54 protein-coding genes and 1 pseudogene (1 of these 55 cut by a window edge) are annotated in these 55,858 nt (G+C 68.7%); 34 read left to right on the top strand and 21 right to left on the bottom strand.

Translation table 11 applies throughout. The features are described from left to right. Positions 1-220 carry the 5' end (the start) of a macro domain-containing protein gene (locus tag ABTZ94_RS05740; RefSeq protein WP_351197848.1) on the bottom strand. 449 nt of this gene lie to the left of the window's left edge, so 220 of the gene's 669 nt are visible here — the first part of the coding sequence; it begins with the start codon at positions 218-220; the stop codon falls past the left edge of the window. 400 nt (positions 221-620) lie between these two features. Next, positions 621-1,418 carry a DUF5707 domain-containing protein gene (locus ABTZ94_RS05735; RefSeq protein WP_351197846.1) on the bottom strand — a complete coding sequence of 266 codons (798 nt, stop codon included), beginning with the start codon at positions 1,416-1,418 and terminating at the stop codon, positions 621-623. A 207-nt stretch (positions 1,419-1,625) separates the two neighbouring features. On the opposite strand from ABTZ94_RS05735, the pseudogene ABTZ94_RS05730 reads away from it, so the two are divergent. From ABTZ94_RS05730 to ABTZ94_RS05720, 3 genes and pseudogenes are all read left to right on the top strand, one after another. Further along, positions 1,626-1,751, top strand: a pseudogene (locus ABTZ94_RS05730) (DUF3626 domain-containing protein); the annotation flags it as partial. Positions 1,752-1,849: 98 nt separating this feature from the next. After that, the gene (locus ABTZ94_RS05725; RefSeq protein WP_351197844.1) at positions 1,850-2,716 is read left to right on the top strand and encodes an AraC family transcriptional regulator; all 867 of its coding nucleotides are present in this window, start codon (positions 1,850-1,852) and stop codon (positions 2,714-2,716) included. A gap of 173 nt (positions 2,717-2,889) precedes the next feature. After that, the gene (locus ABTZ94_RS05720; protein WP_351197842.1) at positions 2,890-3,750 is read left to right on the top strand and encodes a S1 family peptidase; all 861 of its coding nucleotides are present in this window, start codon (positions 2,890-2,892) and stop codon (positions 3,748-3,750) included. Between the two features lie 63 nt (positions 3,751-3,813). On the opposite strand, the gene ABTZ94_RS05715 is transcribed toward ABTZ94_RS05720, so the two are convergent. Beyond that, positions 3,814-4,635, bottom strand: coding sequence for a TetR/AcrR family transcriptional regulator C-terminal domain-containing protein (locus ABTZ94_RS05715; RefSeq protein WP_351197840.1), 822 nt, complete (start codon positions 4,633-4,635; stop codon positions 3,814-3,816). Between the two features lie 84 nt (positions 4,636-4,719). Here ABTZ94_RS05715 and ABTZ94_RS05710 point away from each other — a divergent pair, with 84 nt between their 5' ends. Beyond that, positions 4,720-5,571 (top strand): siderophore-interacting protein, encoded by an 852-nt coding sequence (locus tag ABTZ94_RS05710; RefSeq protein WP_351197838.1) that lies wholly within the window; start codon positions 4,720-4,722, stop codon positions 5,569-5,571. Here the strand turns inward: ABTZ94_RS05710 and ABTZ94_RS05705 are convergent. Continuing rightward, entirely contained in the window at positions 5,566-7,203 is a 1,638-nt protein-coding gene (locus ABTZ94_RS05705; RefSeq protein WP_351197836.1) for an N-acyl-D-amino-acid deacylase family protein, read from the bottom strand. The genes ABTZ94_RS05710 and ABTZ94_RS05705 overlap by 6 nt on opposite strands. Before the next feature lie 61 nt (positions 7,204-7,264). After that, positions 7,265-8,638, bottom strand: a complete 1,374-nt coding sequence (locus tag ABTZ94_RS05700; protein WP_351197834.1) for an alanine racemase — start codon at positions 8,636-8,638, stop codon at positions 7,265-7,267. A 125-nt stretch (positions 8,639-8,763) separates the two neighbouring features. Here ABTZ94_RS05700 and ABTZ94_RS05695 point away from each other — a divergent pair, with 125 nt between their 5' ends. From ABTZ94_RS05695 to ABTZ94_RS05685, 3 genes are read left to right on the top strand one after another with little or no spacing between them, the layout of a single operon-like run. Continuing rightward, positions 8,764-9,843 carry a sugar kinase gene (locus ABTZ94_RS05695; protein WP_351197832.1) on the top strand — a complete coding sequence of 360 codons (1,080 nt, stop codon included), beginning with the start codon at positions 8,764-8,766 and terminating at the stop codon, positions 9,841-9,843. Next, entirely contained in the window at positions 9,840-10,598 is a 759-nt protein-coding gene (locus ABTZ94_RS05690) for an IclR family transcriptional regulator (RefSeq protein WP_351197830.1), read from the top strand. The genes ABTZ94_RS05695 and ABTZ94_RS05690 overlap by 4 nt, the downstream gene beginning before the upstream one ends. A gap of 6 nt (positions 10,599-10,604) precedes the next feature. Continuing rightward, positions 10,605-11,015: a RidA family protein gene (locus tag ABTZ94_RS05685; protein ID WP_351197828.1), complete on the top strand. Its 411-nt coding sequence runs from the start codon at positions 10,605-10,607 to the stop codon at positions 11,013-11,015. Between the two features lie 42 nt (positions 11,016-11,057). Here the strand turns inward: ABTZ94_RS05685 and ABTZ94_RS05680 are convergent, their stop codons facing one another. The 5 genes from ABTZ94_RS05680 to ABTZ94_RS05660 form a co-directional block, all read right to left on the bottom strand. Beyond that, on the bottom strand, positions 11,058-12,338 hold the full coding sequence (locus ABTZ94_RS05680; RefSeq protein ID WP_351197826.1) for a glycosyltransferase family 39 protein: 1,281 nt from the start codon (positions 12,336-12,338) through the stop codon (positions 11,058-11,060). After that, positions 12,335-13,558: a bifunctional glycosyltransferase family 2/GtrA family protein gene (locus ABTZ94_RS05675; protein ID WP_351197824.1), complete on the bottom strand. Its 1,224-nt coding sequence runs from the start codon at positions 13,556-13,558 to the stop codon at positions 12,335-12,337. The genes ABTZ94_RS05680 and ABTZ94_RS05675 overlap by 4 nt, the downstream gene beginning before the upstream one ends. Positions 13,559-13,626: 68 nt before the next feature. Beyond that, positions 13,627-14,127 carry a hypothetical protein gene (locus ABTZ94_RS05670; protein WP_351197823.1) on the bottom strand — a complete coding sequence of 167 codons (501 nt, stop codon included), beginning with the start codon at positions 14,125-14,127 and terminating at the stop codon, positions 13,627-13,629. Between the two features lie 11 nt (positions 14,128-14,138). After that, complete coding sequence (locus ABTZ94_RS05665) at positions 14,139-14,645, bottom strand: SigE family RNA polymerase sigma factor (RefSeq protein WP_351197822.1); 507 nt, start codon at positions 14,643-14,645, stop codon at positions 14,139-14,141. Positions 14,646-14,983: 338 nt separating this feature from the next. After that, positions 14,984-16,159, bottom strand: a complete 1,176-nt coding sequence (locus ABTZ94_RS05660; protein ID WP_351197820.1) for an RNA-guided endonuclease InsQ/TnpB family protein — start codon at positions 16,157-16,159, stop codon at positions 14,984-14,986. Positions 16,160-16,803: 644 nt separating this feature from the next. On the opposite strand from ABTZ94_RS05660, the gene ABTZ94_RS05655 reads away from it, so the two are divergent. From ABTZ94_RS05655 to ABTZ94_RS05590, 14 genes are all read left to right on the top strand, one after another. Further along, positions 16,804-17,670 (top strand): hypothetical protein, encoded by an 867-nt coding sequence (locus tag ABTZ94_RS05655; RefSeq protein WP_351197818.1) that lies wholly within the window; start codon positions 16,804-16,806, stop codon positions 17,668-17,670. 75 nt (positions 17,671-17,745) lie between these two features. Further along, complete coding sequence (gene cpaB / locus ABTZ94_RS05650; protein ID WP_351197816.1) at positions 17,746-18,453, top strand: Flp pilus assembly protein CpaB; 708 nt, start codon at positions 17,746-17,748, stop codon at positions 18,451-18,453. Between the two features lie 7 nt (positions 18,454-18,460). Next, positions 18,461-19,765: a CpaE/TadZ family protein gene (locus ABTZ94_RS05645; protein WP_351197814.1), complete on the top strand. Its 1,305-nt coding sequence runs from the start codon at positions 18,461-18,463 to the stop codon at positions 19,763-19,765. Between the two features lie 3 nt (positions 19,766-19,768). Further along, positions 19,769-20,242, top strand: coding sequence for a TadE family protein (locus tag ABTZ94_RS05640; RefSeq protein ID WP_351197812.1), 474 nt, complete (start codon positions 19,769-19,771; stop codon positions 20,240-20,242). 3 nt (positions 20,243-20,245) lie between these two features. Next, positions 20,246-20,653, top strand: a complete 408-nt coding sequence (locus ABTZ94_RS05635) for a TadE/TadG family type IV pilus assembly protein (protein WP_351197810.1) — start codon at positions 20,246-20,248, stop codon at positions 20,651-20,653. Between the two features lie 68 nt (positions 20,654-20,721). Beyond that, positions 20,722-22,059, top strand: a complete 1,338-nt coding sequence (locus tag ABTZ94_RS05630; protein ID WP_351197808.1) for a TadA family conjugal transfer-associated ATPase — start codon at positions 20,722-20,724, stop codon at positions 22,057-22,059. Positions 22,060-22,069: 10 nt separating this feature from the next. Then, positions 22,070-23,008 (top strand): type II secretion system F family protein, encoded by a 939-nt coding sequence (locus ABTZ94_RS05625; protein WP_351197806.1) that lies wholly within the window; start codon positions 22,070-22,072, stop codon positions 23,006-23,008. Between the two features lie 14 nt (positions 23,009-23,022). Beyond that, positions 23,023-23,910, top strand: coding sequence for a DUF5936 domain-containing protein (locus ABTZ94_RS05620; protein WP_351197876.1), 888 nt, complete (start codon positions 23,023-23,025; stop codon positions 23,908-23,910). Between the two features lie 51 nt (positions 23,911-23,961). After that, complete coding sequence (locus ABTZ94_RS05615) at positions 23,962-25,278, top strand: sensor histidine kinase (protein ID WP_351197804.1); 1,317 nt, start codon at positions 23,962-23,964, stop codon at positions 25,276-25,278. Between the two features lie 58 nt (positions 25,279-25,336). Next, a complete protein-coding gene (locus ABTZ94_RS05610) occupies positions 25,337-26,434 on the top strand; it encodes a response regulator (protein WP_351197802.1) in 1,098 nt (365 codons plus the stop codon). A 245-nt stretch (positions 26,435-26,679) separates the two neighbouring features. Next, positions 26,680-26,916 carry a hypothetical protein gene (locus ABTZ94_RS05605; RefSeq protein WP_351197800.1) on the top strand — a complete coding sequence of 79 codons (237 nt, stop codon included), beginning with the start codon at positions 26,680-26,682 and terminating at the stop codon, positions 26,914-26,916. Continuing rightward, positions 26,913-27,533, top strand: a complete 621-nt coding sequence (locus tag ABTZ94_RS05600; protein WP_351197798.1) for a pilus assembly protein TadG-related protein — start codon at positions 26,913-26,915, stop codon at positions 27,531-27,533. The genes ABTZ94_RS05605 and ABTZ94_RS05600 overlap by 4 nt, the downstream gene beginning before the upstream one ends. Positions 27,534-27,564: 31 nt before the next feature. Then, positions 27,565-28,182 (top strand): hypothetical protein, encoded by a 618-nt coding sequence (locus tag ABTZ94_RS05595; RefSeq protein ID WP_351197796.1) that lies wholly within the window; start codon positions 27,565-27,567, stop codon positions 28,180-28,182. Between the two features lie 8 nt (positions 28,183-28,190). Further along, positions 28,191-28,841, top strand: a complete 651-nt coding sequence (locus tag ABTZ94_RS05590; RefSeq protein ID WP_351197794.1) for an OmpA family protein — start codon at positions 28,191-28,193, stop codon at positions 28,839-28,841. A gap of 62 nt (positions 28,842-28,903) precedes the next feature. Here ABTZ94_RS05590 and ABTZ94_RS05585 read toward each other — a convergent pair whose 3' ends face one another. Further along, positions 28,904-29,095 carry a hypothetical protein gene (locus tag ABTZ94_RS05585; RefSeq protein WP_351197792.1) on the bottom strand — a complete coding sequence of 64 codons (192 nt, stop codon included), beginning with the start codon at positions 29,093-29,095 and terminating at the stop codon, positions 28,904-28,906. A gap of 11 nt (positions 29,096-29,106) precedes the next feature. Next, positions 29,107-29,958 (bottom strand): DUF5753 domain-containing protein, encoded by an 852-nt coding sequence (locus ABTZ94_RS05580; protein WP_351197790.1) that lies wholly within the window; start codon positions 29,956-29,958, stop codon positions 29,107-29,109. A gap of 321 nt (positions 29,959-30,279) precedes the next feature. Here ABTZ94_RS05580 and ABTZ94_RS05575 point away from each other — a divergent pair, with 321 nt between their 5' ends. Both ABTZ94_RS05575 and ABTZ94_RS05570 read left to right on the top strand, forming a co-directional pair. Beyond that, positions 30,280-30,861, top strand: a complete 582-nt coding sequence (locus ABTZ94_RS05575) for an ATP-binding protein (RefSeq protein ID WP_351197788.1) — start codon at positions 30,280-30,282, stop codon at positions 30,859-30,861. Between the two features lie 397 nt (positions 30,862-31,258). After that, on the top strand, positions 31,259-32,236 hold the full coding sequence (locus ABTZ94_RS05570; protein WP_351197786.1) for an SGNH/GDSL hydrolase family protein: 978 nt from the start codon (positions 31,259-31,261) through the stop codon (positions 32,234-32,236). A 257-nt stretch (positions 32,237-32,493) separates the two neighbouring features. On the opposite strand, the gene def is transcribed toward ABTZ94_RS05570, so the two are convergent. Continuing rightward, a complete protein-coding gene (gene def / locus ABTZ94_RS05565; RefSeq protein ID WP_351197784.1) occupies positions 32,494-33,156 on the bottom strand; it encodes a peptide deformylase in 663 nt (220 codons plus the stop codon). 111 nt (positions 33,157-33,267) lie between these two features. On the opposite strand from def, the gene ABTZ94_RS05560 reads away from it, so the two are divergent. Further along, positions 33,268-33,846 carry a winged helix-turn-helix domain-containing protein gene (locus ABTZ94_RS05560; protein WP_351197782.1) on the top strand — a complete coding sequence of 193 codons (579 nt, stop codon included), beginning with the start codon at positions 33,268-33,270 and terminating at the stop codon, positions 33,844-33,846. Between the two features lie 230 nt (positions 33,847-34,076). Here the strand turns inward: ABTZ94_RS05560 and ABTZ94_RS05555 are convergent, their stop codons facing one another. Together ABTZ94_RS05555 and ABTZ94_RS05550 are read right to left on the bottom strand one after the other, a co-directional pair. Beyond that, positions 34,077-36,752 carry a KGGVGR-motif variant AAA ATPase gene (locus tag ABTZ94_RS05555; RefSeq protein ID WP_351197780.1) on the bottom strand — a complete coding sequence of 892 codons (2,676 nt, stop codon included), beginning with the start codon at positions 36,750-36,752 and terminating at the stop codon, positions 34,077-34,079. A 5-nt stretch (positions 36,753-36,757) separates the two neighbouring features. Next, complete coding sequence (locus ABTZ94_RS05550; RefSeq protein ID WP_351197778.1) at positions 36,758-37,174, bottom strand: hypothetical protein; 417 nt, start codon at positions 37,172-37,174, stop codon at positions 36,758-36,760. Positions 37,175-37,462: 288 nt separating this feature from the next. Between ABTZ94_RS05550 and ABTZ94_RS05545 the strand changes: the two genes are divergently transcribed. Further along, positions 37,463-38,098, top strand: a complete 636-nt coding sequence (locus ABTZ94_RS05545) for a hypothetical protein (RefSeq protein ID WP_351197776.1) — start codon at positions 37,463-37,465, stop codon at positions 38,096-38,098. A 162-nt stretch (positions 38,099-38,260) separates the two neighbouring features. On the opposite strand, the gene ABTZ94_RS05540 is transcribed toward ABTZ94_RS05545, so the two are convergent. Beyond that, a complete protein-coding gene (locus ABTZ94_RS05540) occupies positions 38,261-38,842 on the bottom strand; it encodes a hypothetical protein (RefSeq protein ID WP_351197774.1) in 582 nt (193 codons plus the stop codon). 425 nt (positions 38,843-39,267) lie between these two features. Between ABTZ94_RS05540 and ABTZ94_RS05535 the strand changes: the two genes are divergently transcribed. Beyond that, entirely contained in the window at positions 39,268-40,137 is an 870-nt protein-coding gene (locus ABTZ94_RS05535) for an LLM class F420-dependent oxidoreductase (RefSeq protein WP_351197772.1), read from the top strand. Positions 40,138-40,372: 235 nt separating this feature from the next. Here ABTZ94_RS05535 and ABTZ94_RS05530 read toward each other — a convergent pair whose 3' ends face one another. Beyond that, on the bottom strand, positions 40,373-40,876 hold the full coding sequence (locus ABTZ94_RS05530; RefSeq protein ID WP_351197770.1) for a DinB family protein: 504 nt from the start codon (positions 40,874-40,876) through the stop codon (positions 40,373-40,375). A gap of 282 nt (positions 40,877-41,158) precedes the next feature. Between ABTZ94_RS05530 and ABTZ94_RS05525 the strand changes: the two genes are divergently transcribed. The 3 genes from ABTZ94_RS05525 to ABTZ94_RS05515 all read left to right on the top strand — a co-directional run bounded on the left by ABTZ94_RS05525 (position 41,159) and on the right by ABTZ94_RS05515 (position 45,089). After that, a complete protein-coding gene (locus tag ABTZ94_RS05525; RefSeq protein ID WP_351197768.1) occupies positions 41,159-41,752 on the top strand; it encodes a hypothetical protein in 594 nt (197 codons plus the stop codon). Positions 41,753-41,970: 218 nt separating this feature from the next. Continuing rightward, positions 41,971-44,310, top strand: a complete 2,340-nt coding sequence (locus ABTZ94_RS05520; protein WP_351197766.1) for a Tox-REase-5 domain-containing protein — start codon at positions 41,971-41,973, stop codon at positions 44,308-44,310. A gap of 50 nt (positions 44,311-44,360) precedes the next feature. After that, positions 44,361-45,089 carry an Imm52 family immunity protein gene (locus ABTZ94_RS05515; protein ID WP_351197764.1) on the top strand — a complete coding sequence of 243 codons (729 nt, stop codon included), beginning with the start codon at positions 44,361-44,363 and terminating at the stop codon, positions 45,087-45,089. 190 nt (positions 45,090-45,279) lie between these two features. On the opposite strand, the gene ABTZ94_RS05510 is transcribed toward ABTZ94_RS05515, so the two are convergent. From ABTZ94_RS05510 to ABTZ94_RS05500, 3 genes are all read right to left on the bottom strand, one after another. Further along, positions 45,280-45,729: a DUF3592 domain-containing protein gene (locus tag ABTZ94_RS05510; protein WP_351197762.1), complete on the bottom strand. Its 450-nt coding sequence runs from the start codon at positions 45,727-45,729 to the stop codon at positions 45,280-45,282. Positions 45,730-45,760: 31 nt separating this feature from the next. Further along, on the bottom strand, positions 45,761-46,333 hold the full coding sequence (locus ABTZ94_RS05505; RefSeq protein ID WP_502967182.1) for a hypothetical protein: 573 nt from the start codon (positions 46,331-46,333) through the stop codon (positions 45,761-45,763). 84 nt (positions 46,334-46,417) lie between these two features. After that, the gene (locus ABTZ94_RS05500; RefSeq protein ID WP_351197758.1) at positions 46,418-48,424 is read right to left on the bottom strand and encodes a hypothetical protein; all 2,007 of its coding nucleotides are present in this window, start codon (positions 48,422-48,424) and stop codon (positions 46,418-46,420) included. Between the two features lie 438 nt (positions 48,425-48,862). Between ABTZ94_RS05500 and ABTZ94_RS05495 the strand changes: the two genes are divergently transcribed. Both ABTZ94_RS05495 and ABTZ94_RS05490 read left to right on the top strand, forming a co-directional pair. After that, entirely contained in the window at positions 48,863-51,133 is a 2,271-nt protein-coding gene (locus ABTZ94_RS05495; RefSeq protein ID WP_351197756.1) for an eCIS core domain-containing protein, read from the top strand. Between the two features lie 480 nt (positions 51,134-51,613). Continuing rightward, positions 51,614-52,840, top strand: a complete 1,227-nt coding sequence (locus tag ABTZ94_RS05490; RefSeq protein ID WP_351197754.1) for a hypothetical protein — start codon at positions 51,614-51,616, stop codon at positions 52,838-52,840. Between the two features lie 172 nt (positions 52,841-53,012). On the opposite strand, the gene ABTZ94_RS05485 is transcribed toward ABTZ94_RS05490, so the two are convergent. Then, positions 53,013-53,396 carry a DUF192 domain-containing protein gene (locus tag ABTZ94_RS05485; protein WP_351197752.1) on the bottom strand — a complete coding sequence of 128 codons (384 nt, stop codon included), beginning with the start codon at positions 53,394-53,396 and terminating at the stop codon, positions 53,013-53,015. 112 nt (positions 53,397-53,508) lie between these two features. Between ABTZ94_RS05485 and ABTZ94_RS05480 the strand changes: the two genes are divergently transcribed. From ABTZ94_RS05480 to ABTZ94_RS05470, 3 genes are all read left to right on the top strand, one after another. After that, on the top strand, positions 53,509-54,309 hold the full coding sequence (locus ABTZ94_RS05480; RefSeq protein WP_351197874.1) for a prepilin peptidase: 801 nt from the start codon (positions 53,509-53,511) through the stop codon (positions 54,307-54,309). Between the two features lie 74 nt (positions 54,310-54,383). After that, the gene (locus ABTZ94_RS05475; RefSeq protein ID WP_351197750.1) at positions 54,384-55,172 is read left to right on the top strand and encodes a class I SAM-dependent methyltransferase; all 789 of its coding nucleotides are present in this window, start codon (positions 54,384-54,386) and stop codon (positions 55,170-55,172) included. A 67-nt stretch (positions 55,173-55,239) separates the two neighbouring features. After that, positions 55,240-55,698 carry a hypothetical protein gene (locus ABTZ94_RS05470; protein WP_351197748.1) on the top strand — a complete coding sequence of 153 codons (459 nt, stop codon included), beginning with the start codon at positions 55,240-55,242 and terminating at the stop codon, positions 55,696-55,698. The last annotated feature ends 160 nt before the right edge of the window (positions 55,699-55,858 follow it).

Here is a 55,858-nt window from a genome sequence, read left to right as displayed (position 1 = left end):
GGATGCCCGCACCGAGGTACCGCTTGACGACGGCGTCGACCCCACCGTCCATCCGGCCACGCTCGTTGGTGGGGGAGACCCAGGCGTCGGCGTCCACATCGAGAAGGGAACCCCGCCTGATCTCGACCTCCGGCGTGTCCGCGAACGCGGACCGCCAGGCCGTCACCACCTCGTCGTTGACGTCGACCAGGACGACGCTCAACGCATGCCTGACACCCACGAATTCACCCCTCTCACCCCGTGATCTCGAACAATCCCGAAGCTACCGCGCGCCACTGACAGCGCCGTTCGACAGGGTTGTCCGTCCTGTTGCAGCCCGGCAAGAATCTTCCGGTGGGCTGCTTGTGTTGGCTGCGGCTGTGCAGTGGCAGAGAGGCAAGTGCGAGCAGAGTGGCAAGTCCGAGCAGCACGATCGCCTCGGGCACGAGCTGCTCGGCGCGCCAGAGCTGGACTGGCAGCCCGATCCGGAGAAGAAGGTTACGGGCAGCACTGCTGCTCGCGGCGGGCATGGTGGGCTCGCTGATCGCGGGGACGTCCCCGGTGGAAACGCCCCTCGCGGAAACGACGAAGGGCCCGGCCTGCCGGGCCCTTCGGTTCTCTCGCTACCGCGCGCTGCGGGACTACTTCACGTCGACGAAGTCACCGGTGGCGTTGACCGCGGGGGTCGAGGTCGTACCGGCGAAGCTCCAGCGCCAGTAGCCGTCCTCCACCGCCTTGACCGTGGTCTTCAGCGTGCCGGTGCTTGAGCCCTTCACCGTCTTGACGGTGGTGTAGGTGCTGCTGTTCTTCTTCCGGAACTGGAGTTTGACCGACTGGGACGCGTAGCCCGCGTACTTACGGGTGTCCCAGTTGGCCCGGTCCAGCTTGCCCGTGACCGCGATGGTGCTGCCCTTCTTCACGGGCTCCGGGGAGGCGTTGACCGTCAGCCGCGACAGCCGCTGGAACCTGACCGAGGAGAACGTGTCCTTCTCGGTGAAGTTCCCGTCCTTGCCCCATGCGCCGGCGTATACCCGCCAGGCCGTGGCGTTGGTGTTCCACAGGTATCCGGGATCGACCGTGAAGGTGAGGGTGCAGGTCGAGGTGGTGGCGTTCGCGGCCTTGCACTTGGCCGTTTCCCCGTCCGGGTGGAACCCGAAGTCGTACAGGTTCGGGTTGCTTTCACGGCCCCTCCAGATGTAGGAGAGAGCGTCCTCGATGCCCGAGGAGTGGGACGCGGTGACGGAGACCGCCACCTTCTCGGTGGCGGTGGTACCGAGCACGATCGGCTTGCCACTGTTCACAACGACCTTGCTGATCACCGGGACGGCGTCCGCCCCCGTCAGCGCGAACGAAGGGCTGCTCGCCTGAGAGGCCGGCACGGTGAGGGCGGACAGGGCCAGGGCGCCGGAGACAGCGGCAACAGTGGCACGAATACGCATGTGTTCCCCAAGTCTGGTCTGTGGGTCTGCTGACCCGACAGACCAGACCTGGGGCGAACGTGAAAGGTTGTACACAAAGATGCGATCTTCGCGAAGATCGATTTGAGACGGCCAACACCCCGCCCCGCCCGGTCAGTCGAACCGAATCGCGGCCCAGCCCTCGCGACCGCACGGTCCCGCCCCGGACGGGCAGACCCGGCACGACTACAGGACGGCAGGCTCGACCCCCGCATCATCGGAGACGCCGCCCGCACCGGCCGGTACGAGCCGCAGTCGCTCAAGATGGTCTGGCACTGCCTCGCCCGTTTCGGCGCACCATCGCACCTGACCTGACCTGACCCGACTGGACCCGACCGGTCCGGGCACAGAATGTCGGGTCCGCCGGGGTGTGCGCCTCCTAACGTGAGTGCTCGTAAGGAAAGGAGTCCGGGGTGCTGGAGCGGCTGAATCAGGCCATGGAGCACATCGAGTGCCGTCTCGATCAGCGGATCGATGTGGCCGAGCCGGCGCGGATCGCGCTGACGTCGGAGTACCACTTCCGGCGGATGTTCTCGGCGTTGGCCGGGATGCCGCTGTCGGAGTACATCCGGCGCCGGCGGATGACGCTCGCGGGTGCCGAGGTGCTGGCGGGGGAGCGGACGCTGCTGGAGATCGCGGTGCGCTACGGCTACACCTCGGGGGAGGCGTTCGCGCGGGCGTTCCGGGCCGTGCACGGCGTCGGCCCCGGCGAGGCCAGACGGACCGGTGCGGCACTGCGGTCCCAGCCCCGGATGTCCTTCCACCTCGTGGTCGAAGGGAGCAGCAGCATGCAGTACCGGATCGTGGAGAAGGAGGAGTTCCGTGTGGTGGGGAAGAAGGCGCGGGTTCCGCTCGTGCACGAGGGGGTGAACCCGGCCATCGCCGAATTCATCCGGGGCATCGGACAGGAGACGGTGCGGCGCATCGCGGAACTGTCCGACCAGGAACCGGAGGGAATCGTCTCGGTGAGCGACAACCTCGCCGACAGCCGGGCGGAGGGGACCGAACTCGACTACTACCACGCCGTGGTGACCGGCGAGGCCGTGCCCGAGGACATGGACGCACTGGTGGTTCCGGCGGGCACCTGGGCCGTCTTCGAGAACTCCGGGCCCTTCCCGCAGGCACTCCAGTACTTGTGGCGGGATGTGTTCACCCAGTGGTTCCCGTCCAATCCGTACCGGAGCAGGCCCGGTCCCGAGATCCTTCGCACCCGGGTGTCGCAGGACGCGGGGCAGGCCGAAGCGGAGCTTTGGATCCCGGTGGAGCGGACCACGGCCTGAGACCAGGCGGCCTGAGACCGGGTGGCTCGGACCGGGCGGCTCGAGACCGGGTGGCTTGAAACCGCCCCTTGTGGGGGCCCCTGCCGTGCGCCAACATGCGCATGTCAAACCGAAGGAACTTCGGTCGCAGGGGTCGCTTGAGCCCTGCGCAGGTCACTGGAGGGGACCCCCACATGAAGAAGCCTCTCGTCGGCGCGCTGTTCACCGTTCTGCTCCTCGGGGCGGGAATCGCACCCGCGACCGCGGCCACCAGCCACGACGCGGCAGCCACCGACACGGTCAAGGCGCAGATCAAGCCCAAGGCGGTCAACTTCGCCGGGACCGTCGCGCTCAGCAACTGTTCCGGCTCCGTCGTCCGTACGCCCGACTCCCAGCCCTCCGACCCCGCGCTCGTGCTCTCCAACGGGCACTGCATGGAGTCGGGATTCCCGGGACCGGGCGAGGTCGTGTTCAATCAGCCGTCCACCCGCAGCTTCACCTTGCTGAATGCCTCGGGCAGCGGAGTCGGCACCCTGCGGGCGAGCAAGATCGCGTACGGAACGATGACCGACACCGACATATCGGTGTACCAGCTCACCCGTACCTACGCCCAGATCGAGAGCAGCTACGGCATCAAGGCGCTGGAGCTCAATACCGCGCACCCGGTCCAGGGCACCGCGATCACGGTCGTGTCCGGCTACTGGAAGCGCACGTACGCCTGCAACGTGGACGGTTTCGTCTACCGCCTCAAGGAGGGGGCGTGGACCTGGAAGGACTCGGTCCGCTACACCTCCGCCTGCCAGACCATCGGCGGTACGTCCGGCTCCCCGGTGATCGACAACGCGACCGGCAAGGTCGTCGCCGTCAACAACACGGGCAACGAGGACGGGCAGCGGTGCACGGACAACAACCCGTGCGAGGTCGACGAGAGTGGAAATGTGACGGTCCGCCAGGGCATCAACTACGCCCAGGAGACCTACGGCATCGTGCCGTGCATCGGCACCGGCAACAAGTTCGACCTGAACCGGCCCGGGTGCGCTCTGCCCAAGCCGTGAGTCTGTGAGCCTTGTCGCCGCCGCGATGCCCGGTCGGGTGTCGCGGCGGCGGCGCTCGTGGGCTCATGGCGTGCCCGTGCGCCGGATCGCCGCCTCGATCCCGTCGAGCAGCACGTCGAGTCCGACGGTGAACGTCTCCCGCGCCTCGCGCTCCAGGTACGGCATCGCCTCCTCGCCGGGTGCGGAGGACGGCTGCTGCCCGGTGCCTTCGCTCTCCATCGCGGTCAGGCTCGGATAACGGACCGCGAAGTCGGGCGCCACCTCGCCCAGCAGCGCCGAGCGGGCGAACCACCACTCCTCGTCCGACTCGCCCGTCACCGCCGCGGCCTGCCGCGCCTCGGCGACCGTCCCGGCGCAGCCGCGGACGAAGTGGGACAGCGTGCCGACCAGCCGCCGCAGGAGCGGGGCGTCGAGCCCGGTTCCGTTCAGCAGGCGTACGAGCGTGTCCAGGCCGGCGTACTCGTGCGGGCCGAGGACCGGGCGGGCCGGGGAGACCTGGAGCACCCAGGGGTGGCGGAGGTGGAACGCGAGGGTGTCGCGCGCCCAATCGGTCAGTCCCGCACGCCAGTTGTCGATGTCGGCGTACCGGGTGGGCAGCTCGGCGTGGACGGCGTCATACATGAGGTCCAGCAGCTCGCTCTTGCTGGGGACGTAGGTGTAGAGCGCCATCGCCGTACGGCCGAGCCGCTCGCCCACCGCGCGCATCGAGAGCGCGGCCATGCCGTCCTCGTCGGCGACGGCGATCGCGGCGGTCACGATCGCGTCCACGCTCAGCCCCGGCCTGGGGCCCGGGCCGGGGCTGCGGCGCGGCTGCTCCGGCTGCTCTGCGCGCCACAGCAGGGACATCGAACGGCGGGCGTCGCCCTGTCCGGCAAAGACCACCACTTGCGACTCCTTACGCCGTAAAGTACCTTCGTCGAGGCAATTCCTTATGGCATAAAGTATCAGCCGCAGAGAGTGGGTGCCGCGATGGGGCAGGCGTTGTCCGTGTCGTACGTACGGGTCGCGGGCGTGGAGCGGATCACTCCGCGGACGGCGCGCGTCACCTTCGCCGGGGACGCGCTGCCGGAGCTCATGGAGGACCGGCCCGACCAGCAGATGAAGCTCTGCTTCCCGAGGGAGGGGCAGGAGGTGCCCCGGCTGCCGGAGCCGGACGCCGACGACACGTACGGCATGCGGTGGTACGAGGCGTACCTCGCGATCCCCGAGTCCGAACGTCCGCTGATGCGAAGCTTCACGGTTCGCGCGTACGACCGCCGGCTCGGCCTGATGGTCGTCGACTTCGTGCTCCACGGCGACGACGGCCCCGCCGCCCGCTGGGGCCGGGACGCGCGCCCCGGGGACGTCCTCGGCATGGTCGGCCCGTCGTCGATGTACGCCCGGCCGCTGCCCGCAGCGGACTGGCTGCTGCTGGCCGGCGACGAGACGGCGCTCCCGGCGATCGGGACGCTCCTGGAATCCCTCCCGGCCGGGGCGCGGGCGGTGGTGTACGCAGAGGTCGCCGACGAGGCGGAGGAGCGGGTGCTCGACTCGCCCGGCGAGGTGACCGTCCACTGGGTGCACCGGGACCGGGGTGGGACATTGACGGACGCGGTGAGGGGCGCCGAGCTGCCCGCCGGGACCGGTGCCGCGTGGCTGGCCGGTGAGGCCGGGGCGGTGCGGGCCCTGCGCCGACACCTGGTCGAGGAGCGCGGACTGCCCAGGGCCGCCGTGGAGTTCAGCGGCTACTGGCGTACCAGCCTCACCCAGGACGACGCCCCGACCGAGGAGGATCTGGCCTGGGCGAAGGAGCATGCGGCCCGGGGCCCGGAAGCCTCATAGGCCATGGGCGTGTCCCGCTCCCCGTACTGCCCGGCCGGCCAGTACCTGGGTCCGGCGGCCGTCCTCGATGACGAAGCGGCCGTCGATCAGCACATGCGGGATGCCGGCCGGCAGCGTACGCGGCTCCTCGAACGTCGAACCCGCCGCCACCGTCGCCGGGTCGAAGAGGACCAGGTCCGCGCGGTAGCCCTCGCGTATGTGTCCCCGGTCGGTCAGGCGCAGCCGCTTCGCCGGGCGGGAGGTGAGGTGGGCGACGCACTCCTCCAGTGACAGGATGCCCAACTCCCGTACGTACCGGCCGAGATACTGCGGGAACGTGCCGTATGTGCGCGGGTGCGGCTTGTCGCCCTGGAGGATGCCGTCGCTGCCGCCGGTGTGCACGCGGTGGCGCATGATCTGCTGGATGTTCTCCTCGTGGCCCACGTGCTGGAGGATCGTGGAGCCGAGCCGGTCCTCGATGAGCAGCCGGCGGGCGGTCACCCAGGGGGCCTCGCCGCGCAGGCGGGCGGACTCGGCCACCGTGCGGCCGACATGCCCGGCGAGGGAGGGCACGCTCACGCCCGAGATCTCGATCGTGTCCCACTCGATCGGCACGCCGTGGCAGCCGTCCGAGCCCAGCACCTCCATGTGGTGGCGGATCCGCTCCGCCGTCGCGTCGTCCGCGAGGCGGGTGAGGACCGACTCGGGTCCGCCCTCGCTCGCCCAGCTCGGCAGCATCGCGACGAGGGTCGTGCAGCCGGGCGTGTACGGGTAGGTGTCGAGGGAGATGTCCGCCCCCGCGTCGAGAGCGTCGTCGAGCAGGGCGAGGAGGTCCGGCGCCTTGCCCTTGTTCACGCCGAAGTTCATGGTGGCGTGGGCGAGATGGAGGGCGCAGCCCGCGTTCCTGGTGAGCTGGACCATCTCCTCGTACGCGCCGAGCGCACCCGCCCCGTACGAGCGGTGGTGCGGGCAGTAGTAGCCGCCGTACCCGGCCACCACCCGGCACAGTTCGGTGAGTTCGGCGTCGTTCGCGTACATGCCGGGGGTGTACGTGAGGCCGGAGGACATACCGACCGCGCCGTCCGCCATGCCCTGGGCGACGAGTTCCTTCATCCGGGTCAGCTCGGCGTCGGTGGCCGGTCGGTCCTCCCAGCCCATCGCGTACATCCGGACCGTGCCCTGAGGGATGAGGTAGGCGGCGTTGACCGCGATGCCCCGGCCGTCGAAGTTGCGGTCCAGGCGGTCCAGGTACTCGCCGACCGTGCGCCAGTCGAAGTCGATGCTCGTGTCCTCGGGCGCACCGCCGTTCCAGCCGGTGATGGCGCGGCGGACCTCGGTGAGCGTGCGGTCGTCGACCGGGGCGTACGACAGGCCGTCCTGGCCGAGGACTTCGAGCGTGACCCCCTGCGCGGCCTTGGCGCCGTGGTCCGGGTCGCGGAGCAGTGCGAGATCGCTGTGCGCGTGCATGTCGACGAAGCCGGGGGAGAGGGCGAGCCCGTCGGCGTCGAGGACGCGGCGGGCGGTGGGGCGCGGCCCGGGTGCGTGCTCGGGGTGGATCTCGGCGATCCGGCCGTCGCCGATGCCCACGTCGGCGCGGTGACCGGGGGCGCCGGTGCCGTCGATGACGTACGCGTTGCGGATGACCAGGTCCATGGTGGCCCGCCTTTGGGGGGTTGTTCTCCGCCCGAGGGGGCGAAGAACAACCCCGTGGGGATCAGAAGAAGGTGCGGATGTAGTCCGTGACCGTGCCATCCGCCTCCACCAGCGGAATCAGCTGCCACTTGTCGAAGCTGGTGCACGGGTGCGACAGGCCCATCCCCACCCAGTCACCCACTTCCAGCTCCGCGCCCGGCTCCGTACGTACCCACGCGTGCTGGTCCGACAGGCCGCTCACCGAGACACCCGTCGCGGGCCGGACCGTGCCGTCGCGGCCGGACCGTACGACCTGCGCCTCGGGGAGGTCGAGGTCGTACGCCGCATCCCGCTTGCCCGCGTTGAGGAACGCCTGCTCGGCGGACGGGCGCGACACGACCTGCGCCCACAGCCGGAAGGCGGGCTGCAGTGCCCCCTCGTCCGGGACGCGGTTGAACGGGGTGAGGTGGCGGTAGTGGCCGTCGTCGTGCGAGACGTACGCCCCCGAGCGCAGCAGCTTCAGCACCGGAGCGGAGAGTTCCGGAATCTCCGCCAGCACGTCCGCCACCGCGTCGAACCACGCACTGCCGCCCGCACTGATCACGATCCGCTCGCCGTCCGCGAGCGCCGCGAACCGGCCCGCGCGGTCGAAGGCGACGGCCAGCGCGACGAGCCGGCGCAGCCACTCCCGTACCCGCTCGCCGGACGCGTCCGGCACCTCGCCCTCGTAACCCGCCACGCCCACCAGACGCAGGGTCCCCGTCGCGGCCACGGCGTCGGCGACCGCCGCGCACTCGGCCTCGGTCCGGACACCGGTACGCGCACCCTCGCCCGCGCCCAGCTCGACGACGACATCGACGGGGCGGGTGGCGCCCGCAGTCCGCAGCGCCTCGTCCATCAGCTCCACGCCGCGCTCCGAGTCGACGTAGCAGATGAAGCGGAAGTCCGGGTCGGCGTCCAGCTCGCCGGCGATCCAGCGCAGGGCCGCCGCGTCGACGAGCTCGTTGGCGAGGAAGATCCGCCGGATTCCGTACGCGCGGTAGACCCGCGCCTGGTGCGGCACTGCCGCGGTGATGCCCCAGGCGCCGTACTCCAGCTGGCGGGCGAAGAGCTGCGGGGACATGGAGGTCTTGCCGTGCGGGGCGAAGGCGAGCCCGTGGCGCTCCGCGTACGTCTCCAGAAGGGCCAGATTGTGCTCGACCGACTCGGCGGACAGGGCGAGCACCGGGGTGGTGAAGCCGCCCGTGAAGAGATTGCGTCGCTCGGCGGCGAGGGCGCCGACGGTCAGCCCCTGCGCGTCGGGCGGGAGCGCCTTGAAGCGGTGGTCGACCGGCTCGTCGGCGAGTCCCGCCACGGGGTCGTCGGGGTGGTCGGGGCGGTCAAGGCGGTCGGGACGGTCGGCGGCCAAGGGGGCCTCCTCGATCTGAGTAGTCGTTGCAATATATGCAACAGCCATTGCGCGTATCGCTTAAGGCTGTCTAACATCCGAGCCGACGCCGGGTCAATGGTGCGAGCCGGCGCCGCCCCGCCCGGAGAACCACTGCCCCGAACCGAACCCGCCGACCCCGCGAGGAGCCCCGAGTGTCCGGAACCCCGGCCAGGACCGCCGACGCCGTCACGGCCGCCGACGTCGTGTGCCTCGGCGAGTCGATGGTGACGTTCCTGCCGTCGCAGCCCGGACGACTCGCCGACGTACCTTCCTTCGGCCGCGGCATCGGCGGCGCCGAGTCCAATGTCGCCTGCGCGCTCGCCGCCGCCGGGCACCGGGCGGCCTGGGTCAGCAGGGTCGGGACGGACGGGTTCGGCGACCATCTCGTCGAGGCGATCGCCGGCTACGGGGTCGACACCCGCGCCGTGCAGCGCGATCCGGCGCGGCCCACCGGGATCTACTTCCGTACGGCGACGGACCGGGCCACCGACGTGCACGAGGTCGCGTACTACCGGGCCGGGTCCGCCGCCTCCGCGATGTCCCCGGACAACGTCCCCCACGAGGCGCTGTTCGCGGGCCGTGTCCTGCACCTGTCCGGCATCACGGCGGCGCTCTCCGCCGACTGCCTGGCCCTGCTCCACGACCTGACCGCACCCCGGGCCGGTCGCCCGCTGATCTCCTTCGACGTCAACCACCGGCCGGGCCTGTGGCGCCACACCGACGCGGCGCCCGAGGTGCTCCTGCGCCTGGCCCGCCGCTGCGACCTGGTCTTCGTCGGCGAGGACGAGGCGCAGGAGGCGTGGGGGGTGAAGGGCGCGGAGGCGATTCGCGCGGCGCTGCCGGAGCCGGAGGTGCTGGTCGTCAAACGCGGGTCCGACGGGGCGACGGTGTTTTCGGGGCTTCGCCCCCGGCCCCGTTCCTCGACCGCCCAAGGGGCTGAAAGTGTCACCGCCGTCCCCGCCCTCCGGGTCGACGTCGTCGCCCCCGTCGGCGCCGGTGACGCCTTCGCCGCCGGCTTCCTCTCCGCCACCCTTCGCGACCTCCCTATGCGCGACCGCGTCCGGCACGGCCACCTCATGGCCGCCGCCGTCCTCACCGTCCCCGGCGACCTCACCGACCCTCCGGCCCGCGCTCACGCCGACCGCCTTGCCGCACTGGACGACGAGGCCTGGGGGAGACTTCGTCTCGGCCCCGGGTGGACGGGGGACGACCAGGAGGTACGTACGACATGAGTCAGACCGTTGACCGGGCGCTGAGCATCCTGCCGCTGCTCGCGCAGGGTCCCGCCGACCTCGGCCAGGTCGCCGAGCGGCTCGGCGTCCACAAGTCCACCGCGCTGCGCCTGCTCCGTACGCTCCACGAGCACGGACTCGTCTACCGCCAGCAGGACCAGCGCTACCGCCTCGGCGCCCGGCTCTTCGCGCTCGCGCAGGAGGCCGTCGAGAACCTCGACGTACGGGAGATCGCCCATCCCCACCTCGTCGCACTCAACGAGAGCTGCGGCCACACCGTGCATCTCGCGGTGTACGAGGAGCACGAGGTCCTCTACATCGACAAGGTCGAGAGCCGCTACCCGGTCCGGATGTACTCGCGGATCGGGAAGCCCGTCGCGATCACCGTCGCCGCCGTGGCGAAGCTGCTCCTCGCCGATCTCACCGAGCCCGAGCGGCGCGCCATCGCCGAGAAGCTCGACTACCCCATGTACACGTCCCGTTCGACCCCGAACGCCGGTGCCTTCCTCAAGGAGCTCGCCGTCGTCCGCGAACAGGGCTGGGCCACCGACCTCGGCGGCCACGAGGAGTCCATCAACTGCATCGGCGCCCCCATCCGGGGTGCGGACGGGCGGATCGTCGCAGCGATGTCGGTCTCCGCACCCAATGTCGTCGTCACGGCCGAGGAACTCCTCACCCTGCTCCCCCTGGTGCGCCGCACCGCCGACACCATCAGCCGGGAGTACTCCGGCACCAACCAACCCAAGAAAGCCTGAACAGCCATGACCGAGAAGATCGCCCTCACCCCGAGCACCCACACCACGCCGCCCGCGAAGTTCTCGCACGGGGTGAAGAAGGGGAACATCCTCCAGGTCGCCGGCCAGGTCGGCTTCCTCCCCACCGTTGAGGGCCAGGCCCCGACCCCGGCCGGTCCGACGCTGCGCGAGCAGACCCTCCAGACCTTCGCCAACGTCAAGGCGATCCTGGAGGAGGGCGGCGCGAGCTGGGACGACGTGATGATGATGCGCGTCTACCTCACGGACGTCGACCACTTCGCCGAGATGAACGAGATCTACAACACCTACTTCGGCGAGCAGAACCTCAAGGCGGCCCCCGCCGCCCGCACGACGGTCTACGTCGGCCTCCCCAAGGGCCTGCTCATCGAGATCGACGCGCTCGCGGTCCTCGGCTGAACCAGCTGATCCACTTCCCGCAGCCGTTCCTGGGTCCGTCGGTCACGGGACGCCGAGTTCGAAAAGGGCGTAGCCCGCGTACGAGCCGGAAGCCAGGGCCGCGACGCCGAGGAGCATGAGCTGGTGGGTCAGGCTGAGGCGGCGCAGGGCGAGGGCGAGCGGGAGGAAAAGCGGGAAGAGGGGGAGCAGATAGCGGGAGACGTTGGCGAATATCTGCTGGCTGCCCAGGATGAGGACAAGGGTGAGGACGGTGTAGACCATCAGGACGGCCGGGGGACGCAGCCGGATCAGCAGCGAGAGCAGTGCGAGCGAGAGCAGGACGACACCGACGCCGATCAGGTCCGCGAAGGGCCAGGCGGAGAGGTAGTCGGAGTGGCCCACCGGGACGGATGTGAGGACCTTGAGGGTGTGCCGGCCGTAGTCCCACTCGTGGGCCCAGGCATCGGACTGAAGTTTGAAGTAGCCGCCGTAGTCGCCCATTTGGTGACCCACCCAGCCGATATAGGTGAGGAGGCCGAGCGGGGCGACGGCCATCGCGGCCACCGGACGCAGGATGCCGTCCCGGCGACGGTGGAGCGCGAGCAGGGCCGCGACGGTGACGGCGGCGATCAGCGCCCCGGCGGTGGGCCGGTTGAGCCCTGCCGCGCAGGTGAGGAGACCGGCGGTGAGCCAGCGGCGGCTCAGGACGGCATGGCAGGCCCAGACGGCCAGGGCCACGTAGAGGGAGTCGGAGTAGACCGCCCACTCCGCGCCGGAACCGGGCCAGACGGCCCAGAGTCCGGCCGCGGCCAGCCCGGCCCGTCTGCCGCCGAGGCGTTCGGTGATGGCGTAGATGCCCAGGGCGGCGGCCAAGGAGGCGACGACGGAGACCAGCAGGCCGGCGCCGTACGAGCCGAGGCCGGTGAGCTCGGAGACCAGCCGCATCAGCGCCGGGTAGAGCGGGAAGAACGCCGCCGAGTTCCCTTCGAGGGTGATCGGGCCAGTGGCGCCGGGGATCGGGATCAGCTGAGGGTCGTACCCGTGCTCGGCGATCTGCTGGTACCACCAGCCGTCCCAGCTGGCCAGGACGTCCCACGGGTGGGCGCCGCCGCCGAAGCGCGGGTGCTTCGTGCGGTAGTCCCCGGCGGAGTGCAGCAGCCACATGAAGGAGGCGAAGCCGATGAACTTGAGCGTGCCGTAGACGGCCAGTACGGGGCCGTAGTGCTCGGCTGTGCGGCGCAGCCGGCGCCGGCGGTCGGGGCTCGTGGTGGCCGGCTGCTGCGACAGCCTCGCGTTCCAGCTCAGGGTGCCGGTCGCGATCGTACGGGCGGTGGCCTTGATCATGCGCGGAACACCCATACCCGGAAGAAGAGGAACCGCAGCAGCGTCGCGGCCAGGTTGGCGGCGAGGAGTACGGCGAGTTCGATGGCCTGCCCGGCCGAGGGCACCGCGTGATGCAGGGCGGCGAGCGATCCGCCGGTGAGCGCCAGGCCGATCAGGAGGACGACCAGGCCCCTGCCCTGGTGGCGCAGCACACCGCCGCGGCCACGGAGGCCGAAGGTGAGCCGCCTGTTCACGGCCGTGTTGGCGACGGCGCAGACCAGCAGCGCGAGTGCGTTGGCGGCCTGGGATCCGGCCACCGGGCGCAGCGCCGCGTAGAGGAGCAGGTATGCGAGGGTGCTGACGGCTCCTACGGCGGCGAAGCACACGAGCTGGGTGACGAGCCTGCCCGGTGCGTCGGCGCCGCCGTCGCGCAGCGACCCGCCCGGCAGCAGCGTGTTCCGCGCCAGTGCCTTGCCGATCCTGGCGATGCCGCGCAGGTCGGCCAGTGCCGTGGGGAGGATGTCGACCCGGGTGTCGGGATCGTCCACCCAGTCGACCGGCACCTCATGGATGCGCAGCCCGGCACGCTCGGCGATCACCAGCAGTTCGGTGTCGAAGAACCACTCCGAGTCCTGTATGAGGGGGAGCAGTCGCTCGGCCACATCACGCCGCACCGCCTTGAATCCGCACTGCGCGTCGGAGAAGCCCACGGCGAGGACGGAGCGCAGGAGGGCGTTGTAGCAACGAGAGGTGATCTCTCGCTTGGGGCCGCGCACCACCCGGGAACCGGGGGCCAGGCGGGTGCCGATGGCGATATCGGAGTGGCCGGAGAGCAGTGGGGCCACGAGCGGCAGCAACGCCGTCAGTTCCGTGGACAGGTCCACGTCCATGTACGCGAGTACGGGGGCCGACGAGAGCGACCAGGCGGTACGCAGCGCCCGGCCGCGCCCCTTCTCGGCCAGCCGGAGCCACTGTGCTTCGGGCAGTTCGTCTGCCAGCCGAGCGGCGATTTGCGGGGTGCTGTCCGTGCTGGCGTTGTCGGCGATGGTGATACGGAACGGATAGGGGAAGGTCTCGCGCAGGTGTGCGTGGAGCCGCCGCACGCTCGGCTCCAAGTCTTTCTCCTCATTGAACACGGGGACGACCACGTCCAGGACGGGCTCCGGATGATGCGTCGTCACCGGTGTGCGGTGCGGTAGTCGGCTCAGGTCCTTCAGGGCAAGTGACCCTTGGGTTCTCATGTTTTGTCCTTTTTGTGGCCTGGTACGGGGCAGGCCGAAGACGCTCGGGGCGACGGTGTGCTACGGCGTTACGGGGTGGCGAGCGAGGACGAGGTGGTCGACGGCTGGTTCCGCGCGGTCGCCGTACCCGAAGGCGGGGCCGAGGTCGAGGGCGGCGACTCGCGCTCCGTGCTCCCCGGTGAAGCCTCGGTGGCCGTGGCCGGACTCCCGGTCGTGCCCGGCGGCATGATCGCGGCGGTCCCGTCCGGGGGCGCGGGGGTAGTAGAGGTGGCCGAGGAGGAACTCGGGGGCGCGTCGGGTGTCGCGGGCGAGGCGGACGGCGACGGGCTCGTCGTGGGCTGTGGGCCGGGGTGGCTGGGCTCGACCCGGGTCGCATGGCCGGGCAGCAGGAACAGCCCGACACTGAGGCCGACGACGGCCAGGGCGGAGCCGGCTGCCCTCTGCGCGGCCCGTCTCCGACGGCGGACACGCACCCCTGCCCAGAGGCGTTCCCGGTGCTTCGGCTCGAACGGTGCGGGCGCCTCGGTGTCGCGCATCATCTGCGCCAGCTGCCGCTCGAAGTGATCCATGGGGTTCTCCTTCACCGCACCGGCTCGTTCACATTGCCCAGGAGCTGCCTCAGTCGCGCCACTCCGCGTGCGGCGTGGGACCGAGCCGTGCCCACCGGGCACCCGAGCGCCTCCGCCACCTGCCCCTCGGGCAGGTCCTGGTAGTAGCGCAGCACCACCGCCACCCTCTGCTTCGGCGACAACTGGGCCAGCGCGGCCTCCAGCCGAGAACGCTCCGCCACGTCCGCGGACACATCGCCGACCACCGCCGCCTCGGGCAGCTGTTCGACGGGGCGTTCACCCCACCAACGCCGCTGTCCCGAGCGTGCCGCCGCACGCATCATCACCTTGCGGACGTACGGCTCCGGTGCGTCATCCGCGACCTTGGGCCAGGCGAACCAGAGCTTGACCAAGGACTCCTGCAACAAGTCCTCGGCCCGATGCCGATCGCCTCCGACGAGCAGACGGGCCAGGTGGACCAGCGCCGACCAGCGGGCAGCCACGAACTCGTCGAACGCACGGGCTCGACTCTGCTCCATCCGCACTGTCCCTGTTCTCGCCGGTTGCCTACACCCTGTAAAAGGCACTGGCGTGCGACCCACGATGCACCGGCGGCCCGTGATCTGGGTCACATGGCATGTCAGCGACAAGCGCGAGAGGCTTTTCCGTCCTTTCCCGTCCCGTCCCCTCAGCGACGCCGACGACGAGGAAGCGGTTCGACGGCCCCGCCCGACGGCCACCCGCCCGACGGGAAGGGCACCGCCGTCGAAGACCAATGGTGACGGCCGCATGCAGCAGCGCCGCCGGGGGAGCGGCGGCGCTGCTGGTCACTGGTGCCCTGGTCTTACCTGTGCTCCGCAGGCGTTTACTCGCGCCGTTACCGGTGTGAGGCCCCCGGCCCGGGGGTGGGTGGTACCACTTGGTGGGCAGCGCGGATGCGCCGTCCCTCGGTTCTGATGTTCTGGCCTGCGTTGTGGTCCCGGTCATGCTGGGCACCACACGCGAAGCACGTCCAGCTTCGAACGTGAAGGGGTTTCGGTCCGTCGCGGTGTCCGCAGGCGGAACAGATCTGGGAGGACGGAAAGGCCCGGTCCACCTTGGTCAGGGTGCGCCCGTACCGCGCGGCCTTGTACTCCAGCATGGTCACGAACGCCGACCAGCCCGCGTCGTGCACGGATTTCGCCAGCTTTGTGCGGGCCAGAGCCTTCACGCTCAGGCTCTCCACACTGACCGTTTGGTTCTCACGGATCAGTTTCGTGGACAGCTTGTGGTGAAAGTCCCGGCGCGCGTCCGCCACCTTCGCATGAGCGCGAGCGACCCTGGCCCGCTGCTTGTCCCGGTTCTTCGACCCCTTCGTCTTCCGCGACAGGCTCCGCTGCTCGCGTTTGATTTTCTTCTCCGCCCGGCGCAAAAACCGGGGCGACCGCACGCGGGAGCCATCCGCCATCACAGCAAAGTGGGTCAGCCCCAGGTCGATGCCCTGGTCACGGTCGAGCGACGGCAGAGCCTCGTCCGCCGGGTCTGTCTCCACAACGAAACTGGCCCAGTACCGGCCGGCCGCATCCTTGATCACCGTCACCGTGGACGGGACCGACGGCAGGGTCCGGGACCAGCGCACCCGCACCGGGCCGATCTTCGGCAGGTTCAGCTTCCCGTCCGCCGCGATCGACCACTTGGCATTCGCGGTGAACCGCACGCACTGGCGGCCGTCCCGCTTCGACTTGAACCGCGGCTCGCTGACCTTCGGACCCTTCCGGGTGCCCTTGACGCTCGCGAAGAAACCCCGGTACGCCGCATCCAGATCCCGCAACGACTGCTGCAGCACCACCGACGACACCTCCCCGAGCCAGGACCGCTCGGGGGTCTTCTTCGCCTCGGTGATGTACCGCTTCGACAGCTCCGCCGACGACGGAAACGGCAAACCCTGCTCATGGGCCTGCTTCCTGGCCCACAGGCAGTCGTTGAACACCACCCGCGCACAACCGAACGCCCGGCCCAACGCAAGACGCTGGCCTGGGCCCGGCTCGATTCGAAACGCGTAACGAAGCTGCACACACACGACCGTACGACCGCCACTCGACGACCCGTGCGACAAGATCAGAACTGGCAGACATTGCCGCCCCCGTGATCCAAACCGCACCATCGCGACCACAACCCCCACAATCCGCTCCCCCGAAACGCACCGGACGCACACCGGAGAAGATGCACACCAGCCGAGCAACCACGCCGGCCGGTAGGCGGGTCCAGACCAAGTGAACGGCCGTTCAGAGGTTCCGCAACAGCCGTGGACCCATAACGGATTGACGTTTTGTTGAGCCCGGGTGCCCCGTGCGGGTGATGCGGTCAAGATGCTCGGACAGTGGCGAACCGCCTCCCCGCCACGGTCCTGTGCGGCAGGTTCCGCATCCGGCCTGACGTGCGGAGATGGATGTCCGGTCGCAGGTAATCGGAAGGTGGATTCGTAACGCTCCGCTGTCGTGCGGGAGTTAACGATTTTCGGTTTGATCCGATTTGGTATGGGGGCGTTGTGCAGGTGGCTCGCACAGGTTGTCGTACTGGCCTCCCAAAAGTGTTCTCTGCCAGGTAAGTCGTGGATAAAGTGCTGCAGAACCGCGGAGCAGGAGCGATTGCGGCCGACGTCATGACCGTCGTCCGGCCGGAGCCGAAACGGGGAACAGCGTGCCGACCGCAATAGCAGTGACCAGTGCTGATTTGGTACTACCTCCGACCGACCAGCAGACACCGACAGCTGCCCTGCTGCAGGCGCCCGACGCGCAGGCGCTGGAGATGGCCATCGGTGACATGCATGTGCTGCTCGAACAGCACGGCTACGTCGTCGTCGTCTACTCGACCGGCATCGCGCCCGCCCACGAACGCCGGCTCTACTCCGTACGGTCCGTTCTGGAGAGCGACCGCATCGCCCTGCTCAAGGTGGACCTCCCCCCCTTGGGCATTGCCGTGCTGGTGAGGCAGCTCCGCCAGCTGTCCATCTGTGACTTCAGCCCGGGAGTGGTCGCCTCCGCCGCCCGGCTGCTGTCCCACTACATCCACGCGGGCGCCCTGCTGAACTCCGTCACCAAGTTCGACCGGGTCCCCGTCGACCTCAGGACGCACGCCAAGTCATGGGTGCCGGGCTCCCAGTTCGCCGTGGTCGCGGGGACCAACCCGCAGCTCGTCAAGGTCGGCCCGAAGGCGGACCCACCGACCGGCCCGGAATTCGCCACCCATCTGATGACCGCCAAAGGGCAGTCGCAGTCCGAGTGGGTGAAGCAGACCCTCGCACCCGCCTGGCAGGTCCAGTCCATTCACGAGACCGCGCTTCCTTCCGATTCCCCGGCATGGTGGGGAACCGGAAAGCTGGTCGAATTCGCTGCCTATCTTCCAGACATCTCCGTCCTGTACCAACTGGTTTCCTCCGTACGTCGGGAGAGCTGCCGCTGGTGCGGAATGGATCTCATCGGTGACCGCTGCGGGTTCTGCTCCTCCCCGCTACCCGCAGCCCAGAACCGCATGCACTCCGCCGGTGTCCTCAGCCGGCAAGCGCCCGCACCACCGCAGTCCTAGCGCTTCCGCTTTCCTCCGTAGACGCCCTTCTGTCCGCTGCCCCACGCATCCGATTCGAACGAGGTTGTCCGGCCCATGAACTCCCGCCAGCGCCGCGGCGTGATACTCCTGCTTTTGTCGGTTCTGTGCGCCTTCGGCGCCTTCGCCGGCGTGCTCTCGGTGATCAGTGATGTCAACACCAAGGTCGGCCCCGAGGTCTCGGCCTACCAGTTGAAGTCCGACGTCGCTCCCTATACCGCTCTGTCGTCCGGGCAGTTCGAGAAGATCTCGATGCCGAAGCGCTGGCTCTCCACCAACGCGGTCACCGACCTCTCCGAGGTGAACGGCAAGATCGCCGTCACCCAGCTGCGCAGGGGCTCGCTGCTTCAGTCCGACATGATGCAGAAGCGCCCCGAACTGCAGCCCGGGGAGCAGGAGATCGCCATCATGATCGACGCCGCGACCGGTGTCGCAGGCAAGATCACCCCCGGCGCCACGGTCAACATCTACGCCACCTTCGCCGGTGAGCGAGATGGCGACCCCTCCCAGTCGAAGGTCATCGTCTCGAACGCCAAGGTGCTGGACGTCGGCAAGCTGACCGCCCTGGAGCCGAGCCGCGACGGCAAGTCCGGCATGGGCACCGAGGCCGTCCCGATCACCTTCGCACTCAACACGCTCGACACCCAGCGCATCGCCTACGCCGAATCCTTCGCGGAGCACGTACGCCTCGCGCTCCTCGCCTCCGGCAGTGACAGCACCATCCGCCCGGGCGACCGCACCTACACGATCGACAAGGACAAGTGAGGATCGAATGACCACCAGGATCCTCCCGGCCGTCGGTGACGTCGACGCGGCCAGATCCGTCACCACCCTGCTCAGCCAGCTCCCCGACGCGGAACCGGCCACTCCGGCCAGTGACTCGACCCAGCTCATCGACACCCTCGCCCGGCTCGCGGGCGAATCGCTCGAGGAGCTGCCCGAGGTGGTGCTGGTCCACGAGCGGATCGGTCCGGTACCGGCACTGGAACTGATCCGGGAGGTCTCCCTGCGCTTCCCCGCCATCGGGGTCGTGCTGATCACCGCCGACGTCACCCCCGGCCTCTTCGCGTCCGCCATGGAGTCGGGTGCGCGAGGCGTCGTCACCCTCCCCCTCAGTTACGAGGAACTGGTCAACCGGGTTCAGTCCGCCGCCCAGTGGTCCGTCGGCGTCCGCCGCCACCTGAGCACCGCAGCCGAGGTCTTCACCGGCCCCGGCGGTACCGTCATCACGGTCAGCGGCGCCAAGGGCGGAGTCGGAGCCACCGTCACCGCCGTACAAATCGCCCTGGCGGCCCAGACATCCGGGCGCTCCGTCGCACTGGTCGACATGGACCTCCAGGCCGGCGACATCGGCTCGTACCTCGATGTGCAGTTCCGGCGTTCCATCGTCGACCTGTCGGCCATCACCGACATCTCGCCGCGCGTCCTGTCCGACGCCGTGTTCAGCCATGACTCCGGCCTCGCACTGCTCCTGGCACCCGGCGAGGGCGAGAGCGCCGAGGAGGTCAGCGACCGCTCGGCCCGGCAGGTCGTCAGCGCCCTGCGCTCACGCTACGAGGTCGTGGTGATCGACTGCGGCAGCCAGCTGCAGGGTGCCAGCGCCGCGGCCATCGAGATGGCCGACACGGCGCTGCTGGTCACCACGCCCGACGTGATCGCGGTGCGCGGGGCCAAGCGCCTCGTACGGATGTGGGAACGGCTCCAGATCCGCAAGGCGGAGGAGACGGTCACCGTGGTCAACCGGTTCATCCGCAACACCGAGATCCAGCCGCAGCTGATCGAGAAGATCACCGGGACCCGGACGGCCAACACCGCCGTTCCCGCGAACTTCAAAGAACTCCAGAACGTCGTCGACGCGGGCCGGCTGCACGAACTCGACTCCAAGAGCACCGTGAAACAGGCCCTCTGGGCCCTTGCGGGCGAGCTGGGCATCGTGAAGGTTCCTGAGAAGGCCGAGAAGAACGGCGCCAGGAGCGGCGGAATGTTCAAGAACGACCGGGGCTCGATCGGGCGTCCACGCATCGGCAGACGCGACGGCGACGCCCGGAACCGGTCGACGACCAAGGGGGCAAGTTGACCAATGGCACTTACCGAGACGGCAGACATGGAGATACGGGGAAGGCGTTGCGGTGAGCCATCCCCGGCCCGGGGACTGAGGCGGGGCCGGTGGCACGGCCGCCTGCTCGGCCGCAAGCGTGACCGCGGCCAGAGTGCGATCGAGTTCCTGGGCGTCACACCGCTGATCATCCTGCTGGCGGTCGCGCTCTGGCAGTGCGCGCTGATCGGCTACACGTTCAGCCTGGCGGGGAACGCGGCGGACAAGGCGGCGCATCAGGGGGCCATCACGGAGGGCCTGCGGGTGCAGGAATGCCGGCACGCGGCCAAGGAGCACCTGCCGAGGGCCTGGCGCAAGTCGATGAAGCAGACGACGTGCCGGACCTCGGGCGGCATGTACAAGGCCAAGGTCAAGCTGCAAGTGCCGGTCCTGGTGCCCGGTGTACTCAACTGGCCGTTTCCAGTCGAAGGCAACGCCGCGTTCCCGCTGGAGGGCTGAGCGATGAGCAAGCGCACGCACACACCCGGCCGGACGGCCGCTGCCACCACCGCCACCCCCCGCCGAGATCGCGGCCAGGTCGCCATCGAGTATCTGGGCTTCCTCCCCCTGCTGCTCCTGGTCGGCCTCCTCGCGATCCAGGCCGGCCTCGCCGCGTACGCCGCCAACCAAGCGGGGACCGGGGCCCGGGCGGGAGCCCGTACGGCCAGCATGTCGACGGGCGGCTGCGACGAGCAGGATGTCAAGGACGCGATGAGCGGCTGGACCGCCGACCGGGCCGAGATCTTGCCCTCCTCTTCCTCCTCCTTCGACGAGGTCACCTGCACCGTCAGTGTCGACGTGCCCGACATCATCCCGGGCGTCCATATCTGGGGTCCGGCCGAACGCAGTTCCACGATGCCGCGCACCTGACCCTGCGGCGCACCACACCGCTGTCTCGCCGGCGGATCAACAGGCGAGTGGCAACGAGGAGTTACGGAATGAGTCTGCGGGCACGCATGACCGCCCCCGAGAAGAACGGCGGGGCGCGGGAGGACAGCCACATGGTGGCCACCTACCGCGCCAAGCTGCTCGAAGAGATCGACCTGGCGGAGATGTCCTCGCTCGCCGCCGCAGACCGGCGGGCCCGGCTGGAGCGCGTACTCAGCCACATCATCAGCCGCGAAGGCCCGGTCCTCTCGACCGTCGAACGCACTCAGCTGATCCGCCGGGTCGTCGACGAGGCCCTCGGTCTCGGCATCCTGGAACCGCTCCTCGAAGACGCGTCCATCACCGAAATCATGGTGAACGGACCGGACCAGATCTTCGTCGAGCGCAGCGGCAAGGTCGAACAGCTCCCGATGCGCTTCAGTTCGCACGAGCAGCTGATGCAGACCATCGAGCGCATCGTGTCGACCGTCAACCGCCGCGTCGACGAGTCGAACCCCATGGTTGACGCGCGTCTACCCAGTGGTGAGCGTGTCAACGTGATCATCCCACCGCTGTCGCTGACCGGTGCCACGCTCACCATCCGACGGTTCCCCAGGGCCTTCACGCTCCAGGAGATGATCAACGTCGGCTCGCTCGACGAGCAGATGCTGATCCTGCTCTCCGGGCTCGTCCAGGCCAAGCTCAACGTCATCGTCTCCGGAGCCACTGGTACCGGGAAGACGACGCTCCTCAACGCGCTGTCCGGTCTCATCCCGAACAGCGAGCGCATCGTCACCATCGAGGACTCCGCCGAACTCCAGCTCCAGCAGAGCCATGTCATCCGGCTGGAGTCCCGGCCGGCGAACGTCGAGGGGAAGGGCCAGATCACCATTCGTGACCTGGTCCGCAACTCGCTGCGTATGCGCCCCGACCGCATCGTCGTCGGTGAGGTCCGTGGCGGCGAATCGCTCGACATGCTCCAGGCGATGTCGACCGGTCACGACGGCTCGCTGGCCACCGTCCACGCCAACAACGCCGAGGACGCGCTCATGCGTCTGCAGACCCTGGCCTCGATGTCCGAGATCAAGATCCCGTTCGAGGCACTGCACGACCAGATCAACAGCGCCGTCGACGTCATCGTCCAGCTCACCCGGCACGCCGACGGTTCCCGCAAGGTCACCGAAATCGCCGTACTCGACTCGCACGGCCGCGACCCGTACCGCATCGTGACCGTCGCCCGGTTCGATGCCCGGCCGATGGACGCCGAGGGGCGGATCAACGGCGAGTTCCGGTACCTCCCGATCCCGCGCAAGATCGCCGATCGCCTCTACATGGCCAGCCAGCCCGTCCCGCAGGCCTTCGGGGTCGCCGATTCCGCCGAACAGCTCGCCACCCGAGAGGCCAACTAGGTACCGTGCCATGACAAATCTCCCTCTACTCACGATCGGCGTGACGCTGCTCGCCGGCGTCACGGGTGTCACCGGCCTGCACGCCTACTCCGGCGGGAAGGCCGACCGGGACGCCCTGGTGGACCGCCTTTCGCACACCGGCCACATCCCGGAAACCGGTCGCCGCCGCCGCTTCCGGGGACTCGACAGCAGGCTGCGCAAGACCGGCCTGGGCCGGAAGCTCGAACTGAAGCTCGCCGCCACCGGCCTCGACATCACACCGGGCGAGTTCTTCGTCTACGCGCTCGCCGCCATGGCCGGCCTCTGGATGATCGCCTCGTCGATGCTCGCCAGCTTCTTCGGGCCCGTTGCCGCACTCATCGGCCTCTGGGGCACCAACGCCTTCCTGAACTGGGAGCGGACCAAACGCACCGAACGCTTCATCAACCAGCTTCCCGAACTCGCCCGCATCCTCGCCAACGCCACCCAGGCCGGCCTAGCGCTGCGCACGTCCATCGGCATGGCGGCCGACGAGATGGAGAACCCGGCCGGCGAGGAACTGGCCCGGGTCTCCCGTCGCCTCGCCGTCGGCGAATCCCTCGAAGACGCGATGAGTGAGCTGACCGACCGGCTGCCCTCCCGCGAACTCGTCGTCCTGGTGACCACCCTCGTCCTGTCCAACCGGGCCGGCGGTACGGTCGTCAGCTCCCTGCGCAACCTCACCGAAACGCTGGAGGAGCGCAAGGAGACCCGGCGCGAGGTCAAGACCCAGCTCTCCCAAGTCACTGTCACCGCCTACGCCGTCCCGATCTTCGGCCTGGGCGCCATGCTCCTGATGAACGCGGTCATGCCCGGCGCACTCGACCGCATGACCGGCGCTTTCATCGGCCAGGTCGCGGTGGTCATCTCCATCGCTCTGTACGCGATCGGATTCATCGTGATCCGCCGCATGTCCCGGATCGACGTCTGATGGGCGGGGCGCACATGGGCCTGCTGCTCGCCGGCGTCATGGGCCTGGCGGTGTACGGAGCGATCGCCGGTATCCGCATGTACCGGCGCGACGCGAAGCTCCCCGGCGACCTCGCTATCGCCCTGGAGGTCGGCTCCACCCGCACCAGCGCGGTCGGCTCCGGCATCGACCGTCTCGGCATGCGCTGGGCTCCCGCGGTCCTGCGGATGATGGGCCCCAAGGCCGTCAACAAGAAGCGGCGCCAGATCGACCTGGCGGGCAACCCGGGCGGTCTGACCATCGACCGCTACGCCGCCCGCCGCGCCGTCTACGGCGGACTCGGCGCGCTCGGCGCCTTCACGATGCTCATGCGCGGCCAGATCTTCTTCGCGCTGCTGCTGATCGCCTTCGGCCTCTTCTGGGTCGAGGTCGGCATCTGGTCGGCGGTCCGCATCCGCCGTGACCACATCGACCGGACGCTCCCCGACTTCCTCGATGTCCTCGCCGTCGTCGTCTCGGCGGGCCTCGGCTTCCGCCAGGCGCTGGGACGCGTCGCCGAGAAGTACGAGGGGCCCTGGGCCGACGAGCTCCGCATCACGCTGCGCCAGATGGACATGGGCGTCAGCCGCCGCGAGGCCTTCGATCAGCTGCGCAAACGCAATGACTCGGAGCAGGTCGCGATGTTCGTGACCACGCTCCAGCAGGGCGAGGAGCTGGGTGCGCCGATCGTCGAGACGCTGATCCAGATCGCCAACGACATGCGGCGCACCGACGCGCAGAACGCCCGGCGCAAGGCCGCCAGGGCCGTCCCCAAGGCGACCTTCGCGGTCACGACCTTCCTCCTTCCCGGAACCCTGGTGCTGCTGACGGTCGGCTTCGTCTACGGAGCCAACATCGACTTCGGCTTCCTCACGGGCGGATGACGTGAACGAGGCGGACGGTGGGCAGGACGGTCGGAAGGAGGTGACAGGCTCATGTCGTTCCAGCTCGGCGGCATCCAGACCGGACTGAATGCTGAGGTGCGTCAGGCGATCGCCGATCCCGGAGCGCGCCCGGCGTTCGCGATCCAGGTCAATGCACTTCAGGCGATGTGCCGACAGGTCTTCGGCTTCCGGCTCGCGATGATCGCCATGGCCACACCGTTCGCGATCGGCCACACCGCGAAGGGACTGGCCTCCGGGCTCATCGGCTCGGCCATTCTTGTCACCTTCATGGGCTCGTACGTCCTGTTCCGCGACTGGGAACGCTTCGGACCTGTCCTCCTGCGCCACCCCTGGCTGCTCGGCATAGACGCCTTCTTCGGCGCCCTGCTGCTGATCACCGCCAGCCCCGAGTCCACCCTCGCCTACGTCACCGTGTGCACCCCGTTGCTGGCCGGCCTCGTCTACGGCTGGCGCGGCGCGGCGGTCTTCACCGCGCTTCAGATCGTCATCGTCCTCGGTGTGTACAGCACCGACGCGAAACTGAGACCCGCCGACGCCACGGCGCTCCTCCTCCCCGGCTTCTGCATGATCGCCGGCGCCGTCGGCGTCACCCTGCGCAATCTGCTTCTCCGCTTCGGGACGGCCAGCCAGGCCCTCACCGAGACCAGGGCCCGCCTCGCCGTCAGCGAGGCCGTGGAGGGCGAACGCACCCGGCTCGCCCGAGAAATGCACGACTCGGTCGCGAAGACCCTGCACGGTCTGGCGCTGGCCGCCGACGGCCTGGCCGGCTCCTCCGACCGCATGGACCCGCTCACCGTCAAACACCAGGCCGAACTGGTCGCCCGCGCCGCACGCCGGGCCGCCGCCGAGTCCCGCGAACTCCTCTCCGACCTGCGCCGGGAGTCCGGACTCGACGGTGGTGTGGACGTCGTACGGGAACTTCGGGCCCGTGCGGACGACTTCACGCGGCGCCACGGACTCACGGCCACCTTCCGGCTCCTCGACGACGCACCCATCCCGCACGTCCCCCAGGCCGTCGCGCGTCACCTGCTCACCGTCGCCTCCGAAGCGATGGAGAACGCCCACCGCCATGCGCAACCCACCTACCTCGTCGTACTGGTCGGCGTGAAGGGCGATGTCCTGCGCGTCAGCGTGTACGACGACGGGCGCGGCCTGCCCCCGGGCACGACGCTCGACGACCTCCGGCAAGCCGGACACTTCGGCCTGGTCGGCATGGTCGAACGCGCCGCATCCATCGGCGCCCGGATCCGTATCGGAAGGGGCCAGGCGGCCAAAGGCACGGAGGTACGCCTGGAACTCCCGATAGCCGCTCTCAGCACCCCTCCCGGCGTACCACGACCCGACTGAACCGCACAGCTCCAACTCCACCCTCACCCCCCATAAACCCCCTGAGAGGAGGTCGCAGATGCCGGACGACGTCTCCCGCGCGTCGGGCCAGAACTGGGCAGCCCGGAACCACGCCTCCCAGCACACGTCCTCGCATGTCACCCCGCTCACCTCGGACACCGGATCCTCCGCGGTCCCCGTCACCGTTCCAGCCCCCGTCCCCCCGCAGTCCGCGACATCCGAGCCCCTGTCCCCCTTCCCTGCACCGAGTGCCCTGCGCGTCGTCGTCGCCGACGACAACCCCGTCGTGAGGGCCGGCCTCGGCGTACTGCTCTCCGGCCGCGAGGACATCGAAGTCGTGGCCGAGGCCGCCGACGGCCGCCAGGCCTACGACATGGCCGTACGCCACCGTCCGGACGTCGTCCTGCTCGACGTACGCATGCCGGGCGTCGACGGCATCTCTGCACTCCCGCACCTCGTCCAGATCGCACCCGTGATGATGCTGACCTACAGCCGTGAGAGCGAGGTCGTCCGCGAGGCACTGCGGCTCGGCGCGGGCGGTTATCTGGTCCACGGCGAGTTCACGGCTGACCAGTTGGTGCAGGCCGTCCGTGACACCAAGAACGGCCGGGCCCACTTCACCGCCACCGCGGCCAATGCCCTCCTGGCCCACATGCGACAGGACCCCGGACCACAGGGGCGACCACTCCCGGAGGGCCTCGGCACGGCCCTGACCACGGGCGTTCCGTACTCGGGGGCCGGCTACGACGGCCACGCCCGGAGTTCCGTACAGCAACACGGTGCGCCTGCACATGCACCCAAGCCGGAACCGTCTCCACCTGCGGCGCGACAGGTCCGGCCATCACAGGGTCTTTCGCATCTGCAACCAGTTGTGGCACAGTCTTCCATGGCCGGGGGATCGGGCCTGGCCCTCAACAGACGGCAGTACGGGCTGAGTTCACGGGAGGTGGAGGTCATGGAGCTGATCGCTTCCGGCATGAGCAATCAGCAGATCGCCGCCACCTGCTTCATCAGCGAGAAGACGGTCAAGAACCACATCAACCGCATCTTCACCAAGCTGCACAGCGCCAGCCGCAGCGAGGCCATCGCCCGCTGGCTCGGCACGGCGCCCGTGGCGGGACCAGGAGCGCACGGGGCCGGTGGTCACCGTGGCTGAGCGTCGCAGCGGGAGCATGGTGGTACGTGCGGGGCGTGGGGCCACGCACGTACCGGCGCGGGAGGCCCAACTCACGCTTTGGGCCCGGGAATGGGCCCTGGGGCCCTCCAGTGAGCAGGGAACGTCACCGTATGTTTCTCACGTCGCCAGCGGCACCGGCCAGGAGGAAGCCGGTACCGCAGGCGACGCCCAGAAAACGTGTGAGTCGGCCGACTACCGGTCGGCCGAACCCGGAGGGGAATTCCATGCCGAACATCACCCTGAAGACCGCCGTGCGCGTCAATGGCTGGGCCAACACCGCGGTCAGCGCGATCCAGAAGCGCTACGAGGCCAAGGACCGCGGCCAGACGGCGTTCGAGTACCTGGGCATCATCCTGGTGGTCGTGGCGATCATCGGGGCGATCATGGCTACGGGCATCGGTGGCAACATCTCGGAGCGGATCGACGGCCTTGTGACCTCCATCACCTCGGGGGGCAAGTGATCGGACGTAGCCGCCGCGATGCAGGGCAGGCCTTCCCCATCTACATGATGATGGTGGCGGGCCTGCTCTTCCTCGTGTTCGCATTCTTTGCCGTCGGCAAGGCTGCGGCCTTGCGCAATGGAGCCCAGGGCGCGGCGGACGCTGCCGCACTGGCTGCCGCTCAACAGACTCGTGAGGACTTTGGGGCCCCGTTCCTCGCGTCGCTCCCTGGGAACATGCTGCAGCAGTTTCTTCAGGTCCACGAGGTTACCGGGTGTCCTGCGGCTCAGGGACTTGCCGCAGCGAATCAGGCTGACATCGTCAGCCCCGGTGGCTGCCAGCCGACACGTGCAGGCCTCTATCGAGACCGGATCACGGTTAATGTCAAGGGCCGTAAACCGGTCAACTCGTCGGTTCTTCCCGGTTCGGAGGAGACGCGCGCCAAGGCCAAGGCCACTGCCATTGTCGAGTTCCGTTGCATCAGGTGGAAGGCATTCGACTTCAACGATGACGGTGACCAGGACTTGTACATCTTCCCGTGCGGGGACGCTGGGGTGGTCAAAATCGAGCCGAGCAACCCCCCGCCCTGGTCCGAGGTGAAAAAGCGTCTCTACGACGTGCGCCTGGTCGACAATTGACAGCGAACGACGAGTAAAGGAATCAGAACCCATGAGCATTCGGCGCTCCGCCAAGTCCCGAAGGGTAATGGCTGCCGTCTCGCTGGCGGCGGCGCTGGCCCTGGCCGCTGTTGGTTGCGGCACTGATGACGGCGGGGGAAAGACTAATGGCGCTGATTCGTCACCATCCTCTACTCCGTCTAAGCCCTCGGAAGAGGACGAGGGCGCAAAGCAGGAGGACACAGCTGCCGGCGACAATGTGGACGCGAATGTAAAGCTCGCGCAAGTCAATGGTCGTGATGGGCTGATTCTTGTCGTCAATGAGGTAAAGCGCGATAGTGGCGGGTTCATTACTGTCAGTGGCGTGATCAAGAATGAGAGCGACACGATTAGCAGTGGCTCTCAGTGGTCGGGTAGTGAGAGCACCATCGTGGCCAGGAACCCGAATTCTGTAGCAGGCGCGACACTTGTGGACAAGGTCGGCAAGAAGCGTTACTACATTCTTCGGGACACGGATGGGCGATGCCTCTGCACAACCGGGCTGGCAGCGATTTCGGCCGGAGGGTCGGTCTCCGTCTTCATGCAGTTCCCAGCTCCTCCCGCCACCAGTACTGAAGTCGACTTCACCCTGCCGACCTTCGCCACTGCCTCGCTGAAGATTTCTGGGTGATGATCGACATGACCCACACCCTGACACGCCGCAGGCCGCGGCGGATTGCGGGCCATGTCGTCGCAGTCGCGTTGCTCACAGCGAGTGCAACCTTCTTGGGGGCGTCGAACGTGGTCGCCGACGACGGCCCCAGCGTGCCGCCCGGCACTGAGGCCACGTCTGTGCCGCCCGTCAAGATCGACCCGAACGACCCCGACCTGAAGATGCCCGAAGGTGGCACTCTCGCCCCCGCCAAGGTTCTCGACATCGTCCAGGTGATCGAGGACGAGGGCGGTGAAGAGCGCCGCGAGGACAGCAATGCAAACGTCAAGTTCGCGCTTCAGGCCGAAGTCCTCTTCGGCAAGGACAGCGCCAAGCTGAGCTCCGCCGCCAACTCGCGTATCGCGGCCATCGCCGCCGAGATCAAGAAGCAGAACGCCACCAAGGTGCGCGTTTTCGGCTTCACCGACAATCTCGGCTCGTCGGCCCACGGCGACGTGCTGTCCAAGCAGCGCGCCAACGCTGTGCAGTCGGTGCTGGTCAAGGAGCTGGGCTCGACCGTCAGCTTCGATATCCGCGGTTACGGCGAGCAGTACCCGATCGCCAACAACGGCACGGAAGAGGGCCGCAAGAAGAACCGCCGCGTGGAGGTCTCCTTCCCGCGCGGCACCTCTTCCTGAGGCACCCGCGCCCACACAGGGGCCCGGCGCCGCGAACACGTCGCGGTGCCGGGCCCTTGCCGCTACAGCAGGTGGTCGGCCTTGCCGGCCTTGATGTCGCGGATCATCTGCTGGAGCGCCTCCCGGCTGTCGGTGAGGTAACGATCCTCCTTGCCCCGGATAGCGATGAAGCCGTTGCCTTCTGTGTCTGTGCCGAGCCTGAAGCAGTTGTTTCCTTCGCCGCAGTAGGGCTCTTCCCAGTCGATTTCGGGCATGCTGAACGTCCTTAAAATTGGCGGGAGATGGCGTGAATGAAGTCCCGGGACTCGGCAGAAGGCAGCGAGGCATCCTCCATCCAGTCCAGGTGGGCACGGTATTTGGTCAGCTGCGCTTCCGCGTGCATGAATTCGGGGCCGTGAGCTGAATCGAGCTGCACGGTGTCGAGCTGGGGTACGGCGCCGTGGGCGTAGAGGAGCGCGTGCCCGGCCCCAGGGAAAGCGCCTCGGCCGACTGGAACTACCCGTACTTCGATGTGTTCGCGCTCTGACATCTCGCACAGATGGAGCAGTTGCTCCAGTGCGACGTTCCGGCCGCCGAACTGCATGCGCAGGGCGGCTTCGTGGACGTAGCCCACGTAGTCGATGGGGGATTCGCGGTCGAGTACCTGCTGTCTCTCCATCCGGTGCGCCACCCGCAACTCGATCTCCAGACGGGACAGCTGGGGCAGAACTGCGCCGAATACTGCGCGGGCGTATCCGTCGGTATGTAGCAGGCCGGGAAGGTGGACGGTCTGTGCTGTACGGATGCGGGCCGCATGCCATTCGAGCTCGGCGATATCCAGCAGGCCTGACGGGAGCGTGCCCCTGTACTGCTCCCACCAGCCGCGTTCGCGCTGTTCGGCCATCTCTACGAGCGCATCGACGTAAAGAGCATCGGCGCAGGCGTAGTTGCAGGCCAGCGTGCGGACGCGCGCAGGCGCGATCGGGCGGACGCCGACCTCCATGTTGGAGATCTTCGTCCGGTCGATGCCCAGCAAGCCGGCCGCGTAAGCGGTGGTTGCCTCGGCTGCGACGCGCATCTTGCGCAGTTCGGCACCGAGTCGCTTCTGGCGCTCTGTCGGAGTGGAGCTGCTCGGCATGTGCCCTCTCTTCCACGGACTGTGGTCACAGTCTGCCGCCGCACAGGGTGGCCAGTCCAACAGATGAGAGGCAATTGCCTCCAATTTGGCGACACGGGTGCCATCGCTGCGCTACGTTGGGTTACGCACCGCTCACACAGCGGCGACGAGCCGGAAGTGCATCGCGCGGTCCTGCCCGCAATCTCCTTCCCTGGGAGGGGCAAGCCCGTGTCAGGGAGACAGGCCACTGCTCGTCCGCAGCGCAACAGTGTGAGCCACCTGTGCGCGCCCACGCGAAAGAGGGATACCGCCAACTCGCCACCCGTATCAGGGGAGTCAGTCATGCACTCATCTCCATTCACCGCAATCTGCCCGGCTCTCGCCGAGGCGCGTACGGCGGGCCTGTATCCGCATCCGCACCCCCACCCCCACCCGCATCCCCATCCGAATCCGCCCTCGGCTGCATCCCGCACCCCACACCAGCAACTCCCGCAGCCCTATCTGCGCTCCAAGGGCCGTTCCGTGCGCGGCCTCACGCTGAGCTTCACACTGCCGGGCGATGTCCGTAGCGCGTTCATCGGGCGTACGGCGATCGCCGCCGCTCTGGAGGTGCACGGGCTCGCCCCGTACGTCTGGCCGGCCACGCACGCTGCGGCCGAACTCATCGCCGTCACGGCCAGGATGAGCCCGGGAAAGGAGCTGTACGTATCCCTGCGCCACCGGGACGACGCGCTCCGCCTCCTCGTCTGGGACCAGCACCCCCACCACCCCGAACCGGACATGGCCATGCTCTGCGAGACGCGCCGTCGGCGGGCGCTGTGGCTGCTCGCGGCCGTGGTGGACGACTGGGGCGGGGAGTGGGGTACCTGCGAGGCCGGCCCGCCGCAGCGGGGTACCAAGTCCTGGGTCCTGTTGCCCCGTTGACATTCACGGCTGGGCGGTCGCACGGTCGCCCGGTGGGGGCAGGAACGAATGTGACACCCAAGGGGTCAAGTGTCACGGTTCATCCGCGCAGCGTGACAGCGGCAGGGACCGCACGCACCTCGTCTTCCGCAGCTACCGTCGCAGATCGAAACAAGACAGCCGCTGAGAGTCTGTGCGTCGAGCCGGGATAGAACAGCCGGTCAAAACCATCTCTGTGAAGCGCAGGTACTGAGTCAGGTCTGTTGCAGAACGGGCGTGACTGGTCGCCACGCGGATCCGGGCTGGTCGCAATGCGCGTCTGCCAATCAACTCATGACTGTCCGTATCGGATCTAGTGCGGTAAGTGACCATCTGCTTAGGGTCAAAGCGACGCCAAAACCGCATCCCTGGAGGATTCGTGGCAAGCTTCCGCACTCGTCTGGCCCTGCTGGGCTCGGTCACAGCTCTCGCCGCAGGCGCCCTCGCGCCCGCACAACTCGCCGGGGCGCAACCCGCCGCGGCGGCGGGGGCCCACCAGTGGGTCGCCCTGGGTGACTCCTACACCGCCGGGGTCATCCCCGCCGCGGGCGACACCTTCGAAGTCCCTCGCGACGGTTGCGAGCGCACCGACCAGTCCTACCCGCAGGTAATCGACCGCGATCTCGGCTCGCTCTTCGACCTGGTCAACGTCAGCTGTGGCGCCGCCACGATCGAGAACGTCACCTTCAGGGCACAGGAACCGATCGGCCGTCACCTGCCGCCCTTCTCCGAGGACCCGGACTACCCCTTCCCCGCAGTGCCTCCCCAGTCCGCGGCGGTGGGCCCCGGCACCGACGTGGTCACCGTCGGCGCGGGCGGCAACACCCTCGGCTTCGCCGACGTCCTCTTCCAATGCCTCCAAGTGGGCGCGGGAAGCGGCGGCGTGGGCACCCCCTGCCGGGACGAACTCGCCGGCGACATCCCCAGCCGGCTGAACAAGGTGAGCCAGGAATACGACGAGATGCTCACCGTGCTCCACGAGCGCGCCCCACACGCGAAGATCCTGGCCGTCGGTTACCCCACGGTCATCCCCAAGGACACCTCCAAGTGCCGCTACAACGACCTGGAACAGTTCGGCTCGATCACCCAGGGCGACCTGGACTGGCTGCGCAGCGACGTCCTGGAACCCCTCAACAAGACAATCGAGAAATCGGTCGGCGCACACGACTCCGCCCGCTTCGTCGACCTCTACGACTCCTCCCGCAACCACAGCGTCTGCGACACCGGTAAGTGGGTGGAAGGCATCTTCACCCGCGTCCCTGACCAGCCGGCCCTCGTCCACCCCAACGCCCGGGGCCACCGCAACGCCGCCGATCACGTCACAGCCGCGATGCTGGAAGCCATCGGCGTGGGCTGACCCGCACACGGCATCACCGGCCACGATCCCGTAGCGAGCCGCCTCCGGCGCCATGCCGGAGGCGGCTCTGCGGGGTGAACGACTCCGTTGGTCGTGAACGCCGGGGCTTTCTGCAAGAGTCCCAGTAGATCAAGCCGTCCGAGCACCGGAAGTACCAGCAGTTCGACGCTCGCCCGTTTGCCACCCCGTCGCCGGCGAAGCCGAGTTCCACGGCGGACGATGCCGTCGGAAGGCGCCGTCGGCGGCTGGTAAGCATCTCACCGGCCCAGGCTCGCGGCCTTGATCGCGCGTTGCGCGAAGACATCCTCACGGTGGTATTCCATCTGTCGCAGCGCGTCCTTGCGATCCCGCTTGGAGAGCCGGTCGAGATATGTGTGACCGAAGAGATGGTCGGTCTCGTGCTGCAGGCACCGGGCGAAGTAACCCGCCCCTTCGATGACGAGCGGAATTCCGTCCTTGTCGAACCCGCGAGCGACTGCAAGATCGGTGCGGGGGACAGCCATGGCGGCACCAGGCACGGACAGGCAGCCCTCGAAGTCGTCAATGAGTCGGCGGTTGCCCGGATCGGGCTGCTCCAGAACCGGGTTGATGATGTGTCCGACATGCCGGACACCATCGTCGTCCGGGCAGTCATACACGAACAGCCGCAGGTCGACGCCGACCTGGTTGGCAGCCAGCCCGGCGCCGTCGGCCACATGCATGGTCAGGAACATGTCGTCGATCAAGGCCGACAACTCGGGAGAGCCGAACTCGGTCACCTCCTGGCACGGACGGCTCAGAATCTCTTCACCCACCACCGTGACCCGGCGCACCGAACCCCGTTCCGTCTCCGGTGGCAGAGCCGGATAGGAGTCGACGGGGCGGCCCTGCACATGGGCTCGCCGGTCAACGGGACGGGACCGCTCGTGACGAACAGACATCACTGTCTCCCCTTCTGCGCACGCCACAGACGCCGCGGACGTCACCGTGGCCTGATGCCTTCAAGCAAGGACCGCTTGCCAAGCTCTTTGCAAAGTAGCAGACTTTGCAAAGTGACTGAAGATGACCTCAACACGCCCCGCGACCAGGCACGTAACACCGGCGACGAATTGCGTGAGCACGATGTCCGCACAGCCCTGCTGAACCTGCTCGCGGAAGTTGGCACTGTCACGGCTACCGAAGCCGCCTCCCGGCTGGGTTACAGCTCTGGTCTCTGCTCATTTCACCTACGGCAGCTCGCGCGCCACGGATACATCGAAGAAGCCCCTCACAACGGGGGCCGTGCACGCCCCTGGCGCCTGAGGCAGCACAACTCCGCTGCTGACGCGTCCGCAGAGGAGCAGTTCGGTGACTTGGCCCGGGGGCTGGAGGACGAGAGCTGGCAGCGATGGCTGGCCCAGCGAGACCAGGCGCCCGCCGAGTGGCGTCACGATGAAGCCTTCAGCTTCGTCGCCTATCTGACACCTGAAGAGATGAGCCGGGTCGCGGACACGATCCGACGGACGCTCGCGCCCTACCAAGACCGCGAACAACGCCCCCTGGCGCGGCCCGACAGCGCTCGACCGGTGGCCCTCATCACCCGGCTGTTTCCCCTGCTTCCCCACGCAACGGACGACGCGGATCAGGACTGAGAAGCCGCCGGCTGTTTCGCGCTCGCTCGAGGAAATGACACGAAGCCGAGACAATGGGCGTATGACGACCACGCCGCAGACCGCCGCGCAAACGAGGCCGTCCCATGAAACTCACGCCACTCGGCAAGCGGGTTGTCAAGGCCGCGACGGACTGGCTGCCCGAGCCCTGACACCGAGGCGCTCCGGCAAGAAGGCGTCGCTACCGCCAGAAAAGAACGGTCTTCCTGTCTTCACAAGCCCCGAACCACGCGTGCTCTGCCCTGTGTACGGAAGCCGAGGGCGTGCCGGTAGATTTCCGGCATGCGGTAGCGCCCGTCGGCGTCTCTGGCCAGTGCGCCCCACTGCTCCAGGGCTTCGGCATCATCAGGGATCAGGTTCAGGTCAGCTGCATCAAAGGGCATCTTGACGGAGTCCGAGAAGGTTGCCATGTGCCGCAAGAGTTTCCCGAGGCGAGGATTCTCCTGGTTGATCTCCTCCACCTTCGCACGGCTGCACGCACCCAAGGCGCGACGCATGGCCGCCGGGGTCAACACTCGGTCCGGCCAGCGCTCGTCGCCGGCAGAAGCGGCAGCTGCCTCACGCAGGAAGCGGACGACATCGCGGGCTTGGATCTGTTCATTGAAGTCCGCGAGAGCCGCAGGGACCCACCGCTCTGTCCATGCTTCACGTGAATTCTCGGTGCCGAGCTTCGCGCCCCAGAGGGGAAGGAGCGCATGGACGATTTCCTCGAAGGCCATGTCCGCGATCGGCGGCTCCGGCGTCCTGACAGCGTTGGCACTTGACGCAATCCACAGCGAGAGCCGGAGTGCGTCTTCGGTGTCCCAGCGGAGCTCGTAGGGGGCGTAGCGGTCGAGGAACTGCCCGAGGTTCTGCTTGATCGCCGCGCGGACCAGGTCCTGACGCACGAATACCACGAGGCCGAGCGAGCGATGGCGAAGGCGACGGAGCCAGGCCGGAACCTCGATCAGCAATGTCCGCAGGGCGATGCGCCGAGGTTCCGCATCCAGAGACTCCAGCCAGTCCTCCAAGCCATCGATCACGAAGAGACAGGCTCCGGACGTGTCCAGGGTCCGATGGATGAGGAATTCTTCAGCCGGTTCCTCATGTGCAGCACCGGCTGACCAAGCCAGGCATTCCAGCCAGCGCTGCCTCCAGAACTCTGTGTCATGGGCCCGTGCGTCCCCGAGGCCGGCATTCAGATGGCTGCGGATTTCATCAGCGGTGACGCCTGGCCCACCTGCCGCGCGGTCTCTGAGTTTCTGCGGTGAAAACACACCGGTTTGCGGCTCCGCGATGTTGGCCGGGTCCAGGACAGGAATGACCATTGCTGTCCGCTCGACGCTCTGACCGTTCTCGCGCGCGAAGGCATCCCATGTCCCTGCGGTGCACATCCTGGCGAACGTGAATGTCTTGCCTGCCCCTTTCGCGCCTACGACGACCGCTACTGGAAGGTCGGTGCTGTGATCTGCGATCAGGCGACGTACCGGCTCGGTCGTGAGGAAACCGAGACCGGAGTCCATACCCTGTCGCTCAGCGAAGACGAGACGACTTGCTGTGCCTTCCAGCGCACGTCGACGCTCGTCCAGGGTTGACGGCTCGTCCGCGGACGACGGCGCCGACTGCGTAGTGCTTGGTGCGAACTCGCTGAGCAACCTGGGCAGACCGCAGCGTCGGACGACTTCCACAACTGCGTCCCAGCTCTGAGGAAGCGCGAGCAGTTCTTCGCGGAACGGACTCAGTAGCGGCTCGGTCAGAACCTGTTTGTCCACCGAAAGGTCTTCTGAGGTGTACTCATCAGTGGTCGCCATGGCAATGGTGGACGACAGCGCTGCGGACAGCCCCCTTCGTGCCTCCTCGGCATGGAGGTCATGGACGTCGAGCCGGTACTGCGTCACGATCGCGCCGGGAGTCGGATCCGTCCGTGCTACCGCCGGAGATTGGGCTCCCAACTGCCGGATCATGGTCTCGGTCCCCTGAAGGGACTGGCTACTGACTGTGGTGACGAAGATCCGCGTCACGCGGGGGTCCAGCAAGATGGGCGCCGCCAGTTCAGACGCTCCGGCTCGCAAGTCCAGTACGACGGTGTCGGCCTCGGCCGCGACAGCGAGGGCCGCAAGGGATTCACTGAGGAAGTACGGTGAACGGTCTTCGGTCAAAAGGTCGGTGGGGCCGATTCGGGGCGGGCCGAGCCGAGTACGTCGGCTGACGGGAAGCACGGTCACGCGCCCTGGCCCCGCATAGCGTGAGACACGCTGGTTGGGAAGATACGCGGCAGCGATTTCCACCGCCTGCGTGGGGTCACCCTGCTTGGAAGAGTGCAGGAGCGCGAGGACGTCCTCGTACGCGATATCGCAGCGTCCCCCCTGCGCTTGGTACATCCAGGTGACGCCAGGGGCCTCCAGGTCCGCGTCCACGAGGAGAACATGCTGGCCCTGGGAGGCCAGGAAGTCAGCCAGCGCCACGGCGTGCAACGTGCGTCCCACACCGCCCTTGAAGGAGTGGAATGCGAAGAGTTGTTTGTCGCCGGCGAACTGAGCTTTTTTGGGGCGCGGCAGGGCGTCCCCCAGAGCCGAGGTGACACGACGTTCGCTGAGCTTTGGACGGCGTGGGGCCGCTCCGGAATCAATCGCTTCGACCAGGCGCACAGGTAGCGACTGGGGGCCGTGAGCTGCGGGGCGATCCAGGGCGAGTTCCAGGCCCGCGTCATGTTCGGCTACTGATCCGAGGCCGAACTGGCCGTCCAGCCAGTCGCGGACGGCCGCGGTCTCAGTACCCGGGCGAACCGTCAGCTCCAGGGTGTCCCACCAGGCGTCGACCTCCAGCAGCCACTGCGGCCACTGACCCTCGACAGCCGCCTCCGCCAGTTGAGAATCGATGTCCACCCAGGTGAAGAGCTTGCCGGCCATAACGCTCAAGATCCTTTCCTGGCGTCCTTCACCAGTGACTTCAGGGCTTCCAACGCAGCTTTCTGATCATCTGCGCACAGTTCTGCACCATAGCGCCATGCCTCATGCAGCTGGTGGCTCTCGACCCAGGTGCTGTCCTTGTGCCGACGGCAGCGCAATGGGTCTTGCCCGGGGGTGGGGTCCTGAAGATTCAGTGCCTTGGCCAGGCGGCGCAGATTGTGCGATCGCAGGTCACTGGGTAGGGCGGAAGTGTCCTCGCGCTGCAAAATCCAGCGCAGCACCTCGGCCTTCAACCCGCACTCGGCAGCATAGAAGAGTAGTAATCCGCTGATCGCGCCATCCCCTGCTTGCTCGGCGGCCTCTCCCTGTTTCGCGAGCTGCTCGCGGCTTCGCCGCAGCTCGCTTACCCCCACATCGACCATCGCATCAGACTACTGGGTGGGGAACGGGGAACCTGATCCCCGAGATCCTGGGATGCGGTGGCCAGGACTGGCATCGTCACCTGCTTGAAGCAAGCAAGGTCCTGCGTGAGTGGGCGGAGCAGATGACTGCGAAGCCAGTCCTGAAGAATGCGAGTGGGTGGGGCGTAGCGGAGCGGGCGCCGTGCTTGGAACGGGAGCCAACTCGCCCTCCCTGCGGGCTTGTTGAAAGGGTCCACGCGAGTACGCATACTCATGTGTGCTGGCAGGCTGGTCCGTGACGATGCGTTCATGACGTTGAACAGAGTTCTTACGGGCATGGGGGCGGCAGCACTCGCGGTGGTGGTGCTGGCTGCGTGCGGCAGCGAGCAGGCCGGGGGACAGCAGCAGAACACCGCGAGCAGCGTGGGCGCGCAGGCGGCCGCTACCAGCCCCAGCCCGGATGCGCAGGTGGCGTTTATGGAGATGCTGGAGCGGGTGGGTGTGCCATGCGTGCCGGATGCCCCGGCGGCGACGGAGTCGGATGATCCGGGCCCGGGTGAGCATCCGCCCACGCGGCCGAGCGAGCTGCTGCCGGTGGGCGAGAAGCCGCCCACGGACGTGCCGTCCCCCACTGCTGCGCCTGAGCAGCCCAGGCTGAAGGGAGTGGAGGCGTGTGAGGGCCGTGAGCATGGCAAACGCATTACCCAGGCGCTGATCGGCCTGGACAAGCCCACCACGATTCAGGTGAGGCAGAAGCTGAACAAGCTCGGCTACATCGACTCCCGCATCCACGGCCTGAAGGCCGAGCGGGGCGTGGTGCGCTTCTACCTGGACTTGCGGGTGATGGGAGGGCAGCTGGCGCTCAAGGGGGCGTCGGCCGGGAAGAACACCACGGTGGAGGCGTTCGCGCACCCGGCGGAAGGCGCGTTCAAGCCGGGCAGGTAACGGCGCTCAGCGGGGCATCGGCGGGGGCAGCTTCGGCTTGCCTGCGCTGATGCCCCTCCCGCTTGCCCCGGGCAGGCCGCCGGGGATGTCCGGGTGGCCGAAATTACGCTGCGGGGGTCAACGGAGGGCTGCGGCAGGGCGGTGAAGCGGCCGGGGAGAAGCTCACGCCGTGCCGGACGCGACGACTTGTGTACTCGGCGCGGGCCCGCCGCTCAGCTCGGCCTCGTCCGAGGCGAGCAGCCAGGACCCCGAAGGACCACGGACAAAGGTCAGTGTGTGGGGAAGCGAGTACTCCTCGCACTCCGGGGCTCCGTCCGCGACTTGAGCGGATGTGAACGGGTAGTAGAGGCGGGTGTCCTCTGTCACGCGCAGGGTCACGGCGCCCCCTTCCTCGGCTGCATCGTTCACCGTCACGTCGACCGCAGCGCGGATGTACCCGCCGTCGACATGCTGGTAGACGCGGCCTTGACGGACCAGCGCGGCGAACTCCGCCCGTAGCTCGGTTCGCATCGACGTGGTGGCCGCGGCCGGCGGTTCGGCGGCGTTGGGGGACCGTGCGGCGGTCCGGGTCACCAGGTCGGCGCGTTGTTGCAGGTAGCTCTGTGCGAGCCGGGACAGCCGGGCCCGGTCTGCCGCTGCGGGTGTCCGGGGAGCGAAGTTCGCCGATGCTGTGACGCCTCCCGCGATTGCTGCCGCAGTCAGTGCCGCGGCCAGGACGTTTGTACGTGTTCCGCCTGCGCGCACGTGATTCCTCCCCGGAGGCGTATGAACGGTCGAGATCGAAGATGTCCTTCGCGGCCTTGACGTCGGCAGCGAGGTGAAGCCGCGTCCGAGAAGGGCCCATCTTTGACCCGTAAGCGTCGGTCGGGCGGCAGGAACGGTGCTGTATCGCGTGAGCCGCACACCCGGCGGCATCCACGGCGTACCCGCGCTGATGAGCGCAAGGTCCGCTCGGCCGGGCGTACCGAAATGCCGATGACTCCGGCCTCGCGTAGCGTGACGAGTGACTGCGTAGGGTAGCCGATGGGTGGATCGGGAGGCGGACAGCCTTGGTGGAAATCTATGAATCGAACGAGTCGAGCGAGTACGCCAAGCACGAGTCCTGAACACCTCGGTCGGGGCGGCGATGCCGTCCCGGCCTGCTCTCCCTTGACCTGTGGAGGTCGGACGTGAAGCTCGGCTTGCACTACTGGAACTACTCGACACCGGCCGACCCCGCGCTCATCGCTCCGACGCTCGCGGAGTCGGTGCGGATCGCCGAACAGGCGGGCATCGCGTCGTTCACCGTGATGGATCACTACTTCCAGATGGAGACCGGGCAGACCGCCGCCGACGACCCGATGCTGGAGGGGTACACCACGCTCGGCTATGTCGCGGCGGTGAGCGAGCGCATGACGCTCGGCCTGATGGTCACGGGAGTGATGTACCGGCACCCCGGGCTGCTGGCGAAGATCGTCACCAGCCTCGATGTGCTGTCGCGCGGCAGGGCCAGGCTGGGCATCGGAGCCTCCTGGTACGAGCGGGAGCAGTACGGGCTCGGAGTGCCGGTGGTTCCGGTGGCCGAGCGGTTCGAACGGCTGGAGGAGACGATCCTGATCTGCCTCCAGATGTGGAGCGACGACAACGGCCCGTTCCGCGGCCGTCATTACCAGCTCGCCGAGACGCTGTGCGTGCCCGAGCCGATCGGCGAGCGCCCGCCGATCATGATCGGTGGCGGGGGAGAGAAGAAGACTCTGCGGCTGGTCGCCCGGTACGCGGACGCCTGCAATCTGTTCGCCACGGACCAGGAAGAAGTGGCCCACAAGCTCGATGTGCTGCGTGCGCACTGCGATGCGGAGGGCCGTGACTACGACGCCATCGCGAAGACCGTGATGTACAACGGCCCGGTGCTGGACAGGCCGGACGTGTTCCTCGCGGATGCGGAGGCGTACGCGAGTCTGGGCATCAGCGAGATCCAACTGCTGCCGGACCGGCACCCGGTCAGCTTCACCCACCAGGTCGCCGAGCACATTGCGCCTTGGGTCGCGGTGATCGGATAGAGCCGGACCGAGACCGAAGCGATCGCGGCACCACTCCGGCTACTTTTCGTCGTCTTCGTAGTCCTTGTCGGTGCAGCCCAGCACGTCGGAGAGGTGCTGCTCGATGGGACTGCCCAGCTCGTCCTCGGTGCAGAACAGCCCGTGCACGGCGCCCATCGGATGGATGGCCCCCTCCGTGTCCTGCCCGGGTACGGCGGAACGCCGGCCCCGCAGCATCAAGGAGACCGGCCCTGACCTAGGAACCGGTGGTGCCGTCGACGATCTCCCGGATCACGTCGAGGTGACCGTTGTGTCGCGCGGTCTCCTCGATCAGGTGCAGGACGATCCAGCGCAGATCGGGGTATTGGCCGTCCCTGCGCGGGCGCTTGGCCGGAGTGTCCAGGTCGTGGGAGGCGACCAGTTCGCGATAGCGGGTGGTCCGTGCCTCGTACGCCGACAGAACATCGGCGAGCGGCATGTCCACCGCGATGCGCATCTCACGGTCGGGGTCCTCGTCCGTCCACGGCCCTTCGTCCTCGCCACCGAGGAAGGCCACCTCGAACCAGTAGTACTCAACCCAGCTGAGGTGGTTGATCAGCCCGGAGACCGTCATCAGAGGGGAGCCGGGCAGCGGGGCACGGCGGGCATCTTCCGGTGAAATGCCCTCGCACTTCGCGCGTGCGGTGCCGCGGGCGTAGTCGAGGAAGGTGGCCAGCTGGGTGCGCTCGTCCCATGCGGGAGGCGTATCGGTGCGTGTCATGGGGGTACACGATCTGCGACCTGGGGCCCCCTGTCCACCGCATTGTTCCATTGGGGCCCGCCCCTGGGTCCGTGGGCCCAAGCCCGGGCGGGCGGGGGCGATTACGCTCGTACGCGACCAACTGTGAGCCCACCCGGCCAGGTGCCCGCCATGAGCGCCTGTCCGGTGTGCCCATACGCGCATGGATCTGCACGCTCCACCTGTTTCCGCTGGGCGGTCGCTTCTCGTCCGATGCTGTTTCGCCCGAAGCGGGTGTCCACACTCTCATGGGGTGATGTGTCGATGAGTGACGGTTTCTTCTACTCGTACCACCTCGGCTGGAGCCGACCGGATGCCGAGTCGCTCTTCGGCGATCTCGACTCGGCGGGACTGCGGCTCAGGCACCCCGTCACGAGACGGGTCACGCTCCTCGGCCCGGGGCCGGATCCGTGGGGCACCCCTTCGTGGGTGACGAGGGAGCAGCTCGTGCTCCTGGCCGGCCTGCAGCGGCTCGACAGGGTCGACTTCCTGCTGTGGGTGAACAGCGGCACCGACGTTCCGGCGCGCATCCGGCGGATGGAGGACGGAGTCGTCGCGCTCGAATTCGGATTCGGGCGGCTGACACGGGACGAGCAGGAGGTGGCCGCGCGGGCGATCCGGGAGGCGATAGGGCGGGCTTCCGTTCTCTGTATCGGCTTCGTGGTCGACCGGGAGGGCGCTTCCGCGGCGACCGACTGGAGCGGTGTCGTCATCAACGGCACAACGTTCTTCGACAGTTGGCCGGACACGCTTGCCGTACGGCATCAAATTGCCGCGATGCAGCCCCAGCTGGCCGGAGTGGCCTCGTTCGACCAGTCGCCGTGGATGCTGTTCGGGAGTGAGGTCCCCAGCCGGTAGCGGCGGCGGTTCCCTGGCCCGCTTCAGGTCTGCAACTCCCTTCGGAATCAGCAACTTTGAGCCTTGCATTGGGCCCTGAGGCCCATGCCCGAAGGGTGCCGATGTGGTCGGATGCGTGGAGTGACTGAACTGTGGCTGCACACCGGCAAGCTGGGGGACTCGTCGTGTCTGGCATAGGTGGATTTGCGGTTTCGGGTGGCGCCGGTGGAGGTGCTGCCGTGACTCAGCAGGGCAGGCAGCCGCTGCCGCGCCCGTTGCAGGCGGTGCTGATCCTCGTCCGGGTCCTCTTCGCGGCCGCGGTTCTGGGCGGCGCCGGTGTGCTGACGGTGGCGTCGGCGGTCAATGAGGTCGACGGCCAGCTGTTCGGACTGCTGCTGTACGCGGCGCTGCCGAGCGTGACCGCATTTGTGCTCTCGCTGTATCTGCGGACCGGCGGCATCTGGATCTGGCGCGGACTCCTGGCCGTACACGTCTGGCTCACCCTCGGTGCGCTGGCGACCCTCGGCCAGGACGGCGGCGGGCGAGGCGTGACCCAACTGGTGATGCCCGTAGCCGTCGTTGTCCTGCTGTTCCGGCCGAGCTCGCGCGACTGGTTCGAGCTTTCCCTCGAACAGCGTTTGCCGCACCGGCGGTTCAGCATCGCGCGGATGATCAAGTGGCGCCGCGACGACGACGGTCAGACCGCGATGGAATACCTGGGCATGGTCCTGGTGGTCGTGGCCCTCATCGGCGGACTCGTTGCCACGGGGATCGGCGCCCAGCTGACCGATGAGATGCGGAACGCGATCTGCCGGCTGACCGGTAGCGCGTGCCCTGCGCCCGGCGGCGATGTGGTGGCGGGGGACGGGAAGAACTCCGGGGGTGCGGAGTCCGGGGGTGCGGAGTCCGGAGAGTCCGGCTCGGACTCGGGCGGCGCGGACGCATCCGGTGGTACGGACTCGGGCGGATCCGTCGTAGGCGGCGGTACGGAGTCCGGGGGGTCCGGCTCGGACTCCGGCGGGTCCGGCGCAGCCGGCGGCTCCAGCGCAGCCGGTGGTTCCAACACGGCCGGTGGTTCCAACGCCGCCGGCAGCTCCGGCTCCGGCTCCGGCAGCTCCGGCGGAGGCGATACCGCCACCCAGGTCGACGACGGCGGTGACGACGCGGACACCTCCGGCGAGCCGGACGGTGGCGACGACGTGGACGGCGGCGGCAACGGCGGCGACGAGAAGCCCGGTGAGAGCTGCACCTCCGGCGTCGGCGCGTTCTTCTCCTGCGCCGCACACCAGACCGGCGGCTTCTTCGAAGGTCTGGTCGGCGACGGGCTGTGGGGTGACATCACCGGCACGTTCGACACGATCATCCACCCCGTCGAGGCGTGGAACGGCCTGATGGACTACGGCAAGGGCCTCGGCGACAAGTGGAGCCAGGACTCCAAGGACGCCGCAGGCAAGTGGTCCAAGGGCGACTACCTCGGTGCGGTCTGGGACTGGACCAAGGCGTCCGGCGGCACCGGGCTGAAGGTCCTGGACGACATGTTCATCGGCGACGACGTCCGCGACATGTGGAAGAGGGGCGACGAGGGCCAGGCGATCGGCACCGGCCTCTGGAACATCGGCTCGCTGTTCATCCCCGGCTACGGCGAGGCCAAGCTCGTCGGCAAGTTCGGAAAGCTGGGCAAGCTCGGGAAACTCGGCAAGCTCGGCGAAGTGGCCGAGAAGGCGTCGGAGGCCGCGGCCAAGGCGAAAAAGGCCGCCAAGGCGGGCGATGTCGCGGGCGCCGAGAAGGCCGCGAAGGAAGCGCAGCAGCACGCCGACGATGCAGCCGAGCAGGCCGGCCTCAAGGGCTGCACCGTCGGCATGGGCGGCCTCGTACGCGTCCCGTACGGCAGCGGTGCCGGCTGGGGAGTTCCCGGCTCGGGCACCGGCGTCATGGCCGCGGCCCGCACGTCCGTGCGCGTCGGGTTCCTCACCGGAAAGTGCGACGAGGTCGACCCGGAGAAGAAGGCGGCCGCCGACGAGGCCCAGAGGCTGGCCGACGAGGCGAAGAAGGCGGCCGACGCGGCCAAGCGGAAGCAGGAGCTGGAGCGCGCCCAGAACCTTCCGAAGCCGGCCTGGTACAAGGACCTGAAGGACCCGCCGGCAGGGGCCAAGGACGGCGGGGAAGGCAACTGGAAGGAAATCAAGCCGGGCGTCTGGAGCTACCCGACCGAAATGGGTGCCCGTTATCAGGAGCAGATCTCCAAGGTGGGCCGCGGCAAGGAGTACCGGGTTCCGCTGGACAAACTCACCGGCAAGCCGGTCGACTTCGACGGCTGGGACGCCTCGCGGGGCACCTACCTGGAGGCGAAGTACGGGTACAAGGGCAAGGACTACTACAACGCCGACACCGGGACGCTCACGTCGAAGGTCGCCGACCGGTGGGCGGACCAGGCGAGCCGGCAGGTCGACGCGGCACGCGGCAAGCCGGTCGAGTGGCACCTGTCCGACCCGGACGTCGCCGAAGCGGCGCGAGAGATGTTCGAGGACCGGGGCATCCCGGTTAAGGTGATCCACACTCCGGGGGACGTGACCGGCTGAACGCCGGACGGGGTGTGGAACCGCAGACCGGAGCCCGAGGAGAACGTGTCGTGCTGAACGTCGTAGTCAACGGTTTCTGGGGCCTCCGCGGGGAATCGGTGCCGGGCATCGCCGAGCGCTGGTCCGGCACGCTCACCGCGCTCAAGGACATCGACGGCCCGACGTTCGACGTATGGCACGAGTCCGGTGACGACCTCCCGTCCGATCCCGTGCTGGAGCCCTCGGTCCCCGCACTGGCGGAGTACATCGAGCGGAAGAACACGGGTCCCGACCTCGACGTGGTGGGCTACACGACGTCGCTGTGGGCGCAGAACCCCGCTGCGGCGCGGGTGTCCATGGCCATTCACGCGGGCAGTACCTCGCACTACGCGGTGAACTCCGTCTCGCTCGCCTTCCGGTCGCGCGAGGTGGACGAAACCGCGGAGGTGATCCGGCGCGCTCCGGAGATCCTGCGTCTCCTCGCGGAGAACTGGGAGATCGACGCCGGGCAGGTGTACGACAGGCCCCAGTACCGGGCGGTGGCCGAGCGGTTCGACCTGGCGAACAGCGACCCCCGCTGCGGCCGGGCGGTCTTCCTCTCCGCCGGCCGTGCCGCCCTCGCACCCGAGGGGCTGCCCGGTACGTACGTCCGCACCGCACACGGTGGACTGGTCATCGACCTCACCCGTGGCGGTACGCAGTCCCCGCCCATCGAGACCGTCATCGAGGCGAACACGCGGCTGCGGGAGGCCGGGGCGCTGGAGAAGCTCCCGGTGCCGTTCGACCGGGCCACGTTCTGACGACCTCGCCCACGATTGGCAGTGGGAGAAGTCGCGGTGTCTGGGGCCTTCGAATCCAAGGCGGAGGAAGGAGTGATGGCGGAGCCATCGCGACTGACGACAACGCCGGAGGCGGAGGTCCCAGACACCGCGACGCCGCTGACAATCGTGGGCGAGGTCGTGACACCCGCGCACCCGTGAGCGGCGTGTCTCAGAGCCATCCCCGCATCGCCGCGAATCCCAGCAGCAGTCCCACCGCGAACACCCCGAGCACGACCGCGAACACCGCGGGCATCACCACCGGCCCCCACGCCCTTCGCCCCGCCACCGTGGCGCTCCCCGAGGGGTCTGCCGGATCGTAGCTGACCCGGACAGGCGCCCCGACCTCGAATCCGAACGGCCCCGGGGCGTGGTCGGTGAACTCGATGTCCCGGCCGTCGCGGGTACGGAACGCGAAGACGTGCTCGGTGACGTAACTCCGCTCCATGCCCGGCCCCCGGTCGACCGTCCGGCGGTCCGCGCACCGGCCCTCGGCGTGTTCGCCGTGCCGGACCAGCCGCAGCACCCGGTTCAGACGCAGCGCCGACCGGATGGCGAACGCACCGAGGAACAGGCCGAACAGGAGCAGGAACATGGCTGTGCCGCCGGGCAGGATCTGCATGAACGAGCGCCCCTGGTCCGCTGCTTGACCGCTACTTGACCCTGATCGACTCGACGAACGCGTCGAGGTCCTGTCGGCTCAGCGAGCCCTTCACCGCATTGATCCGGACCGCGAACGGCACATCCTTCGAATCGACGCCCGCCACCACGACCCCCGTCATCGGGGTGCCCGGCGCCGGGGTCTGCTCCTTGCCGCTCGACGTGAACTCGTAGTCGATCCTGCGCGCCTCACGGGCACTCTCCGCACCCGCCAGCCGCACGTCCGAGGTTTCCTTCCGGGTCGCCCCGAGACCGATACCGGCACCCGCCGCAGCCGCCGCCTCACCGGCGTCGTCCACGCCCGTGGCGAAGTCGAGCTGCACGGAGACCATGCCGGTGCGCAGCCCGCCCTCCTCCTTCAGCGCGACGGCGGCGTTGGCCTTGGCCCGGTCGGTCCCGGGCTGCTCCTTGTAGCCCTTTTTCTCGGGGTAGCCGACGGAGAGGCTCCTGGTGTCGAGCTTGCCCCAGCCCTCCGGGACCGCGGCGGCGTCGTCGCCGCAGCCGGTGAGCAGGGCGAGGCCGATGGTGGCGGCGGCAGCTGCGCCGATTGCCCGGGACATCTTCATCGTCGTCGTCATCGTCTGTCGCCTCTTCGTCGTGCGTGGTTGCTGCGTGCCGGAGCCGTACCTTCCGTACAGCTTCGGCTGTGGCTACTTCGCGCAGTAGCTGTACGGAAGGTACGAGCGCTTGTCGCCCTGCGGAGCCCCGAGGAACTGCGCGTCCGTCAGTGTCTCCTTCTTGTGCTCGTCCGAGATGGAGAATCCGAGACTCATGCCGAGCGACACCTCGAAGCCGAACTCCTGGGCGTTCGTCTCACCGTGGTACTTCATGGAGCTCGACAGACCGTCCTGGAACATCAGCTGGTCGAACGGGTCGGTTCCGGTGGGCTTCTGCTGCATGGAGTGGTCGCCGAACAGGTACTCGAACGGGGCGGTGTTGTTGCCGGAGCCGTTCAGCCACTGCTCGGCGGTGGCCCGCTTGTCCTCGGTGGCCTTGTCCGTGTCCTTGCCGAAGATGATCGAGTTCGTCACGACCTCGATGCCGGTCTCGCCGGAGGGATCGGTGCCGCTGACCTTGCCGCCGCGCTTGTCCTTGCCCTTCTCGCCGTTGTCGCCGCTGATGTCGCCCTTGCCGGACGTCGAGCCGTTCTCGACGGTCTGGGTCATGTCGATACGGACGATCTTGCCGGTCTTCTGGTCGCGGGTGACGGTGATCGCCCCGGTCCGGTTGCTCTTCGCGGAGGCCTGGCCGCCGACGGGGCCGGCCGAACCGCCGACCTTGCCCTCCAGTTCGAGCTTGGCGGTGTACGTGTACGACTCGTTGCCGTTGACGTCGTCCTTGGCGATGGTCACCTCGGGGGAGAACTTGGCCTTGCCGCCGAGCTTGACGCCGAGTTTGGTCTCGTCGCCCGCGCTGAAGGAGAGGCCGCCGTCCGCGTACACATTGATGCCGACGGTCGAGTACGAGATCTTCTTGTCACCGATCTTCTTCTCGATGTCCTTCTTCTTGTCGGCCCACTTCATCGCCGAGTACCAGTTGCCGCCGTAGCCGCCGCTGTACTTGGTGGAGGTCTCCCACAGCTTCATTTCCGCGATGTCGTCCCGCAGCTTCTGGGCGTCCTCCTCGCTCTTGAAGACCCAGGTGTCACCGTTGGTGATCTTGATGCCACCGCCGACGTCCACATCGGCCTTGCCCAGCTTGCCGAGCTTGACGCCGGGGGTGCCGGCGGTGCCACCGGCCGAGGCGGCGTCCGTGAACGTCATGTAGACCAGCTTGTCGTTCTCGTCGACCTCGCCGTCCTGGTTCACATCCGTCTTGGCCTGGCTGACCTTCTGCTGGAAGCCGTACTCGTTGCCCCACTCGAACCAGCCGATCTTGACCTTGTCGCCGACGGTGTCGGAGATGCTGGAGACCTGGCACATCCTGGGCTCGTAGTCGGCGTCCGTCTTCGGCTTCGCGGTGGTGTCCCCGCCGCCCGTGGAACAGCCGGCACCGCCGCCGCCCATCGCGTTGATCGCACAGCGGATGCGCTCCCCGATCTGCCCGCCGACACCCGCCATGGCCATCGCGCCGATCATCGTGACGACGAGGACGATCACCCCGAGGTACTCCAGGGCGGTGGCGCCGCTGTCCCGCCAGGAGTACGGGTACGGCGTGTGCGAGGACCGGTCGTCCTGATCGTCGCGGTCCTCCAGCAGCCGGTCGACGGCCAGTCCCGCGGCCGAACCGGTCACCAGCGAGACGATCGGCATCAACGTGCCCTCGAAGCCCATGAGATGCCAGGACACGGCGAATCCGTAGGCGAGCGCGGCCAGCGGGACACCCAGGGAGGCAAGCAGCGTCAGCAGGCGGGACTCGCGCCGCTCGTCGGGCAGGACGCGGGCCGAGGCCAGGACCGTGAGCACGGTCGTGATGACGTTCGGTACGTGCAGCAGGGCGAGGCGCCAGCCGAAGGACGCCAGCCGTTCGTCGGTGGCGAGCATCTCGACGAGCCCGCGCGACACCAGATATCCGGCGGCGATGTAGACCAGAGCACCGGCGGCCCAACTACGGGTCAGTGCGAAGAACACGCCCCCGCTCGCACCGGAACCACCACCCCCGCTCCCCGGCGGTATGTGGCCCGCGCTTCCGCTTCCCCAGCCCCCGCCACCAGTCACGGTTCTTCCTTTCCGACGTTCACTTGCCGTGCCTGTGCCCGCAGTTGTGCATTCGGGTGTGGCCGTGAGCGTACGGGTGTTCGGGCCGGGTGACCTGGGCCCTTGGCCCCAAAGCCGGGCCCAACGGCGGACGGTGCACGGCCCCGCCCGCGCGGGTGCGCGGGGGAGCCGGGCATCGGGGGGAGACGTGGCGCGGTGTCGGAACGCGCGAAGGATTTCAGTGTCCGATCAAGTGCCCAATCCACGGATCACGCAGGGTATCCACATGGCACTCGTCACACTGGCCCTACGGCCGGGACCGCCGGGACACCCGGCATCGGCCGGCTGCCTGGGCGCGGTGCCCCGAGTCTGCCCCTTCGCCCCTTGCCGGACACCGCCCGCGGGACGCAGCCTCAGCGGGGATCGACTCGCCGACGGGGCGGAAGGGCAGGACCAGACATGCATGACTGGCAGAAGCGCGGAAGCGAACGGACCGACCGCGGCCGGACGGGTTCGGGCCCGTCGGCCGGCCGCCAGGCGCCGTCCGCCGGGCAGGAGTTGCAGCGCACCGTGGGCAACGCCGCGTTCGCACGGATGGTACGACGCGCCCATGACGCATCCGCACCCGCGGACGCGGAGGAGTTGCAGCGCACCGTGGGCAACGCCGCGTTCGCACGGATGGTACAGCGCGCCCATGACGCATCCGCACCCGCGGACGCGGAGGAGGGTGTGGAGGCAGCCAACCGGGAAAGCGTGGTGGCCGGCGCCGTCCACGATGTCCTGCGCCGCCCGGGGCGCCCGCTGGAGGACGGCGTGCGCACGGTGATGGAAGACCGCCTGGGCGCGGACTTCGGCGCCGTGCGGGTGCACGACGACGCGGTGGCGGACCGCTCGGCGCGCGGGATCGGGGCGCTCGCCTACACGTCCGGCGAGCACGTCGTGCTCGGCCACGGCGGCCGCGACCCGCACACGCTGGCGCACGAACTCACCCACGTCATCCAGCAGCGGTCCGGACCGGTGGCGGGCAGCCACGAGGTGCAGGGCCTCAAGGTCAGCGACCCGTCGGACAGGTTCGAACGCGCGGCGGAGGCGAACGCCACCTGGGCGCTCGCGGACGTGCAGAGGGCACCGTCCACGACGGCCTCGCACGCGGGGGTCTCCTCCGGCGCGGGCACGGCGGTGCAGGACGGACCCGCTCCGGTGCAGCGCTTCGTCAAGGTCAACATCACGATGTACACCGACGACCCCGCCAGGACCAGGGGCCTGCCGACGGGTTCGGCCGACGAGCTGGTGGAGAAGGTGGCGGAGGCCGTCCGCACGTCCGATGACACGACCCTGTCCCAGGAGTACGAGGACAACAAGGACGAGGTCGAGAAGCAGGCCAGGAAGTGGGTCGCCGACCTGCAGGTGGGGCAGCCGGGGCCGAAGAGCAGCGCCGCGTTCGGGCGCAAGGCGCAGAACCGCTCCTACCTCGACCACCTGGACCTCGCCCGCGCGCTGGTCGGCTGGGTACTGCAGAAGCAGGGCCGGCGGGAGGAGAAGCTCTACGCGCAGCAACTCCAGGGCGATCCGCAGTTCGCAGCCGACCTCGACTCCGTGCTCCGCAAGGTGCGCGGCTGGATCGGCCGACTCGGCAACGAGGGCGCGACGTTCGCGGACCCGAACCGGGGCAGCATCGACATGGACCGGATGATGCGGGAACTGTCCACGGGCAGGGGCACCGCGATGGGCGGCCCGGAGAACTTCGGGCCCTACCAGCGGCACTTCGACAAGCCGTACGGACAGCACCCGACCGAGTTCGGGGGAGCCTTCTTGAAGGTCCTCGACACCCCGGAGGACTACGGCGTCAGGGACAAGATGATCGTCCTGCACGACGTCTACGACTACTTCAAGATGCGCAACGTCGGCCGCAAGGACCCCGAGACTGCGGGCAACGGCGCCTTCCCGGACACCCCGGACGGCGGCCCCGGGAGCCCGTACCTCCAGAACACCCAGGAACTGAGCCCGGACGGTACGAGGAAGACGAGCAGTACGGACCGCGGGTCCAAGACGACCGTGCGCGACGAGAAGGCGCCGTCGACAAAGATGGCCAGGAGCAACCGCATTCCCGTATGGGCCGGCGCGTCGCACACGACCGCGCGGCTGCTGCACCTGGGACGAACGGCCGGCGCCACGCCTGAGGAGCTGAACGCCGTGGCCCTCGGGATCTTCAGTTTCTGGCGCATCGACTACGACCACACCGCGGATCTCGCGGCTCACACCCTTCACGAGGTGCTGGACATCGCCTCCAACTTCGGGGTGCCGTACAACGCGAATGTGTCACAGGCCGGTTCGAGCAGGTACCCGCAGGTCATGAGGGACCGGATGGGGCAGGCCAACGACAAGTTCGAGCAGCAACACACACCGCTCAAGAACGCCGTCGAGCAACTGGAGAAGGACATCGACGGCCGTGGCACCGTAAAGCGTCTGTTGAACACCCCGCGCAAGAACGATGCCTCCCGCCTCCTCGCGCAGTACAACGACGCGCTCAACACCTGCAAGACGCTGCGCAACCAGGCAGACACCGCGTCCGGCGAGCAACTCGCCGCTCTCGCGGAGAATTACGCCGCCGCCCTGCGCAGCACCCTGAACCTGTACGACAGGATCTGCGAACTGGTACGCAGCAAGCGGGTGAGCGACACGCTCACCGAGAACGACCGGGATGCCGTGGGCGCCCGCCGGCTCCCGTAGTCACCGATGGCCGCACGCCGCGCCGGTCGGCCGGACACCGCCGCCGGCGCGGTCGGCCGCGCAGAGAATCCCACAAGCCTCTGCCATGCCCACACGATCGACTTCGCACTCCGCCGCAAAGTGGTCAAGCCGGCTCAGCAGAGCCTCAGCCGGAGCGGCACAGGAACAACGAGCAAACCCCGCACCTGACGGAGGGCAGGAAAATCAATCCCGCTGCGCGGTACAACGGCCACGGCCTCTCCGCACAAGTTGCCGTTACGACCTCCCCCACGATAGGGAGCGGATCAGCGAGCGGCGTCGTGCGGCTTCGATTGCAAGGCGGAGGAAGGAGTCGACGCGGCGCGTCGTTGACTGACGACAACGCCGCAAGCGGAGTCGCAGGGCGTCGGGAGCCCGCTCCCTATCCTGGGGGAGGTCGTTACCCCGCGCTGGTGACCCTCAGCGCGGGTGGGGCCACCCCCTGCGGAGATAATCGGCAGCATGCCCGACGACGAACCGGCCGCTCAGGCCACCGCCCCCGCACAGCAGCTCGTGCAGCAGCGCAGCCGCCGAACGCAGCCGCGGTCCCCCGTCCGCGGCCGCCTCGCCACGGCCCTCGCGGCGGCGGCACCGGCCCTCGGCGCGTACGCGGCCGTGCGCCTGATCGGTCTCGTCGTCCTCGCCGCCGCCGCGTCCAACGCAGACAAGAGCGCCTTCCACCTCCTCGGCGAGCGCTGGGACTCCGTCTGGTACCAGCGGATCGCCGAGAACGGCTACGGCTACACAGTCACCCTCCCGAACGGCGGCGTCCACTCCGACCTGGCCTTCTTCCCCCTGCTGCCCGCTCTGGAACGCGGCATCGCCGAGCTGACCCCGCTCTCCCTCGCGGGCGCCGGACTGCTGGTCGCCTGGGTGGCCGCGCTCTTCGCCGCCTGGGGGATCTACGCCGTGGGGGCGCATCTGTACGGGCGCCGGGCCGGCGTGGTGCTGGCCGCGCTGTGGGGCGTGTACCCGACGGCGTTCGTGCAGTCGATGGCGTACACCGAAACACTGTTCACCGCGTTCGCCGCCTGGGCGCTGTACGCCGTACTGACCCGGCGCTGGATCGCGGCGGGCGCACTGTGCGTACTCGCCGGGCTGACCAGGCCCTCCGCCGCCGCGCTCATCGCCGCCCTCGCGATCACCGCCGCGGTCACGCTCGTACGGGAGTACCGGGCCGGCCGGACGGACGGCATCGTCCGCCGCAATGCGCGGATGCTGACCGGTATCGCACTCGCGCCGCTGGGCTGGCTCGCGTACGTGGTGTTCGTCGCCGTACGGGAGGGCAGCCCGTTCGCGTACTTCGACGTCCAGGCGCAGTGGGGCAACAGCATCGATGGAGGCGTGGCGCTCGCCTCGTTCATCCTCGGGCTGCCGCTGCCCGGCGCCCTCGGGCTGGGCGCGGCGCTGGTGGGCCTGGGATGGGTGGTGTCCCTGTGCGTACGGCAGCGCCAGCCTCTCCCCGTACTCGCCTACTGCATCGCCGTCGTCGTCATCGCGCTGATCGGCTCCGGGTACTTCGGGTCCAGGCCGCGGCTGATGATGCCCGCGTTCCCGCTGCTCCTCCCACCCGCCGTCGCGCTGCTACGGCTGCGCACCACGGCCCGCACGGTGACGGTCCTTGCCGTGCTCGCGCTGGCTTCGGCGGCCTACGGGGCGTGGACGCTGCTCGGTTCCGGCCCGCCGTAGGCGCGAACCCGGTCAGGGCCGGGGCAGGTCCAGCGGGATGCGGCGGGTCGCGCGGCCCCGGGTGTCGAGGAGCCGGCCCATGCGCTTGCGGCACCACCGTGCGGTCCTTGGTGTCGTACGTGCGAGACCGGCCCGTCTGCCGCCACATGATGGCGGACCGGCCGCCCGCGCCTCAGCCCCGGCTCTCCCGCGTCTGGACGATCCGCACCCGTGCCCCCGGCCGCAGCCCCCACTTCTCCATCGCCCCGGCCTCCGACTCGATCACATGACGGGCCCGCAACCGCGGCATCCCGAGCCGGCCCGGCTTCATCGTGTGGACGGCGACCACGTTGAACTTCCGGTCCAGGTACGCCACATCGATGGTGAACCGCATCCGGAAGGTGTGCACACTCCCGCACGGGGTGATCAGCAGGGCGCCGTCGATCCCGTCCTGCCCGAGCAGCCCGCGGCTCCTGGCCCGGTACGTGGCCGCGATCCGCAGCGGTATCTCAGACTCCTGCCCTCCTTGTGGATCGGTGACCGTCAACGTCCCATTCCCATTGCGCCATTGAGCCATGGCCCAGACGGTAGCGTCCGGTGACGGCCGCTGGGTCCACAACGGTGCGCAGTGGGCCCCAGGACCCATGACCCGTGCCCGGCACCCGCCTAGGGTCTGCTCCGTGTACGTCATGCTGACAGTGCTCGCCGCACTCTGGGGCGCAGCGTCCGGACTGCTGGTCCCGCGCGCCGCCTACCGGTTCTCCGTCGAACCGGAGGACGACTGGCGGGACACCTGCCCGGCGGGTCACGCCCTGACCGGGGCCGCCCGCGGCTGGCTCGGCTCCACCCGGTGCGCCATGTGTGCGGCGGCGGTGCCGGTACCCGCCACCGCGGGCGCCGAGCCGGGAGACCGGAGCGCAGGGGAAGCCACCGCGCGGCCCGCGGCGCGCTACGCCCCCGGTGTCCTGATCCCCGTCGTCACCGCGCTCGCCTGCGCCGCGCTCGCAGCGGCCACCGGGCTCCGTCCGGAGCTCGCCGTCTGGCTGCTGCTGGCCCCTGTCGGCATACTCCTCGCGACCATCGACCGCCGCGTCCACCGCCTGCCCGACCGGCTGACACTGCCTGCCGCAGGGGCGGTCGCCGTGCTCCTGGGCGCTGCGGCGCTGCTCCCGGAGCACGGTGGATCCTGGCTGTCCGCCCTGCTCGGCGGAGTGACCCTCGGCGCGTTCTACTTCCTGCTCTTCCTCATCAACCCGAACGGAATGGGCTTCGGAGACGTCAAACTCGCCCTGTCGCTGGGCGTGGCCCTCGGCTGGTACGGCTGGGGCGTGGTGTTCGCCGGGGGCTTCGCCGGGTTCCTGCTCGGTGCGGTGTACGGGTTCGGGCTGATGGTCCTGAAGCGGGCCGGGCGCAAGACCGGCATCCCGTTCGGACCGTTCATGATCACGGGCGCGCTGCTGGGCATACTCCTCGGCGGACTGGCCGCCTGACCACTGCCGCGCCTGCCGCCCGCCCCGTCGAATCGAGGTCGCGCGGGCCACCGCCCGGCTGACACCATCCCCGCATGTCAGGGACACCCGAAGAAGCAGCAGAACGCGCACGGTTCGACGCCCTCGTCGAGGAGGCCGCCGCCGTCTCCGTCGACGGCTGGGACTTCTCCTGGCTCGACGGCCGGGCCACCGAACAGCGCCCCTCCTGGGGCTATGCCCGCGCCATGGCGGACCGGATGGGACGGGCCGGGGCCGCGCTGGACATCCAGACGGGCGGTGGCGAGGTCCTCGCCTCCGTTCCGAAGCTGCCTCCGCTCACCGTCGCCACCGAGTCCTGGCCGCCGAACATCGCCCGCGCCACCGCACTCCTGCACCCGCTCGGCGCGGCCGTGGTCGCCGATCCGGACGAGCCGCCGCTGCCGTTCGGTGACCACGCTTTCGACCTGGTGGTCAGCCGGCATCCGGTGACCACCTGGTGGGCGGAGATCGCGCGGGTGCTCGTCCCCGGGGGCACGTACTTCTCGCAGCAGGTCGGCCCGGCCAGTGTCTTCGAACTCGTCGAGCACTTCCTCGGCCCGCAGCCGCCCGAGGTGCGCGGCGCCCGCGACCCGGAGAAGGCACGGGCCGAAGCCGAGGCGGCCGGGCTCGAAGTCGTCGATCTGCGGATGGAGACGCTGCGTACCGAATTCTTCGACATCGGCGCCGTCGTCTACTTCCTGCGGAAAGTGATCTGGATGGTGCCGGGCTTCACCGTGGAGGAGTACCGGCCGAAACTGGCCGGGCTGCACCACCGGATCGAGACCGAGGGGCCGTTCGTGGCCCACACCACCCGATTCCTGATCGAGGCCCGCAAACCGGAGTAGGCCACTCCCTCTGCTTCCGCCCGGAAGGTGCGACCCTGGACGGTGAGCGCATGGGAGGGAACCGGCCATGAGGGTGGGGAACGAAGAGGAAGCACCGCGTGTCCCGCGGCAGGGGAAGGCCGACTGGCTCAGAGGCGCACGGATCGTCGGAGTGCTCGGCGTCTTCTACCGGCCGGAGGGACGGATGGGGGAGCCGGAAGCCGTCGAATTCCTGCTGGCCGACGGCCAGTCGGTGCTTCTGACCTGTGCCTCCGACCGGACCCTGCATGTCGGTCCCGGCGCCTGGCCACGGCTGCCCGACTGGTGCGTTCCGTCGGGACAGTGGGAGTTCGCCGATGTGTCGAACCTGCCGCCGCCGCCCGACGGCGGCTGGACCGTCACCCGCACCGAGGAGCGCAGGAACGAGAGGGGCGAGGTGCACGAGGCCGTCATACGGTGCGAGGGCGGACGCTTCGTGGTCATCGGCGGTGACACCGCGTCGATCCGCTTCACCCGCGGCCACCGGGGCGCACCGGCGAGGGGCTGATTTCCGGCCCGCCCGGCGTTCGGGGACAGGACGGGCGGCCGGACGGGCCCGGCGCACCCATCGCTGTCACAGCACTAGTAGGGCTTTGTTAGGTACCCCGGATAATCAAGCAGGAGTAGGGTTGTGATCTTCTTTCAGGTGTGACTCCTGAGGAGATGGA

It is taken from the genome of Streptomyces sp. NPDC002785 (assembly GCF_040295565.1).
GTDB lineage: Bacteria > Actinomycetota > Actinomycetes > Streptomycetales > Streptomycetaceae > Streptomyces.
This window is presented reverse-complemented; position numbering and strand designations above follow the sequence as displayed.

What these genes read in the sequence shown, in the direction of transcription:
- ABTZ94_RS05705 (WP_351197836.1), bottom strand. Translation starts at nt 7,203, where the DNA reads ATGGACCTGGTCATCCGCAACGCGTACGTCATCGACGGCACCGGCGCC.
- ABTZ94_RS05610 (WP_351197802.1), top strand. Translation starts at nt 25,337, where the DNA reads ATGCCGGACGACGTCTCCCGCGCGTCGGGCCAGAACTGGGCAGCCCGG.
- ABTZ94_RS05685 (WP_351197828.1), top strand. Translation starts at nt 10,605, where the DNA reads ATGACCGAGAAGATCGCCCTCACCCCGAGCACCCACACCACGCCGCCC.
- ABTZ94_RS05590 (WP_351197794.1), top strand. Translation starts at nt 28,191, where the DNA reads ATGACCCACACCCTGACACGCCGCAGGCCGCGGCGGATTGCGGGCCAT.
- ABTZ94_RS05625 (WP_351197806.1), top strand. Translation starts at nt 22,070, where the DNA reads ATGACAAATCTCCCTCTACTCACGATCGGCGTGACGCTGCTCGCCGGC.
- ABTZ94_RS05550 (WP_351197778.1), bottom strand. Translation starts at nt 37,174, where the DNA reads ATGGTCGATGTGGGGGTAAGCGAGCTGCGGCGAAGCCGCGAGCAGCTC.
- ABTZ94_RS05615 (WP_351197804.1), top strand. Translation starts at nt 23,962, where the DNA reads ATGTCGTTCCAGCTCGGCGGCATCCAGACCGGACTGAATGCTGAGGTG.
- ABTZ94_RS05605 (WP_351197800.1), top strand. Translation starts at nt 26,680, where the DNA reads ATGCCGAACATCACCCTGAAGACCGCCGTGCGCGTCAATGGCTGGGCC.
- ABTZ94_RS05475 (WP_351197750.1), top strand. Translation starts at nt 54,384, where the DNA reads ATGTCAGGGACACCCGAAGAAGCAGCAGAACGCGCACGGTTCGACGCC.
- cpaB (WP_351197816.1), top strand. Translation starts at nt 17,746, where the DNA reads ATGAACTCCCGCCAGCGCCGCGGCGTGATACTCCTGCTTTTGTCGGTT.
- ABTZ94_RS05595 (WP_351197796.1), top strand. Translation starts at nt 27,565, where the DNA reads ATGAGCATTCGGCGCTCCGCCAAGTCCCGAAGGGTAATGGCTGCCGTC.
- ABTZ94_RS05580 (WP_351197790.1), bottom strand. Translation starts at nt 29,958, where the DNA reads ATGCCGAGCAGCTCCACTCCGACAGAGCGCCAGAAGCGACTCGGTGCC.
- ABTZ94_RS05635 (WP_351197810.1), top strand. Translation starts at nt 20,246, where the DNA reads ATGAGCAAGCGCACGCACACACCCGGCCGGACGGCCGCTGCCACCACC.
- ABTZ94_RS05670 (WP_351197823.1), bottom strand. Translation starts at nt 14,127, where the DNA reads ATGGATCACTTCGAGCGGCAGCTGGCGCAGATGATGCGCGACACCGAG.
- ABTZ94_RS05495 (WP_351197756.1), top strand. Translation starts at nt 48,863, where the DNA reads ATGCATGACTGGCAGAAGCGCGGAAGCGAACGGACCGACCGCGGCCGG.
- ABTZ94_RS05585 (WP_351197792.1), bottom strand. Translation starts at nt 29,095, where the DNA reads ATGCCCGAAATCGACTGGGAAGAGCCCTACTGCGGCGAAGGAAACAAC.
- ABTZ94_RS05690 (WP_351197830.1), top strand. Translation starts at nt 9,840, where the DNA reads ATGAGTCAGACCGTTGACCGGGCGCTGAGCATCCTGCCGCTGCTCGCG.
- ABTZ94_RS05525 (WP_351197768.1), top strand. Translation starts at nt 41,159, where the DNA reads ATGAGTGACGGTTTCTTCTACTCGTACCACCTCGGCTGGAGCCGACCG.
- def (WP_351197784.1), bottom strand. Translation starts at nt 33,156, where the DNA reads ATGTCTGTTCGTCACGAGCGGTCCCGTCCCGTTGACCGGCGAGCCCAT.
- ABTZ94_RS05510 (WP_351197762.1), bottom strand. Translation starts at nt 45,729, where the DNA reads ATGCAGATCCTGCCCGGCGGCACAGCCATGTTCCTGCTCCTGTTCGGC.
- ABTZ94_RS05545 (WP_351197776.1), top strand. Translation starts at nt 37,463, where the DNA reads ATGACGTTGAACAGAGTTCTTACGGGCATGGGGGCGGCAGCACTCGCG.
- ABTZ94_RS05485 (WP_351197752.1), bottom strand. Translation starts at nt 53,396, where the DNA reads ATGGCTCAATGGCGCAATGGGAATGGGACGTTGACGGTCACCGATCCA.
- ABTZ94_RS05620 (WP_351197876.1), top strand. Translation starts at nt 23,023, where the DNA reads ATGGGCCTGCTGCTCGCCGGCGTCATGGGCCTGGCGGTGTACGGAGCG.
- ABTZ94_RS05480 (WP_351197874.1), top strand. Translation starts at nt 53,509, where the DNA reads ATGCTGACAGTGCTCGCCGCACTCTGGGGCGCAGCGTCCGGACTGCTG.
- ABTZ94_RS05710 (WP_351197838.1), top strand. Translation starts at nt 4,720, where the DNA reads ATGGGGCAGGCGTTGTCCGTGTCGTACGTACGGGTCGCGGGCGTGGAG.
- ABTZ94_RS05490 (WP_351197754.1), top strand. Translation starts at nt 51,614, where the DNA reads ATGCCCGACGACGAACCGGCCGCTCAGGCCACCGCCCCCGCACAGCAG.
- ABTZ94_RS05645 (WP_351197814.1), top strand. Translation starts at nt 18,461, where the DNA reads ATGACCACCAGGATCCTCCCGGCCGTCGGTGACGTCGACGCGGCCAGA.
- ABTZ94_RS05720 (WP_351197842.1), top strand. Translation starts at nt 2,890, where the DNA reads ATGAAGAAGCCTCTCGTCGGCGCGCTGTTCACCGTTCTGCTCCTCGGG.
- ABTZ94_RS05675 (WP_351197824.1), bottom strand. Translation starts at nt 13,558, where the DNA reads ATGAGAACCCAAGGGTCACTTGCCCTGAAGGACCTGAGCCGACTACCG.
- ABTZ94_RS05735 (WP_351197846.1), bottom strand. Translation starts at nt 1,418, where the DNA reads ATGCGTATTCGTGCCACTGTTGCCGCTGTCTCCGGCGCCCTGGCCCTG.
- ABTZ94_RS05700 (WP_351197834.1), bottom strand. Translation starts at nt 8,638, where the DNA reads ATGGCTGTTGCATATATTGCAACGACTACTCAGATCGAGGAGGCCCCC.
- ABTZ94_RS05555 (WP_351197780.1), bottom strand. Translation starts at nt 36,752, where the DNA reads ATGGCCGGCAAGCTCTTCACCTGGGTGGACATCGATTCTCAACTGGCG.
- ABTZ94_RS05530 (WP_351197770.1), bottom strand. Translation starts at nt 40,876, where the DNA reads ATGACACGCACCGATACGCCTCCCGCATGGGACGAGCGCACCCAGCTG.
- ABTZ94_RS05505 (WP_502967182.1), bottom strand. Translation starts at nt 46,333, where the DNA reads ATGAAGATGTCCCGGGCAATCGGCGCAGCTGCCGCCGCCACCATCGGC.
- ABTZ94_RS05680 (WP_351197826.1), bottom strand. Translation starts at nt 12,338, where the DNA reads ATGATCAAGGCCACCGCCCGTACGATCGCGACCGGCACCCTGAGCTGG.
- ABTZ94_RS05470 (WP_351197748.1), top strand. Translation starts at nt 55,240, where the DNA reads ATGAGGGTGGGGAACGAAGAGGAAGCACCGCGTGTCCCGCGGCAGGGG.
- ABTZ94_RS05640 (WP_351197812.1), top strand. Translation starts at nt 19,769, where the DNA reads ATGGCACTTACCGAGACGGCAGACATGGAGATACGGGGAAGGCGTTGC.
- ABTZ94_RS05630 (WP_351197808.1), top strand. Translation starts at nt 20,722, where the DNA reads ATGAGTCTGCGGGCACGCATGACCGCCCCCGAGAAGAACGGCGGGGCG.
- ABTZ94_RS05575 (WP_351197788.1), top strand. Translation starts at nt 30,280, where the DNA reads ATGCACTCATCTCCATTCACCGCAATCTGCCCGGCTCTCGCCGAGGCG.
- ABTZ94_RS05665 (WP_351197822.1), bottom strand. Translation starts at nt 14,645, where the DNA reads ATGGAGCAGAGTCGAGCCCGTGCGTTCGACGAGTTCGTGGCTGCCCGC.